52 protein-coding genes and 1 tRNA gene (2 of these 53 cut by a window edge) are annotated in these 55,639 nt (G+C 67.2%); 28 read left to right on the forward strand and 25 right to left on the reverse strand.

Going from position 1 to position 55,639, the window contains the following annotated elements; all coding sequences use genetic code 11:
• Together G4D77_RS29210 and G4D77_RS29215 are read left to right on the forward strand one after the other, a co-directional pair.
• Positions 1-1,104, forward strand: partial view of a hemolysin family protein gene (locus tag G4D77_RS29210; RefSeq protein ID WP_016446219.1) — the 3' portion only. The gene continues 234 nt to the left of window position 1, outside the view; only the last 1,104 of its 1,338 coding nucleotides appear in the window; its start codon lies off the left edge, out of view; it ends in the stop codon at positions 1,102-1,104.
• The gene (locus G4D77_RS29215; RefSeq protein WP_017403869.1) at positions 1,091-1,600 is read left to right on the forward strand and encodes a hypothetical protein; all 510 of its coding nucleotides are present in this window, start codon (positions 1,091-1,093) and stop codon (positions 1,598-1,600) included. Before G4D77_RS29210 ends, G4D77_RS29215 begins: the two co-directional genes overlap by 14 nt.
• Positions 1,601-1,770: 170 nt before the next feature.
• Here the strand turns inward: G4D77_RS29215 and azu are convergent, their stop codons facing one another.
• A complete protein-coding gene (gene azu, locus G4D77_RS29220) occupies positions 1,771-2,229 on the reverse strand; it encodes an azurin (protein ID WP_016446217.1) in 459 nt (152 codons plus the stop codon).
• A 326-nt stretch (positions 2,230-2,555) separates the two neighbouring features.
• Here azu and G4D77_RS29225 point away from each other — a divergent pair, with 326 nt between their 5' ends.
• Positions 2,556-2,846 carry a hypothetical protein gene (locus G4D77_RS29225; protein WP_154834174.1) on the forward strand — a complete coding sequence of 97 codons (291 nt, stop codon included), beginning with the start codon at positions 2,556-2,558 and terminating at the stop codon, positions 2,844-2,846.
• Positions 2,847-2,909: 63 nt separating this feature from the next.
• On the opposite strand, the gene G4D77_RS29230 is transcribed toward G4D77_RS29225, so the two are convergent.
• On the reverse strand, positions 2,910-3,632 hold the full coding sequence (locus G4D77_RS29230; RefSeq protein WP_016451616.1) for an alanyl-tRNA editing protein: 723 nt from the start codon (positions 3,630-3,632) through the stop codon (positions 2,910-2,912).
• A 392-nt stretch (positions 3,633-4,024) separates the two neighbouring features.
• On the opposite strand from G4D77_RS29230, the gene G4D77_RS29235 reads away from it, so the two are divergent.
• The 8 genes from G4D77_RS29235 (at position 4,025) to G4D77_RS29270 (ending at position 19,717) form a co-directional block, all read left to right on the forward strand.
• On the forward strand, positions 4,025-6,967 hold the full coding sequence (locus tag G4D77_RS29235) for a DUF4132 domain-containing protein (RefSeq protein WP_154834175.1): 2,943 nt from the start codon (positions 4,025-4,027) through the stop codon (positions 6,965-6,967).
• 76 nt (positions 6,968-7,043) lie between these two features.
• Positions 7,044-10,037: a DUF4132 domain-containing protein gene (locus G4D77_RS29240; protein ID WP_154834176.1), complete on the forward strand. Its 2,994-nt coding sequence runs from the start codon at positions 7,044-7,046 to the stop codon at positions 10,035-10,037.
• Between the two features lie 23 nt (positions 10,038-10,060).
• Positions 10,061-12,988 (forward strand): DUF4132 domain-containing protein, encoded by a 2,928-nt coding sequence (locus G4D77_RS29245; RefSeq protein ID WP_154834177.1) that lies wholly within the window; start codon positions 10,061-10,063, stop codon positions 12,986-12,988.
• Positions 12,988-14,112, forward strand: coding sequence for an ATP-binding protein (locus G4D77_RS29250; protein WP_154834178.1), 1,125 nt, complete (start codon positions 12,988-12,990; stop codon positions 14,110-14,112). The genes G4D77_RS29245 and G4D77_RS29250 overlap by 1 nt, the downstream gene beginning before the upstream one ends.
• Positions 14,102-16,510 carry a DUF5682 family protein gene (locus G4D77_RS29255; protein ID WP_154834179.1) on the forward strand — a complete coding sequence of 803 codons (2,409 nt, stop codon included), beginning with the start codon at positions 14,102-14,104 and terminating at the stop codon, positions 16,508-16,510. The genes G4D77_RS29250 and G4D77_RS29255 overlap by 11 nt, the downstream gene beginning before the upstream one ends.
• Positions 16,511-16,542: 32 nt before the next feature.
• Positions 16,543-17,748, forward strand: coding sequence for a VWA domain-containing protein (locus tag G4D77_RS29260; protein WP_213757821.1), 1,206 nt, complete (start codon positions 16,543-16,545; stop codon positions 17,746-17,748).
• Positions 17,745-19,415: an SWIM zinc finger family protein gene (locus G4D77_RS29265; protein WP_154834181.1), complete on the forward strand. Its 1,671-nt coding sequence runs from the start codon at positions 17,745-17,747 to the stop codon at positions 19,413-19,415. Before G4D77_RS29260 ends, G4D77_RS29265 begins: the two co-directional genes overlap by 4 nt.
• A complete protein-coding gene (locus G4D77_RS29270) occupies positions 19,412-19,717 on the forward strand; it encodes a hypothetical protein (RefSeq protein WP_154834182.1) in 306 nt (101 codons plus the stop codon). Before G4D77_RS29265 ends, G4D77_RS29270 begins: the two co-directional genes overlap by 4 nt.
• On the opposite strand, the gene G4D77_RS29275 is transcribed toward G4D77_RS29270, so the two are convergent.
• Entirely contained in the window at positions 19,702-20,529 is an 828-nt protein-coding gene (locus tag G4D77_RS29275) for an isocitrate lyase/PEP mutase family protein (protein WP_016451625.1), read from the reverse strand. The two genes, G4D77_RS29270 and G4D77_RS29275, sit on opposite strands and share 16 nt — an antisense overlap.
• Here G4D77_RS29275 and G4D77_RS29280 point away from each other — a divergent pair.
• Positions 20,528-21,901: a helix-turn-helix domain-containing protein gene (locus tag G4D77_RS29280; RefSeq protein ID WP_227740991.1), complete on the forward strand. Its 1,374-nt coding sequence runs from the start codon at positions 20,528-20,530 to the stop codon at positions 21,899-21,901. The two genes, G4D77_RS29275 and G4D77_RS29280, sit on opposite strands and share 2 nt — an antisense overlap.
• A gap of 177 nt (positions 21,902-22,078) precedes the next feature.
• On the opposite strand, the gene G4D77_RS29285 is transcribed toward G4D77_RS29280, so the two are convergent.
• Complete coding sequence (locus tag G4D77_RS29285; RefSeq protein WP_154834183.1) at positions 22,079-22,552, reverse strand: hypothetical protein; 474 nt, start codon at positions 22,550-22,552, stop codon at positions 22,079-22,081.
• A 378-nt stretch (positions 22,553-22,930) separates the two neighbouring features.
• Positions 22,931-23,788, reverse strand: a complete 858-nt coding sequence (locus G4D77_RS29290; RefSeq protein ID WP_227740992.1) for a hypothetical protein — start codon at positions 23,786-23,788, stop codon at positions 22,931-22,933.
• A gap of 208 nt (positions 23,789-23,996) precedes the next feature.
• On the opposite strand from G4D77_RS29290, the gene G4D77_RS29295 reads away from it, so the two are divergent.
• The 7 genes from G4D77_RS29295 (at position 23,997) to G4D77_RS29325 (ending at position 28,580) form a co-directional block, all read left to right on the forward strand.
• Complete coding sequence (locus G4D77_RS29295; RefSeq protein ID WP_193726216.1) at positions 23,997-24,134, forward strand: phosphoadenosine phosphosulfate reductase family protein; 138 nt, start codon at positions 23,997-23,999, stop codon at positions 24,132-24,134.
• Between the two features lie 6 nt (positions 24,135-24,140).
• Positions 24,141-24,443: a hypothetical protein gene (locus tag G4D77_RS29300; RefSeq protein WP_227740993.1), complete on the forward strand. Its 303-nt coding sequence runs from the start codon at positions 24,141-24,143 to the stop codon at positions 24,441-24,443.
• Between the two features lie 356 nt (positions 24,444-24,799).
• Positions 24,800-24,873: transfer RNA gene (locus G4D77_RS29305), tRNA-Gly, on the forward strand.
• A gap of 417 nt (positions 24,874-25,290) precedes the next feature.
• Positions 25,291-25,794, forward strand: coding sequence for a GNAT family N-acetyltransferase (locus G4D77_RS29310; RefSeq protein ID WP_016447197.1), 504 nt, complete (start codon positions 25,291-25,293; stop codon positions 25,792-25,794).
• A gap of 443 nt (positions 25,795-26,237) precedes the next feature.
• Entirely contained in the window at positions 26,238-26,774 is a 537-nt protein-coding gene (locus tag G4D77_RS29315; protein WP_016447196.1) for a cysteine hydrolase family protein, read from the forward strand.
• A gap of 170 nt (positions 26,775-26,944) precedes the next feature.
• Positions 26,945-27,082, forward strand: coding sequence for a hypothetical protein (locus G4D77_RS29320; protein ID WP_193726258.1), 138 nt, complete (start codon positions 26,945-26,947; stop codon positions 27,080-27,082).
• A 721-nt stretch (positions 27,083-27,803) separates the two neighbouring features.
• Positions 27,804-28,580, forward strand: a complete 777-nt coding sequence (locus G4D77_RS29325) for a class I SAM-dependent methyltransferase (RefSeq protein ID WP_213758000.1) — start codon at positions 27,804-27,806, stop codon at positions 28,578-28,580.
• Positions 28,581-28,616: 36 nt separating this feature from the next.
• On the opposite strand, the gene G4D77_RS29330 is transcribed toward G4D77_RS29325, so the two are convergent.
• The 4 genes from G4D77_RS29330 to G4D77_RS29345 form a co-directional block, all read right to left on the reverse strand.
• A complete protein-coding gene (locus tag G4D77_RS29330; protein ID WP_016447192.1) occupies positions 28,617-28,898 on the reverse strand; it encodes a hypothetical protein in 282 nt (93 codons plus the stop codon).
• Positions 28,899-28,997: 99 nt separating this feature from the next.
• Positions 28,998-29,252, reverse strand: a complete 255-nt coding sequence (locus G4D77_RS29335) for a hypothetical protein (protein WP_047216988.1) — start codon at positions 29,250-29,252, stop codon at positions 28,998-29,000.
• A complete protein-coding gene (locus G4D77_RS29340) occupies positions 29,249-29,431 on the reverse strand; it encodes a hypothetical protein (RefSeq protein WP_016447190.1) in 183 nt (60 codons plus the stop codon). The genes G4D77_RS29335 and G4D77_RS29340 overlap by 4 nt, the downstream gene beginning before the upstream one ends.
• A gap of 200 nt (positions 29,432-29,631) precedes the next feature.
• Positions 29,632-29,853, reverse strand: coding sequence for a hypothetical protein (locus tag G4D77_RS29345; RefSeq protein WP_017403888.1), 222 nt, complete (start codon positions 29,851-29,853; stop codon positions 29,632-29,634).
• Positions 29,854-30,375: 522 nt separating this feature from the next.
• On the opposite strand from G4D77_RS29345, the gene G4D77_RS29350 reads away from it, so the two are divergent.
• Positions 30,376-31,566 (forward strand): COX15/CtaA family protein, encoded by a 1,191-nt coding sequence (locus G4D77_RS29350; protein WP_154834184.1) that lies wholly within the window; start codon positions 30,376-30,378, stop codon positions 31,564-31,566.
• Positions 31,563-32,468: a heme o synthase gene (gene cyoE, locus G4D77_RS29355; protein WP_016447188.1), complete on the forward strand. Its 906-nt coding sequence runs from the start codon at positions 31,563-31,565 to the stop codon at positions 32,466-32,468. Before G4D77_RS29350 ends, cyoE begins: the two co-directional genes overlap by 4 nt.
• 72 nt (positions 32,469-32,540) lie before the next feature.
• Here the strand turns inward: cyoE and G4D77_RS29360 are convergent, their stop codons facing one another.
• The 7 genes from G4D77_RS29360 to cyoA form a co-directional block, all read right to left on the reverse strand.
• Positions 32,541-33,077, reverse strand: coding sequence for a response regulator transcription factor (locus G4D77_RS29360; protein WP_012205888.1), 537 nt, complete (start codon positions 33,075-33,077; stop codon positions 32,541-32,543).
• 29 nt (positions 33,078-33,106) lie between these two features.
• Complete coding sequence (locus G4D77_RS29365) at positions 33,107-34,408, reverse strand: ATP-binding protein (protein WP_154834185.1); 1,302 nt, start codon at positions 34,406-34,408, stop codon at positions 33,107-33,109.
• Positions 34,409-34,521: 113 nt separating this feature from the next.
• Positions 34,522-35,235 (reverse strand): SURF1 family protein, encoded by a 714-nt coding sequence (locus G4D77_RS29370; protein ID WP_046239819.1) that lies wholly within the window; start codon positions 35,233-35,235, stop codon positions 34,522-34,524.
• 71 nt (positions 35,236-35,306) lie between these two features.
• A complete protein-coding gene (gene cyoD / locus G4D77_RS29375; protein WP_016447185.1) occupies positions 35,307-35,741 on the reverse strand; it encodes a cytochrome o ubiquinol oxidase subunit IV in 435 nt (144 codons plus the stop codon).
• Positions 35,742-36,374 (reverse strand): cytochrome o ubiquinol oxidase subunit III, encoded by a 633-nt coding sequence (cyoC, locus tag G4D77_RS29380; protein ID WP_016447184.1) that lies wholly within the window; start codon positions 36,372-36,374, stop codon positions 35,742-35,744.
• A complete protein-coding gene (gene cyoB, locus G4D77_RS29385) occupies positions 36,367-38,373 on the reverse strand; it encodes a cytochrome o ubiquinol oxidase subunit I (RefSeq protein WP_016447183.1) in 2,007 nt (668 codons plus the stop codon). Before cyoB ends, cyoC begins: the two co-directional genes overlap by 8 nt.
• 65 nt (positions 38,374-38,438) lie before the next feature.
• A complete protein-coding gene (gene cyoA / locus G4D77_RS29390; protein WP_016447182.1) occupies positions 38,439-39,485 on the reverse strand; it encodes a ubiquinol oxidase subunit II in 1,047 nt (348 codons plus the stop codon).
• Positions 39,486-39,782: 297 nt separating this feature from the next.
• On the opposite strand from cyoA, the gene G4D77_RS29395 reads away from it, so the two are divergent.
• Entirely contained in the window at positions 39,783-41,120 is a 1,338-nt protein-coding gene (locus tag G4D77_RS29395) for an MFS transporter (protein ID WP_016447181.1), read from the forward strand.
• Positions 41,121-41,261: 141 nt separating this feature from the next.
• Here the strand turns inward: G4D77_RS29395 and G4D77_RS29400 are convergent, their stop codons facing one another.
• Entirely contained in the window at positions 41,262-41,561 is a 300-nt protein-coding gene (locus tag G4D77_RS29400; protein WP_046239820.1) for a hypothetical protein, read from the reverse strand.
• Between the two features lie 66 nt (positions 41,562-41,627).
• Positions 41,628-41,828, reverse strand: coding sequence for a hypothetical protein (locus G4D77_RS29405; protein WP_128422700.1), 201 nt, complete (start codon positions 41,826-41,828; stop codon positions 41,628-41,630).
• Positions 41,829-41,996: 168 nt separating this feature from the next.
• Here G4D77_RS29405 and alaS point away from each other — a divergent pair, with 168 nt between their 5' ends.
• The 3 genes from alaS (at position 41,997) to G4D77_RS29420 (ending at position 47,055) form a co-directional block, all read left to right on the forward strand.
• A complete protein-coding gene (gene alaS / locus G4D77_RS29410) occupies positions 41,997-44,621 on the forward strand; it encodes an alanine--tRNA ligase (protein WP_016447179.1) in 2,625 nt (874 codons plus the stop codon).
• 91 nt (positions 44,622-44,712) lie between these two features.
• Positions 44,713-45,795 carry an ABC transporter substrate-binding protein gene (locus tag G4D77_RS29415; RefSeq protein WP_016447178.1) on the forward strand — a complete coding sequence of 361 codons (1,083 nt, stop codon included), beginning with the start codon at positions 44,713-44,715 and terminating at the stop codon, positions 45,793-45,795.
• A gap of 9 nt (positions 45,796-45,804) precedes the next feature.
• Positions 45,805-47,055, forward strand: a complete 1,251-nt coding sequence (locus tag G4D77_RS29420) for a GGDEF domain-containing protein (RefSeq protein ID WP_154834186.1) — start codon at positions 45,805-45,807, stop codon at positions 47,053-47,055.
• A 31-nt stretch (positions 47,056-47,086) separates the two neighbouring features.
• On the opposite strand, the gene G4D77_RS29425 is transcribed toward G4D77_RS29420, so the two are convergent.
• From G4D77_RS29425 to G4D77_RS29445, 5 genes are all read right to left on the reverse strand, one after another.
• On the reverse strand, positions 47,087-48,109 hold the full coding sequence (locus G4D77_RS29425; RefSeq protein WP_016447176.1) for a GGDEF domain-containing protein: 1,023 nt from the start codon (positions 48,107-48,109) through the stop codon (positions 47,087-47,089).
• Between the two features lie 34 nt (positions 48,110-48,143).
• A complete protein-coding gene (gene trmB, locus G4D77_RS29430; RefSeq protein ID WP_197065211.1) occupies positions 48,144-48,899 on the reverse strand; it encodes a tRNA (guanosine(46)-N7)-methyltransferase TrmB in 756 nt (251 codons plus the stop codon).
• 64 nt (positions 48,900-48,963) lie between these two features.
• A complete protein-coding gene (gene gluQRS, locus G4D77_RS29435) occupies positions 48,964-49,902 on the reverse strand; it encodes a tRNA glutamyl-Q(34) synthetase GluQRS (protein WP_016451659.1) in 939 nt (312 codons plus the stop codon).
• A gap of 66 nt (positions 49,903-49,968) precedes the next feature.
• On the reverse strand, positions 49,969-51,096 hold the full coding sequence (locus G4D77_RS29440) for an NAD(P)/FAD-dependent oxidoreductase (protein ID WP_154834187.1): 1,128 nt from the start codon (positions 51,094-51,096) through the stop codon (positions 49,969-49,971).
• Positions 51,097-51,230: 134 nt separating this feature from the next.
• Positions 51,231-52,169: a LysR family transcriptional regulator gene (locus G4D77_RS29445; RefSeq protein ID WP_016447172.1), complete on the reverse strand. Its 939-nt coding sequence runs from the start codon at positions 52,167-52,169 to the stop codon at positions 51,231-51,233.
• A 132-nt stretch (positions 52,170-52,301) separates the two neighbouring features.
• Between G4D77_RS29445 and G4D77_RS29450 the strand changes: the two genes are divergently transcribed.
• The 3 genes from G4D77_RS29450 (at position 52,302) to G4D77_RS29460 (ending at position 54,157) form a co-directional block, all read left to right on the forward strand.
• Positions 52,302-53,003: a pirin family protein gene (locus G4D77_RS29450; protein WP_016447171.1), complete on the forward strand. Its 702-nt coding sequence runs from the start codon at positions 52,302-52,304 to the stop codon at positions 53,001-53,003.
• A 22-nt stretch (positions 53,004-53,025) separates the two neighbouring features.
• Positions 53,026-53,433 (forward strand): DoxX family protein, encoded by a 408-nt coding sequence (locus G4D77_RS29455; RefSeq protein ID WP_016447170.1) that lies wholly within the window; start codon positions 53,026-53,028, stop codon positions 53,431-53,433.
• 154 nt (positions 53,434-53,587) lie between these two features.
• Positions 53,588-54,157: a flavodoxin family protein gene (locus G4D77_RS29460; RefSeq protein WP_046239827.1), complete on the forward strand. Its 570-nt coding sequence runs from the start codon at positions 53,588-53,590 to the stop codon at positions 54,155-54,157.
• A 20-nt stretch (positions 54,158-54,177) separates the two neighbouring features.
• Here the strand turns inward: G4D77_RS29460 and G4D77_RS29465 are convergent, their stop codons facing one another.
• Both G4D77_RS29465 and G4D77_RS29470 read right to left on the reverse strand, forming a co-directional pair.
• A complete protein-coding gene (locus tag G4D77_RS29465; protein ID WP_411529066.1) occupies positions 54,178-55,512 on the reverse strand; it encodes an NAD(P)/FAD-dependent oxidoreductase in 1,335 nt (444 codons plus the stop codon).
• A 2-nt stretch (positions 55,513-55,514) separates the two neighbouring features.
• Positions 55,515-55,639: the final stretch of an amino acid ABC transporter ATP-binding protein gene (locus G4D77_RS29470; protein WP_016447167.1), read on the reverse strand. 631 nt of this gene lie beyond the right edge of the window; only the last 125 of its 756 coding nucleotides appear in the window; its start codon lies beyond the right edge, outside the window; it ends in the stop codon at positions 55,515-55,517.

The following is a 55,639-nucleotide window of genomic DNA, read 5'->3' on the forward strand; positions in this document are numbered from 1 at the left end:
GCCGCTCCCCTGGCCGAGTGGCTGCAGCGCCTGGGCGTGCCCGCGCCCTATGGCGGCTACACGGCCACGGCGCTGGTGGTGGTGCTGATCACCTACTTCTCCATCGTCGTCGGCGAGCTGGTGCCCAAGCGCATCGGCCAGACCTATCCCGAGACCTTTGCGCGCCTGATCGCACGCCCAGTCAACTGGCTGGCCCATCTGACCAAGCCCTTCGTGGTGCTGCTGTCCGTGTCCACCCATGCGCTGCTGCGCCTGCTGGGCGTCAAGGAAAACAGCGGCAGCGCCGTCACGGAGGAAGAGATCCACGCCATGCTGGCCGAAGGCACGACGGCCGGCGTCATCGAATCGCACGAGCACACCATGGTGCGCAACGTGTTCCGCCTTGACGACCGCCAGATCGGCTCGCTGATGGTGCCGCGCAGCGATGTGGTCTGCCTGGATGCCGATGCGCCATTCGAGGACAACCTGCGCGTGATCGAGCAGTCCGACCACGCGCGCTTTCCCGTGGTGCGCGGCGGCATGGACTCCATCATCGGCGTGCTCAACGCGCGCCAGTGGCTGTCGCGCGCGCTGCAGGGCAAGGATCAGGGCCTGACCGACCAGCCCATGCAGACCGCGCTCTATGTGCCCGAGACCATCACCGGCATGGAGCTGCTGGAGAGCTTTCGGCTGTCCGACGTGCACATGGCCTTTGTGATCGACGAGTACGGCGAGGTCCAGGGAATCGTCACCCTGCAGGACCTGGTGGAAGCCATCACGGGCGAATTCCAGCCCCGCGATCCGCGCAACTCCTGGGCGCTGCAGCGCGAGGACGGCAGCTGGCTGCTTGACGGCCACATCCCCGTGCCCGAGCTCAAGGACCGGCTGGAGCTGGCCACCGTGCCCGAGGAGGAGCGCGGCCGCTACCACACGCTGGCCGGCATGGTCATGCTGCTCACGGGCCGGCTGCCGCGTGTCACCGACACCGTGCAATGGGAAGGCTGGCGCTTCGAGGTGGTGGACATGGACGGCAAGGCCATCGACAAGGTGCTGGCCATGCGCGTGGACGTGTCGCTGCAGGTGCCCGGCGACGAAGACGCAGGAGCAGCCCATGCACCGCGTTGAACGACGGGCCCCGCGCTGCGCCTGGAAACTGCTGGCATGCGCGGCGGCCGTGGTCTTCATGGCCGCCTGCCTGGACGGCGTGCAGGGCTACCCGCAGCAGCAGGCGCCCATCATCAGCCCCTACGACATGACGCAGGAGCAGCGGCTTGCCGAAATGAACGCCATGGGCGCGGCCGGCCATGCCGACCACCGCTGGACCTACGAACTTCGCCCCGGCTGCGTGCTGCGCGTGGACCTGGACGGCCCGCAAGGCCCGCGCCCTTCCCTTGATATCGCCCTGCTGGGCAGCGTGGTGGCCGTCACGTCCCAGCGTGAACGCGGCAGTTTCCGCGTGGAGCTGCAGCCCGGCGACGGCCTGCAGTCGGCACGGTCCCTGGTGCTGGAAAGCACCAAATGGGCCGACGCCAGCTGGACCCAGCTGCTGCTGCGCCTGATGCAAAAGGGTTGCATGGAAATGCAGGGCCGCCCGCACGGCAGGACCGCCAGCCGGCACTGAGAGGCAGCGCACAACGGCACGGATCGGCATGCATCGGCAGGGACCGGCAGGCCAGGCAAGCGTGGCTTGCCCGGTCCCGCAAATGTGAGGGGCGGAAACGACAAGCGGCACCGAAGTGCCGCCGGGTAGGGCGCGGGGCGCAAGGTCCCGGGCCAGGGCAGATCGCCGGCTTACTTGGCCAGCGTCAGCGTGCCCTTCATCAGCGCGGAATGGCCGGGGAAGGAGCAAAAGTAGCTGTAGGCCTCGCCCGCCTTCAGGGCGGCGGTGGAGAAGGTCACGGAGTCGGTCTCGCCGCCGCCGATCACCTTGGTGTGGGCGATCACGCGGGCGTCCTTGTCCTTCACGAAGTCCTTGGCGGCGCCGGCGGCGATGCCGTCATTGGCCACGGGCTGCAGGTCGGCCGTCTTGCTCAGTACCCAGTTGTGGCCCATGGCCGTCTTGGGCAGCTTGCCCACGTGCTTGAGCTTGACCGTGAACTGCTTGCAGCTGGCGGGCACGCTGATGGTGGGCTTGTTGAACTGCATGGCGTCATTGCCTTCGATCTCGACGGCGCAGTCGGCGGCCAGCACAGGCGCGGCGACGGCAGTCATTGCGAGGGCCAAGAGGACGGGTTTCCATTGCATTGCCATTGTTTTCTCCTTGAAAAGCGGGTGAGGTGGCTGGCATCCGGTGGCCATGGACCGGCAGGCGGTCTGTCGCCATGGATGCTTTGTATGGCTGCCTCCAGCATAGACAGGATGGGGGAGGGCGGGTTGATTTGAATCAAGTCAAAACAGTTCGAAGACCTGCGCTCCAAGCATGCGGGATGGCGTCACGCCGGCAGGGTATGCGCGGTGGCTGTCGCCGGGAATCACCTGCCGTCCGTCGTCTTTTGGCGACGGGCAACCCCACAGCTCGCATGCCTCTACTCACCTCAGTCACATTTGGGTACGATTGCGGAACATAGAGGGGGTTTATGAGAGTGATAGTTTTCATAGGCGTTTTCATTGGCGCCATCTTTCTGCTGACGGCGTTCTTCGTCGACAGCTCCCAGCAACAGACGGCGCTGGCGGGCATGGCCTGTGCCAGCGTCCTCATTCCGTACGTGCTGTTCAGGTTGCACTCGATCGCTGTCGAGCAGGACAAGCTCGATCAGATCCTGCAGCTGATGCGAAAGTCCGGCAGCCAGCCCGAAGGGGTGGCTCCGGGCGGCGAGGGGTCCCGTGAGCCGGGTGGTCCTTCGGCGCCCAGGTCCTGGATGTCCTGAGGCGCGGGGCGGCAGCCAAGGCAGGTCCGGCAGGCCAGGCAGGTCTGGCAGGTCTGGCAGGCCTCAGGCGAACTGCACGACCACGCGCCGGTTGGTGCGGCTTTTCTTCTCGATCTTGGTGACGGCCACCGTGCCGATCTCGGCCGTGCTGCGCACATGCGTGCCGCCGCAGGGCTGGCGGTCCAGGCCGGGGATGTCGATGATGCGGATCGTCGCCGTGCCGCCCGGGGGCGCCGCGCCTGCGGTGCGTACCAGGTCGGGCTGGGCGGCCAATTGCTCGGGCGTGATGCGATCCACGTTCACGGCATGGCTGGCGGCGATCAGGGCGTTCAGGCGCTCCGTCAGATCGGCCTTGTCCAGCGTGGATTCAGGCAGGTCGAAATCCAGGCGTGCCGAGTCCGGCGAGATGCTGCAGCCCGTCACGGGCACGGGCACCAGCACGCCCAGCAGGTGCAGGCAGGTGTGCAGGCGCATCAGACGGTGGCGCCTGTCCCAGTCGATGGCAACCTGCACGCGCTCGCCGACCTGGGGCGGCGCATCGGTCTGCAGCACATGCAGGATGCGCTGGCGGTCATCGGCATAGACGGTGTCGATGACCGCCAGGCTGCGTCCGTCGGCCAGGATCAGCGTGCCGGTGTCTCCGGCCTGGCCGCCGCTGCGGGCATAGCAGACCGTGGCATCCAGCTCGATGCCTTCGGGGCTGACCGCGATCACGGTGGCTTCGCAGCGGTCCAGGTAGGCGTCGTCGTCAAAGAGCTTGTGCGTCTGGGACAGGGGCATGGGCATGGGGTGTCTCCGGGGTCATGTCGCGGTCCATGGTATCGGCGGCATGGCGGGGCCGGGCAGTACGCCTGGGCGAAAAGTCCCCAGTACAGTCCATTGCCCGCAGCGGTGGCAGTCGGCTGCTTGACAGCCTGTCAAGTGCCCGGGTCCGCGACCTGACAAGATCGGCGCCCGCGCCGCGTGCGTGCCGGGGAACAATGGCGTGGCCGTTGCGGATGGCGCTACAGATTTTTCCGAAGCTGACGACATACGCAGGGCATGAATCTGTGAGTTTTCCGAGGAACTGTCCGAATGGATCAAGAACCTTTGCGTCCATCCCGTGCAGGCTCCACCCCCGTCTCCATCCCGGCAGGCCCCGGTTTGCGGCTGCCCACATTGTTCATCTCCTCATCTTTATGAGCACTACCGATCTTCACGCAGCTTCCCTGAGCGATCTCTATGACCGGCTGGACGAAGGCCTCAGCGAAGAGGCCTTTGCCGCCGAACTTGATGCCCGGCTTCATGACGGGCGGGCCGATGAGGTGCAGGTTTTCCTGCGTGATTGCGAGGAGCGCTGCCTTTACATGCTGGGGCGCCTGAACAGCAGCGAATCGCCCTGGACACATGACGGTGAGCGCTGGCTGGCCCTGGCACGGCTCACGGTGCCGCGCGGCCATGCGCCGGCAGGGCTCAGCGAGAAGCTGACCAATGCCAAGGTGGCCGCCGAAGTGCGCGTGATGGCCGAGCAATGGCTGGCCCATGCCCGCAGCGCGGATCTGCCGGTCTTCAAAGGCATAGGCATGGTGCTGGGCAACCTGGTGCCCTGGCTCTGCTATCCAGGCATGCCCTACGAGGAAGTGACGGCCACGCTGGACTGGACGCTGGCCCTGCGCAAGGAAGGTGAGTACAAGCCCGACACCGAGTACCACGCGCCCTGGAAGCGGCTGATCGCCCAGCTGAACGATGCCGACCTGCAGCGCTACGCCGCCGTGGGCGGCAAGCTGTTCGCCGATGTGATAGTGCACTACTGCGAAGAGCGCCAACCCAAGCAGCCCAAGGGGCAGGGCTGGAAGTCCTGGATGGGCTTCTTTGCCGCGCATCCCGAGCTGTATGACCAGACCTACATAGGCGATCCGGACCTGATGGAGCAGCGCTGGGCCAGCGCAGATGCCCCACGGCGTGAGGAACTGGCGGGCACCCTGATGGGCCAATTGGGCCATGCCCAGGGCGGGGAGCGTACCCGTGCGCTGCAGCTGCTGGACCGCCTGGTGGCCGAGGATCCCGCGCCCTTTGCCAGGCAGCTGCGTGAGAACGGCGGCTATCGGATCAGCCTGGCGCTGGCCATGCATGTCATGAAGCACGACGATGCCGCCTTGCTGCCCCTGCTGCTGCCGGCCATTGCCCAGCACTGCGACCGCGAGGACGAGCTGCGCCGCTACCGCAGCGCGATCCGCGAACTGGTGACCCGCCGCCCGGCCGATCTGGCCGAGGTGCCTGTCAAGGACCTGGTCAATGTGCTGCCCGCGTTCGACACCGCCAGCCTGAAGGCCACGCTGCCCACCCTGACCCCGCTCATCGCAGGCAGCAGCGCCAAGGGCCTGCGCGCCGCCATGGCCGGCCTGGCCGCCCATATTCCGCTGGCCAGCTTGGTGGATGCCGGCTGGCTGAACAAGCCGCCCAAGAACCTGCTGCTGACCTGCCGCGACGTGCTGCTGGCCCACCCCGACCCCGCCGTCGGTCCCTTGCTGGCGCAGTTGCTGGCCGGCGGCAAGCTGGATGCGGCCTCGGCCAGCAGCGTGCAGCAGCGGCTGAACCAATTGGGCCTGACCGGGCAGGGCGCCTCGGCATCGGAAGAAAGCCAGGCGGATGCCGCATCGCCAGCGTCTGCCGCTGGCGGCGTGGACTTGGAAGCCCAGATCGCCTCCATCAAGCGCCTGAGCGCGGCCATCAAGCCCTTCGACACGCCCGAGCTGCTGGCGCTGTGCGCGCCGCTGTCCGAGCACGCGGCCCGCGTGCTGCTGCATGTGTCCGCCATTGCCGAAGGCGGCCTGCCGCCGCTGGCTGGCGAGCTGCTGGCGCGCATTCCGGCCGACAACCGTGCCCGCCTGGCGCTGGCCCTGGTGCAGCAATGGATTGCTTGCGAGGGCGAACCCAAGCAGCGCTGGGCGCTCAGGCTGCTGCCCGGCCATGCCGATGACCGCGTGGTCGATGCGCTGGTGGCCGCCGTCCAGGCCTGGAACCGCCCGCGCCTGCAGCGCGCGGCCGCCGCTGTCGAGCATCTGGGCGAGGTGGACAGCCTCTACGCTCTGCTGCGCGTGCAGGAGATCTCCGAATCGCGCTCGCTCAAGGACCAGGTGCAGCGCACGGCGCGCAGCGCCCTGCGCGCTGCCGCTGCCCGCCGCAAGATGAGCGTGCCCGAGCTCTTCGACGAGCTGACCCCCGACTTCGGCCTGGGCCAGGGCCTGACGGTCACGGTCGGGCCGCAGAGCTACCGCGTGGAGCTGCAGGGCGATCTGAGCCTGCGCGTCATCAACGACAGGAACAAGGCCAGCAAGACCATTCCTGCGGTCAAGGACGAGGCGCTCAAGCCCGAATGGGAGGCCGCCACCGCGCAGCTCAAGACCCTGTCCACCAGCCTCAAGACCGTGGTCAAGCAGCAGGCGCCGCGCATGCTGGCGGCCCTGGTCAGCGGCAAGCGCTGGCCATTGGATCGCTGGCAGCGGCTGTTCGTGGCCCACCCGCTGCTGCGCATCGTGGGGCGCAGCCTGATCTGGCGCGCAGAGGATGCGCCGGGCCTGGCGCGCACCAGCTTCCGCCTGGCCGAGGATTTCTCGCTGGTCGATGTGGAGGATGAAACCGTGACCCTGCCGGCAGGCTGCAGCATCAGCCTCTGGCACCCGGCCACGGCCCAGCCCGGCGAGCGCGAGGCCTGGCAGGCCTACATGGCCGACTATGAGCTGGAGCCCCTGGTCGACCAGCTGGGCGCGTGCGCCGAGCAGCCCGCGCCAAGCCAGTTCAAGAACGGCATGCTGCTGCCGCCCGCGCCGATCACGCTGGCGCAGGAGCAGCTCGGCGCCATGCTCAAGAAGTTCGGCTACCGGCCCGGCCCCGTGGGCGATGGCCCCAGCATCAACGAGCATGTGTGGCGCCTGCCCGCGCTGGAGCTGAGCCTGGAGCTGTCGCACGGCTATTTCCCGCCCTACCTGGACCTGGGCCTGCCCGTGGCCGTGGAAGGCCTGCGCGTGCACGACCTGAGCAAGGGTTACGGGGCCAGCGCCGACCCGGCGCGGCTGCCCAAGCCGCTGCTGGCCACGCTGCAAGGCCAGTGGCTGGCCCTGGCGGCCAAGGCGGCTGCCTGAGCCCTTGTCTTTGTGAACCTTTGCTCCCTTGAAACGTTGGCCGGCCGATCGCCCATCACCGAAGACTCCACAGACCATGAGCAACAACGAGACAGCAGCGCTTCCCCTGCAGGCTTTGTACGAACTGCACACGGCCGCGCCGGCCGGGCGCGAGGGCATGCCGGCCTTTGCCGCCGAACTGGCAAAGCGCCTGGCCCAGGGGCGCGATGCCGAGGTGGCGGACTTCCTGCGCGACAGCAGCAGCCTGTGCCAGGAGCGGCTGCACCAGTTGCCCGGCGAGCATGCGCCCTGGCAGCGCGACCACGCGCTGTGGCTGGCGCTGGCGCGCATCAGCCTTCCGCTGGGACAGTTCTATGGAGGCAACCCGGGCGTGCCCCGGCGCAGTGCCGAGCTGACAGCAGAGCTGACGGCACTGGCCCGCGCCTGGCTGGATGACTGGGGCAGCCGCACCCACCAGCCCTGGAGACTGCGCGATGGCTACGACCTCGTGCTCAGGCAGGTGTTTGGCGTGCTGGGCCATGAAGGCATGTCCAGTGCCGATATCACCGGCCTGCTGCGCTGGGCGCGGGAACTGAGCGCAAAGGCCGGCATTGCGCCCGGCGCGCAGTACTACTGCCAGTGGCAGCACCTGCTGCACCAGCTGCCCGAGCCCGAACTGCTGGCCATGGCCATCGAGGACGGCGGCGGCCAGCTCAGCCGCGACATCGTCCAACGCCAGCTGCCGCTGCAGCGCACGCGGCCTGCAGCGCAGCGCTGGGCGCTGTGGCGGGATTTTTTTGCGCAATTCCCCGCCGTGCTTGACCAGCTGCGCCTGCCCGAGCCCGTGCTGATTGCATCGCGCTGGGAGACGGCCGATGCCGCGCGCCGCGACCTGCTGGCCCAGGACCTGTTCAAGGCCTTGTGCTTTGCCTCGGACGATGACTGGCCGCATGACCGTGTCCTGGTGGAGCGCATGCTGCAGACCGATGCCGCACCGCTGGCCGCCTGGTTCAAGCAACTGGGCCACCTGGCGATCAATCCCGCCGTGGCGCAGCGGCTGTGGGAAGCCCGGTGGCCGGCCCTGCTGTCGCTGCTATTGCCGGCCTGCGCAGACGGCTGCAAGCACGAATCCGACCGCGCCGGCTACGCCCCGGTGGCCGAGACCCTGCTGGCCGATCGCCCTGGCGACCTGGCCCGGCTGGCCGCCGGCCCGCTCACGCACCTGCTGCCCGCGCTGCGCGTGGACACGCTGCAGCGGCTGCTGCCGCAACTGGGCAAGGCCGCCTCCGGCAGTGCCTCCAAGGGTTTGCGTGCGGCGCTGGCACAGGCGCTGTCTGCCTTGCCCGTGGATGCGCCCCAGGCCGCCGGCTGGCTGGCCAAGCCCAACAAGAACCTGGTGCTGGCCTACCGCGATGTGCTGGTGGCCCATCCTGATCCGGCGTCTGGCAGCCTGCTGTCGGCACTGCTGTCCGGTGGATTGCTGGACGTGGCCGAGCAAGGCCCGGTGCAGGCGCGACTGAAGGATCTGGGTGCCGCAGCCCCGGTTGCGGACGCAGCCGGGTCACCTGGCGGCGAGGCCGTGCCTGCGGGCAGCGATGCCGGCTCCCTGGCAGAGCTTGAAGCCCAGGCCGCCAGCCTGCAGCGCCTGTCGCCCGCCATTGCCGCGCTGGACCAGCCGGCGCTGCTGGACCTGCTCGCGCCCCTGTCGGCCCAGGCCGCGCGTGCGCTGCTGCACCTGGCGGCCACCAGCCCGCAGGAGCTGCCGGCGCTGGCCCGCCAACTGCTGGCCCAGGCCAGCGCCGAGAACCGTGCGCGGCTGGCGCTGGCCCTGGTCCAGCACTGGGTGGCTGCCGATGGCGCGCCAGAATCGCGCTGGGTGCTCAAGCTGCTGCCCGGCGCGGCGGACGACCGCATCGTCGATGTGCTGTCCTCGGCCGCCCTGGCCTGGCACAAGACGCGCAAGGAGCGCGCCGTGGTCGCGCTGCAGCAGCTGGGCCGGCTCGACACGGTCTATGCCCTGTCCTGCGTGCAGGCCCTGGCCACCGGCAAGACGCTCAAGCCCAGCGTGCTGGCCGCCGCGCAGGCCGTGCTGGCCGAGGCCGCCGCGCGGCGCGGCATGGCGCTGGCCGACCTCGGCGACGAGCTGACTCCGGACTTCGACCTGGGCCGGGGCGTGCAATTGCAGGTGGGCGCGCAGACCTATGACGTGCTGCTGCAGGGCGACCTGTCGCTGCGCCTGCGCACACCGGCCGGCAAGCTGGCGCGCAGCCTGCCGGCCCTGGACGACGAGGGCCTGCGCACGGAGTGGGAGGCGGCCGCCGCGCGGCTCAAGACGCTGTCCAAGGGCATCAAGGCCGTGCTGCAGCAGCAGGCGCCGCGCCTGCAGTCCTGCCTGATGCTGGGCCGGCACTGGCCGCTGGCCACCTGGCGCAGCCTCTTCCTGGAGCACCCGCTGCTGCGCGTGGTGGCACAGGGCCTGGTCTGGCGGGCGGAGCCCGCGGCCGGCCAGCCGTTCAGCCTGCGCATTGCCGAGGACCTGTCCCTGGTCGATGCCGAGAGCGACGCGGTGCAACTGCCGGCCGAGGGCCGCATCGCCCTGTGGCACCCCGCGCAGGCCACCGAACAGGAGCGTGCGCAGTGGCGCGAATGCCTGGCCGACTACGGCCTCAAGGCCCTGATCGAGCAGGTCGATGCGCCCGCCGACCTGCCGCTGGCCAGCCAGTGGCAGCAGGAACTGCTGCAGCCCCTGGCACCGATACGCCTCACGCAGCAGGCGCTGGACGGCCTGGCAGGGCCATGGCGCTTTCATGCCGGCCCCGTGTGCGATGGCCCCGGCATCTACCTGCACCTGCGGGACTTTGCCGTGCAGCGCTGGCGCGTGGAGCTGCTGCACAGCGCGGCCATGCCGTACTACGAGCCCGGCCATGAGATCGACATCGAAGGCTTTGCCCTGCGCGACATGGTCGCCGACCGCCTGCTGCCCCCTGCCGAATGGCCGCTGCCGCTGCAGGCATCGCTGTGCGCCATGCTCCAGGCCCTGGCCTCGCGCGCCGCGGGCGCGGCAGCCGCAGCGGCTGCAGCCCAGGTTTGACTCCCTCCAGAACCCCTGAATCCATGACCTCTTCAACCCTAGAACACACCGACCAGGCCACGCTGGAGGAACTGAGCGCCTCGCTGCCACCCGCCGAACTGGTCCAGGTGCTGGCCAGCCGCATGCGCGCGGGCCGGCATGACGAAGTGGGCGCCTTCACGCGCAAGGCCTTCGACGACTATTCCAACCCCATCCGCGCCCTGGGTAACTTCGATCTGCCCTGGACCCATGACCATGACCTGTGGCTGGCCTTCGCGCGGCAGACCATCCCCTTCGGGCGCAGGATTGACGGCAGCCTGGACGGCGACATTCCACGCCATAGCCCCGAGCTTGCGGCCGAGTTCGAGCAGATGGCGCGCGCCAGCCTGGCCCGTCCACCTGCGCCGGACGGCGACAACGACTACCGTGAAATCCGCATCCTGGACATGTTCGGCTGGCTCTGGTACCCGGGCATCAGCCGCGAACGGGTGATGCAGCTGCTGGACTGGGCCGCAGAGCTGAACGTCCAGTCCGGCGCCAGGTATGACAGAGTCGACTGGAAGCTGCTGCTGGGCAGCCTGGACGACCAGGACCTGATGGAGCTGGCAGAGCGCGGCGGCGCGCTCTATGCCGACATCCGCGATGTCTACATGACGCGGCACAGCGACGTTCCGCACCCGCAGCGCTGCGCGCCCTGGTACGACTTCTACCGCCGCCATCCCGACTGGTTCGACGAAAAGCCCATCAACGAAGACCCGGGCCTGATCGCGCTGCGCTGGGACCTGGGCGCCGATGCCCAGCGGCGGCTGGAACTGGTCAACCTGCTGCTGGGCAGGGCGGACCGCGAGCCGGCTGATTACTTCATCCCCATTTTCGACCGCCTGGTGCGGGAGGATGCCGCGCCCTTCGTCGCCTGGATCGAAGGATGGCAGCCCAGATACCACTTCGATGCGGTGGTCGCCCAGCAGATCTGGACGGCACGCTACCCGGAGCTTTTGCCCCATCTGCTGCGCTGCATATTGCAGGTGTCGCGCATTGAGCCCTTCATCGGCCTGCTCAACCAGATGCTGGCCGAGCAGCCCGACTATCTGCGCGAGATTCCCACCGTGCGCCTGGCCCCGCTGCTGGCGCAGCTGGACCCGTCCATGCTGCATGCCCGGCTGCCCCTGCTGGGCGAACTGCTGGCGGCCAGCAGCTCGCGGGCGCTGCGCGAAGCGGTGGCGCGCTTCATGCAGGGACTGGATGAGCAGGCCGTAGGCGCTGTCTTCGAGTCCAACGCCTGGCTGCAGCGGCGCGAGAAAGCGATGCAGCTGGCCTGCCGCGACATCCTGCTGGCCCATCCCGATCCCGGGGTCGCGCCGCTGCTGCAGGCGCTGCTGCGCACGGGCCTGGACCTGGGCTCCGAAAGCATGGTCGAGGGCCGGCTGCTGGCCCTGGGCGTCCCCGTGCCGGGCGCTCTGACCGTGGCGCAGGGTGAGGGGGGCCGGGTGCCGCTTGACGCACTGGAGGCCCGCGTGGCGCGCTTCAAGCGCTTTTCCAGCAGCATCAAGGCCTACGACCAGCCCGAGACCCTGGCCCTGTTCGCGCCGCTGTCCGGGCATGCGGCACGCACCGTGCTGCACCTGGTGGCCACGGCCGAGGAAGAGCTGCCGCCGCTGGTGGAGCAGTTGCTGGCCCATGTGCCGGCCGAAAGCCGCGCCCAGCTGTCCCTGCACCTGGTCAATGCCTGGGTGGCCCTGGAGGGCGAGCCCAAGGCGCGCTGGGCGCTGCGGCTGGCCACCGGCCATGTCGATGACCGCCTGGTGCAGACCCTGGTGGCCGCCGTGAAGGCCTGGGGCTGGAGCAAGAAGCTGCGCGCCATCATCGCCGTGGAGCAGCTCGGTGCGCTGGACACGCTGTATGCGCTGTCCCAGGTCCAGACCCTGTCCAGCTCGCGCAAGCTCAAGGACCTGGTGATTGAAGCCACGCATGACGCGCTCAAGGCGGCCGCCCAGCGGCGCGGCCTGAGCCTGATCGAGCTGTATGACGAGCTGACGCCCGATTTCGGCCTGGGCGGCGAAGGCCTGGTGCTGGAGGTGGGCCCGCAGCGCTACCGCCTGCAGCTGCAGGGCGACCTGAGCCTGCGCGTGGTGGGCGACAAGGGCAAGGCCTCCAAGACCCTGCCTGCGCTCAAGGACGAATCGCTGCGTCTGCAGTGGAATGCGGCCCAGGCCGAATTCAAGACCGTTGCCGCTGGCGTCAAGGCCATCGCCAGGCAGCAGGTGCCGCGCCTGGGTACCGCCTTCATGACGGGACAGCGCTGGTCCGTCCCGCGCTGGCGCAGATTGTTCCTGCTGCATCCCCTGCTGCGCATCGTGGGCCGCAGCCTGATCTGGCGGTTGGAGCAGGGCGCGAGCTTTCGCATTGCCGAGGACTTTTCCCTGCTCGACGCCACCGACGATGCCGTGGAGCTGCCCGACGATGCGCAGGTGCTGCTCTGGCATCCGGTCGATGCCGCAGCGGGCGAGGTTGAGGCCTGGCGCACCTGCCTGGCCGACTACGAGCTGCAGCCGCTGATCGACCAGCTGCACGCAGGCGCACAACTGCCCGAAGCCGGGCAGTGGAAGAACCATGCCCTGCACCCCGCCGGCCCGCTGCAGATACGCCAGGGCGCGCTGTCCGGCCTGCTGGCCAAGTGGAACTACCGCCCCGGCCCCGTGGGGGACGGCCCCGGCATCTACGAGCACAGGCTGGACCTGGCAGGCCCGCAGCTGTACATCGAACTCCACCACGGGCGCTACCTGCCGTTCATGGACCTGGACAACCGCGTGGACATCACCCATGCCGTGATCTATGACAGCAGCCATCGCGGCGAAGATGGCCGCTGGCCCCGGCTGCAGCCGCAGCAGTGGCCGCGCGCACTGCAGGCCACGCTGATGGCGCAGTTCGCGGCCATCGCCGCCAAATCGGCCAGCACCAAAGAGAGCGACTGATGGCCACCAAACGCATTGCAGCGGCCACCCCGGAACCTGCCGCCCAGCGGCTGCCGGCCGAAATGGCCCACGCCCAGGAACTTGCGGCCCTGCAGGCCGCCGACCAGGGCCCGCGCCCCGACGGCTGGCGCCTGAGCCCGCGCTCCGTGCGGCGCTTCATCCTGGGCGGTGCGGAACCTGACGGCGGCGGGCCGGCCATCGCGCGCAAGATCCACGGCAACGATGCCCTGGTCGAGCGCGCCATCGTCACCCTGGCCGGCCAGCGCGGCCTGATGCTGGTGGGCGAGCCGGGCACGGCCAAGTCCCTGCTGTCCGAGCTGCTGGCCGCCGCCATCAGCGGCGACAGCAAGCTCGCCGTGCAGGGCGGTGCCGGCGTGGTGGAAGAGCAGATCCGCTATGGCTGGAACTACGCCCTGCTGCTGCGCGACGGCCCCGGCCCCGAGGCCCTGGTGCCCGGCCCGCTGCACCGCGCCATGGGGGAAGGGCGGCTGCTGCGTTTCGAGGAAATCACGCGCTGCTCCACCGAAGTGCAGGACTGCATGGTGCCCGTGCTCTCCGAGCGGCTGCTGCAGATTCCCGAACTCAAGCACGAGCAGCCCTGGCTGCTGGCACGGCCGGGCTTCAATGTGATTGCCACGGCCAACCTGCGCGATCGCGGCGTCAACGAGATGTCGGCCGCGCTCAAGCGCCGCTTCAACTTCGAGACCATGCGCCCGCTCGAAGGCGTGGCCGCGCAGGCCGCATTGATAGGGCAGGAGGTGGGCCGCGCACTGGCGCAGCAGCGCATCGGCACCACCGTCGCGCCCGATGTGCTGGCCCTGCTGGCCACGGCCTTCCAGGAGTTGCGCAGCGGCAGCGTGGAGGGTACGGCCGTGGAGCGGCCGGGCACCGTGCTGTCCACGGCCGAGGCCATCGACGTGGCCTTCAACGCCGCCTGCCAGTGCTGGTACTTCGGGCAGGAGCAGGTGGGACCCGCCCACCTGGCGCGCCACCTGCTGGGCACGGTGATCAAGGACGACGACGAGGACCGGCGCCGTTTCGCCGAATACCTGCGCGTGGTGGCACGCCAGCGCGCAGGGCAGCCGCAGTGGCAGGACTTTGTCGCAGGCGGCCGTGAGCACTGACGCTGCCGCGTGGCTGGCGCCGCTGCCGCAGCTGCGCCTGGTGCCCGTGCGCCACCACAGCCCGCGCTGCGCCCACCACCTGCGCGCGCTGATGCGCGAGTTCAAGCCCACCCACGTGCTGATCGAAGGCCCGGGCGAGCTCGATGCCCTGCTGCCCGCCCTGCAGCACGCCCAGGCGCGTCCCCCGCTGGCCGCCTACCTGCATGCGGCCATGGCCGAGCCCGGCGCGGCCGAGCAAGACTGGCGCTGCCGTTGCTACGTGCCCTTTGCCGCCTTCTCGCCCGAATGGGTGGCCCTGCGCGAGGCGGCGCGGCTGCGCAGCGCCGTGCGCTTCATCGACCTGCCCTATGCCGACAGGCTGGCGCAGGCCGCGCAGCTGGACTACTTCGCCTGCGCGCCCGAACCCCTGCTGGCCGACGAGCCCGCGCGGCGCGCGCCCGATGTGCTGGCCGGCCTCATCCAGGCCAGCGGCTGCCGCGACTTCGACGAATGGTGGGACCGGCATTACGAATCTGGCAACGAGGACGCCTCGCCCCAGACGTACTTTGCCGGCGTGCTGGCCTTCAGCCAGCTGCTGCGCGAGCAGGGCACGGGCGGCAGCGGCATGGATGCCGAGGACCTGGCGCGCGAGGCCCACATGGCCGCCCAGGTCAGCGCGGCCCTGGCCGAAGGCGGGCGCTGCCTGGTGGTCTGCGGCGGCTTCCATGTGCCCGGCATCGTTGCCGGCCTCTCGGCCCCCGCCCGGCCTGCGGACGCCAGGCCCGCCATCGATGTGGGCGTGCACCTCATTGCCTACACGCTGCAGCGGCTGGAGCGCGCCAGCGGCTACGCGGCCGGCATGCCCATGCCCGGCTACTACCAGGGCGTATGGCAGGCGCTGGAGCAGGGCGCCTTGCAGCCGGACAGCCATGCTTGGCCCGAGATGGCGGCACGCACCGTGAACAGCCTGCGCGCCCGGGGCATGCCCGCCAGCCTGCCTGACGCGGCCGAGGCCGTGCGCCTGGCCCATGGCCTGGCCGCCTTGCGCGCCTGCCGCGGCGGCCGGGCCGAGCTGCTGGAAGCGCTGGACAGCGCCGTGTTCAAGGAGCATGCCCAGGCCCTGCGACCGCAGCCTGTGGTGCAGCAGACCGGGCAGCAGACCGGGCAGCAGACTGGTCAATGGCTGCTGGACGCCGACGACTACGGCCAGTTGCCACCCAACGCGCCGGCCGCCCCGCTGCTGGTCGATGTGCAGGCCTTCTGCCTGCGCCACCGCCTGCCCGTGCGGCCTGCCGCGCCCGTGCGCAAGGAGCTGGACATCTACCGCAGCGCGCGCCACCGCCGGCTGTCGCAGGGGCTGCACCGCCTATGCTACCTGGGCGTGCCCTATGCGCAGCGCCTGGCCGGGCCGGACTTCGTGGCGGGCACGGGCCTGGCGCGTGTGCGCGAGGTCTGGACGCTGGGCTGGCAGGTCGAGACCACGGTGGCCCTGACCGAGGCCATGTGCCACGGCTCCAGCCTGGAGGAAGCCGCGGTGCACCTGGTACGCGAGCGCCTGGCGCAGACGGCCCACACGGAGCCCGCGCAGCGCGTGCTGGATGTGCTGGTCATGGGCCTGGACGGCATTGCCCAGCAGGTGCTGGACACCGTGCAGGCCTGGATGGAGCGCAGCCACGACGCGCTGGCCCTGGCCCGCGCCACGGGCTGCCTGGCCCTGGCCTACGAAGCCCGCCATGCGCTGGGCGGCGTGGGCCTGGCGCGCCTGCTGCCGCTGCTGCAGCGCTGCTTTGCCCAGGCCTGCCTGCGCCTGCCCTGGCTGGGCGAGGGCGATGCATCCCAGCAGGCACAGGCCCTGGATGCCCTGGCCGATCTGCACGGCATGGTCTGCCGCCACGCGCCCTGGACCGACGCCGGCCTGTTCCACGATGCCTGTGCCGCCCTGCATGAGGCAGGCGCCGACAGCACGCCCGCGCGCGTGCGCGGCGCCACGGCCGGCATTCTGAGCATGGCCGGCCGCTGGCAGATCGCGCAGACCGATGCCGCCCTGCGCGCCATGCTGGGCCTGGCGCAGGTCGATGGCGCCGCCATGGGCGAATACCTGCAGGGCTTTGTGCGCGTGGCCAAGGGCTGGCTGCTCAGCCATCCGCCGCTGCTGCGCCTGCTCAGTGACGGCATTGCGCACTGGCCGGAAGACGCCTTCCTGGCCGGCCTGCCCGCATTGCGGCTGGCCTTTGCCCAGCTGACCCGTGCCGAACTGCGGCAGCTGGCCGGGCGGCTGGCGGGTCTGTCGGGCGCGGCCACGCCACCTGGCGCAACCACGCTGGCCTCCGTGCACCTGCCATCGGACGAGGCCCTGGCGCACAGCCGCGCCCTGGCGGCCCAGGTGGGCCGGCTGCTGCAACCCTGGGGACTGTCATGAGCCGGGAAGATCCGCCAATGCACGAGCCGCCAATGCAGGAACAGGCAATCGATGCCGCCACCCTGCGGCGCTGGCGCCTCATCCTCGGGCCGGAAGCCGCCCAGCCCCTGGCTGCGGCGCAGCCGTTCGATGACGCCGATGCGCGCCGCGACGCGGCACTGGACTATCTCTACCAGCGCGAGCACCGCCTGCGCGAGCAGCCCGACGGTGCAGGCACCGACGCCTGGCAGGGCACAGGCGGGCTGTCCGCGCGCCAGGGCGGCAGCGGCGTGCCGGAGCCGCAGGCCGTGCACTGGCTGGGCGAGGTGCGCGACCTGTTCCCGCGCAGCGCCGTGGAAACGCTGCAGCGCGATGCGCTGTCGCGCTATGGGCTCCATGGCCTGCTCAGTGATCCCCAGGTCCTGGCCGAGGCCACGCCCAGCATCGAACTGGTGGCCGCCTTGATGGCGGTGCGCACCAGCCTGCCCCCCGAGGTGCTGGCCGAGGCCCGCCGGCTGGTGGCGCGCGTGGTGGCCGATCTGCAGGCGCGGCTGTCCTCGCGCGTGCACTCGGCCCTGGGGCGGCGGCGCAGGCGCCGCAGCAGCCGGGGCCAGGGGCAGATGAGCGATCTGGACTGGCCGCGCACCCTGCGCCACAACCTGCGCCACTACCAGAGCGAGGAGCAGGTGCTGGTGCTGGAGCGCCTGTTCTTCAGGGAGAACGAAGCACAGCGCCTGACCTGGGACCTGTGGCTGGTGGTGGACCAGAGCGGGTCCATGCATGAATCCGTCATCCACAGCGCCGTCATGGGCAGCATCTTTGCGCGCGTGCGCGCCCTGCGCACCCATGTGCTGCTGTTCTCCGATGCGGTGGCCGATGTCACCGGCCAGCTGCATGCGCCCGAAGAGCTGCTGCTGGGCGCGCAACTGGGCGGGGGCACCAACATCGGCGCGGCACTGGCGCATGTGGCCGGGCAGCTTGCCGCGCCGCGCCGCAGCGTGATCGTGCTGATCACCGACCTGTACGAAGGCCATGACGAGGCCCGCGTCATCGCCGAGACAGAGCGGCTGGTTGCCAGTGGTGCGCGCGTGCTGGTGCTGGCTGCGCTGGACCGCCGCGCCAACCCCGACTATGACCGCGACCTGGCCGCGCAACTGGTGGCGCAACTGGTGGCGCGCGGCGCCCAGGTTGCCGCCATGACGCCCGACCATCTGGTGGATTGGCTGGCCCGGGCCATGCAGGGAGGGCGGCCCTCATGATGCAGGAATGGCTGCGCACCCTGGACGATGACGCCATTGCCGACTGGGCCAACAAGGGCCTGCTCAAGCGCGGGGCCAAGGCTCTGGCGGCGGTGGATGCAGGGCAGTGGGAACTGGCGGCCAACCAGGCCTGCGCCGGCATCGAAGGCCATGTCCAGACCCTGGCCGGCGCGGGCTTTGCCACGCTGCAATGCAGCTGCCCCGCCTTTGGCCCCTGCCACCATCTGTGCGCCTTGCTGCTGGGCCTGCGGGCGCGGCTGGCCCACGAGACCCCGGCCGATGGCATGGCCCAGGCGCCTGCTGCCCCGTGGCTCGACGGCGATGCCGGCGCCGTGGCCCAGGCCTTTGGAATGGCCGCCCAGCGCAAGGCCTTGCGCTGGATGGCCCAGGGCTTCGAGGCGGTGCTGGAAGAGGCCCCGGCCACCCTGATCGGCGAACTGTCCAACCCCGACGAAGTCACCGTGCGCCTGCCGCGTGCCGGTGGCCTGGCGGCGGCCAGTTGCAGCTGCAAGGCAGCGGCCTGCGCCCACCGCGCCCTGGTGGCATTGCAGGCCCGGCGCCTGGCGGGCGCACCCATGCCGGAGCTGCCGGCGCATGCGCTGGAAGCCGGCGCACTGCAGCGGCTGGCCCAGGCGCGCCAATGGCTGACCGGTTGGGTGCTGCAGGGCCGTGCCGGCATGAGCCCGGCCTTCCTCGACCAGGGCGAGGCACTGGCCACCGAACTGCGCCAGGCCGACCTGCCGCGCCCTGCCAGCGTGCTCAACCTGCTGGTACGCGCCTTGCGTGACGAGCGCGCAGGGCGTGCCGGTGCAGCCGAACGCGTGGCTCCCCTGCTGGCCGCGCTGTGGATGCTGCTGCGCGGCCTGTCCCAGCAACCCCTGCCTCGGCCCCTGCAGGAGCTGGCTGGCGTGCATAGGCGCAGCTACCGGCGCGTGCAAGGCCTGTGCCTGCATGCCGTGGCGGCCGAGCTGTGGCTGGCGCGCGGAGGGCAGCGCGGTTTTTCGGTGCACTTGCAGGATGCGGCCAGCGGCCGGTTCCTGACCTGGTCGGCATCGCGCGCTGAGGGCTTTGATCCGCAATGGGAGCCTGCCCAGGCGCTGGAATCGGAAACCCTGGGCGGCCTCACGGCAAGGCAGCTGCTGCAAGGTCCTCATGTGCTGGTGGACGGCTGGGTCAGCGACGACGGCCGCCTTTCGGCGCGGGATGCCACCCGGCTGGTGGCGGCCCAGGCGGCCGGCCCCTTGCCGGGGGCCGACGACCCCCAGGTCCTGCTGCGTCGCCATCTGCAGGAGCTGCATGCCGACCCCTGGCGCCAGCAGCCGCCCCTTTGGGCGCGATGGAAGGTGAGCGGCAGCGGCCTGCCGCAGACTGACCTGCTGCTGCAGCGCTGGACGATGGAGCTGCAACCGCAGCTGCCAACCTCCGGCCCCGTCATATGCCTGGCCGGCGATCTGCACGGCATGCACGGCAGGGCGGGCGAGGCCCTGCGCCGGGAGCTGGCGTGCGGCCGGGTGCTGCAGGAGGTCTTTGGCCGCGTGGAATTCGTGGCCGGGCGATTGCAGATGGCCGTGGCATCGGTGCGCTGGCGGGACAGTACGGACTGGCACCATCCCAGCACGGCCTGGAAGCCGCCGCCAGCGCAGGGCAGCAGGGAGAAACAGCCATGAGCACGGCACCGAACGAAAACGCCGAGGCGCCGCTGCGCCATTGGCTGGCACAGGGCCAGGTCTGGCTGGCCGATATGCAGGCCGCAGGCCTGGTGGGTGCCGGCGCACCGCTGCTGGCCGCAGGCCGGGCCTGGGCCGATCAGGCCGCACTGCTGGGCTGGTCCGCCCTGGCACGGCAGATGGACAGCGTGCTGGACCCGCAGCTCGCGCCGGTGGAGCGCGCGGCCGCCCTGCTCGATATCGCGGTCTGGGTCATGACCGCGCAGCGGCTGCAGGCCGCTGCGGATCAGTCCTTGCCCTGAAAAAAGCCATTGAGCTCGGCGCCCGGCGTGGCCTGGGCGAACGCGTCGAAGCGCCCCGTCTCGGCAATGGAGCGCGCCGCATGCAGAAAGCCGCCCCAGGCTGCGCGCGCCAGTGCGCCGCCCACGCTGATGCGGCGCACGCCCATGGCCTCGGCATCCTGCAGGCTCCATTCGCTGGCCCCTCCGATCAGCAGATTCACCGGCTTGGGTGCCACGGCCGCCACCACGGCACGGATCTGCTCGGCGCTGCGGATGCCGGGTGCGTACAGGCAGTCCGCGCCGGCCTCGGCATAGGCCTTGAGCCGGGCAATGGTGTCGTCCAGATCGGGCCGGCCCACGAAGAAATTCTCCGCACGCCCGACCAGCAAGGTGCTGCCGCCTGCCTCGTCGATGGCAGCGCGGGCGGCGCGCAGCCGGGCCACGGCGTCCTCGATGCTGCGCAAGGGGTTGGCCGCATCGCCTGTCGAATCCTCGATGGACAGCCCTGCCACGCCGGTGTCCAAGGCCATGCGAACGCTCTCTGCCACCTCCTGCGGACCCAGGCCGAAGCCGCTTTCAAAGTCCGCGTTCACGGGCAGGTCGGTGGCCGCGACCAGGGTGCGCAGATGCGCCAGGGTCATGTCGCGCGAGATGGCGCCATCGGGCCTGCCCAGCGACCATGCATGGCCCGAGCTGGTGCTGGCCAGCGCCTTGAAGCCCAGGCCCTGCAGCATGCGGGCGCTGCCGGCGTCCCATGGATTGGGCAGTACAAAGCAGCCCTGGCGGTGCAGGGCCCGGAAGCTGGCACGTTTTTGTTCGGTGGTAGGGGTCATGGAACACTCCGTTTTGACTCTTGAGAAACTCAAGCATCGATTCTCCAAGGCCTGTGAACGCTATCCACCGCCACAGGCTGAATGGCTGCTGGACCTGCCGAGGCACCAACTTCTGCGCATCTTCCTGCATCACTGCCTGGGTTGCATCTTGACGGGCTACCGTTCGTCAGTTCGATTCGCCCCAGCACACATTGCGTTACGATGCCGCGGCTCTCAAATGAAAGCCGTCCTGGGCGAGTGTGTCGCAACGCCTTGGCTGCTATCGGAGGGACGGCTTCACCACGGCATTCTTTTGCCCAGATCATTCGACATGCAGACTCCGACCTCAGCCCTGCCGAGCACCACCTTCACCACCGAGCAGTGCCTGGAGGCGGACAGGTTCGACGCTTGGCGCAGCGGCATCTCTGTACTGTTCGATGTGACCCCGCTGGAGCGCGGTACGGTGCGCGGCGGCTTCCACGCCTCGGTAGATGCAGTCCACTTGGGACAATTGCTTTTGGGAGACCTGCGCTTCGGTGCACAGCGCTTCTCGCGCGGACATGCACGCGCGGCCCACGACGGGCTGGACCACTATCTGGTGCAGTGGTACCGGGGAGGCGGCTTCACAGGGCGCTGTGACGATGGTCACGAGCTGACGGTGCAAGCAGGTGATGTGGTCTTCTTCGACATGGCTCGCTGCCAGCATACCGTTGCGGACGACTCCCATGTGCTCTCGTTGATCGTGCCCCGCAGCCTTGGCGACCAGGCAATGGGTGCATCGAGTTCAGGCTTGCACGGAACCGTGTTGACCCGCAGCAGCATCTTCGCCGGGCTATTGGCAGATCATCTTTGCGCTCTGCAGCGACGCCTGCCTTCCATCGGCCTGGAGCAGGCTGACGACATAGTGCATGCCACTACCCAGATGCTGGCGGCCTGCCTGCGCCCCAGTCTACGGACGGTGGCCGAGGCTCGGACTGAATTGCAGGCAGCAATGCTGGACCGTATCAAGCGCCATATCGCGCGAAACCTGGCCGCTCCCCTCTCGCCCGAGCTGCTTTGCCGGTGCTTCGGCATCTCACGTCACCGGCTCTACCACCTTTTCGAACCTTTGGGGGGTGTGATGCGCTATGTGCAGCAGCGACGGTTGCAAGAGGCCTTCCATGCCCTGTCAAACCCTGCCTACCGACGCCTGCGTGTCGCCGAGGTGGCCGCACGCCTGGGCTTTGCCAGTGAGGCCCACTTCAGCCGCGCATTCCGGGCCAAATTCGGCCACACACCCAGCGACATACGCGCCATGGCGAATTCCACACGCGCGGCATGCATCAAGCCTCCTTCCGGGACCACTCCCGCCACCGTGGAGTATGCGGACTGGCTGCTTGGGCTCATGGCCTGATCGCCGGATGGATGGTCTTGCCCCAGGCTGACGCTCAGTCGAAAACGTCAGGGGCTTCTGCATGCAGGATGCTCTGTGTGCAACTGCACCTGGTCTCCCTGGCCTCTGAAAGCCTTTTCATGCTTGCATCAGGAGGAAAGATTTCCGTGTCCCTAGTCTCCAGGGTGGACACCCGGCCTATGCACGAGCAGGTGCACGCAGTCGAACCCTGAAGCCTTCAGCGATGCTGTAGCGAGGGATGCCCTGACCCTCGTACTGCCGCATCAGGCAAAGAAAGCGGTGCTTGAGCTGCATGGCCGCGCTGAACTCTTCCCAGGCGATCAACGCGCAGGGTGAATCACCATAGGTGCTGCAGATTCGTACCTGGCGTCGGTCCGGCTCCATCTGCGCCCAGCCGTCCTCCCGCAGGCTGACGGGGCACACCTGCGGATTGCGCAAATCCAGCAGATCGGTGAGATAGGGCAGCTCCAGGTCGTTGAGCCAGTAGCAGTTGAAGAAGTGGTGCATGACGCCCAGTGCGTCGGGCGAGCCACAGGCTTCGAGATTCATGTGCATGCGTACGTAGGAATCGCAGAGGCGCATGCTTTGCACGCGCAAGCCTCTCAGCCGGATTTCTGCGTTGGTGCTCTCGCAAGAGACGGTGTCCTGCATGCTGTCTGCCGAGGTTGGATGGAACGTTGCTTGCGACTGTAGCCCGCTTGGCTCGGATTTGTCGCACAAATCGCCGCGCCCACGCCCGTAGCCAGCCCGAAGACCACCGCCGCGGCGACGCCCTGCCGGCTGCCGATGTCGTCCCCCTGGGCAGCGTGGGCACCCCGAAGTACCGAGGCAGACCTCGAACTGGATCGACGGCAAGGACAGGGAGCAATTCCTGATCGAAACAGCCAAAAGTTAGGCAACGGACTGCCGATACACCAAGCAGGCAGGTGCGCGCCAAGTCTAGGCGGCACCTCAAGCCCTTGGTCGCGCACGCGCCAGGGGCTTTTTTCTTTCAGCACGGCACTGTGGGCCTGGGATCAAGGAATCGGATCAATTCGGCTTCGTATAGAAGCTGTGACCATTTTCAAGACAGGCCTTTGCGTCAAGCGGCTCCAGATTGGAACTGCAGATGCCGACCACGGTGCGCGTATTGCTCAGCGTATTTCCCGCAGTGTCCCACCCGGACCAGTTGAAGCGCCCAGTCAAGACCCCATACTCGTCTACTTGCAGGTTCTCAACCTTGTAGGAATGGACATTCGGTCGAGTAGACGGGTCCTTGCAGGTCACGGACCCGGCGGAGTTGACAGACTGCCCCGAGACTTCGAGTCCACCTTCGTAAAAGCATGAACCGCCGTTGACCAACTCTTCTTCCATACGAAAGATGCCATCCTTTGCGTAGATGTGGATCGTCCCAGGGGTCACCTTTCTGACCATTTCCTCCGCGGTGGAATAGCTGAAAGATTTTGTGTGAAGGCGGCTCAAGTGGTCTTCAAAGCGAAATCTCTTCATCAGTTGAGTGGCTTCGCCGGGGAGCGTGATGGACGCCGATGTCTCAGTGTCGAAGACGATGCGAACAGGGCCCACGACTTGTGCAACTTCGCCGTTCTGCGCCGGACCTCCCAGCACGCGACCGCCCTGGTATTCGGCCAGCTCCCCCTCGAAGATCTTCTCGTCCTTCAACTGGCCTGCCGCTTGCAGGAAGAGTGCCGACCCGTCCGTCCTATAGCCATAATAGGTGACGATGACGTTCAGCCCGCTTTGCCTGTCGATCTGAATGCCGCGTCCTGGCTTGCCGTTCAGCTCCCCGTCAATCGTCCACATACCTGAATCAGGCAGGGCCGCCATTGCCGGCGCAGCCAGGCAGGATACGAGCGCAGAGAACACAGCACTACGGGCAAAACGATTCATAACGACTCCATTGATGTTTGAACTGCAAAAAACCGATTAACTATAACTGGCAATCATGTGACTGCGATATTCCAATTCAAGTCAAGTTTTGGATTCAATTTGGGTAATCTATTTGCTCACTAACTCTTGCATCAAGAGGCAGGCAACCCGCCCCGAAGCCCGAACGGTGCAGGCAACTCGGGCTTTTGATGTTCTGAATTCCCAATCCATGGCGACAAAGCACGTCATTTCCGTATCTGGCGGCAAGGACAGCACAGCCGTGCTGCTGCTCGCCATGGAGCGCTGCCCATCCTGCAGCATGGTCCCGGTCTTCTGCGACACCGACAACGAGCATCAAGCTGTCTAGGACGACTTGGCCTGTCCGGAACACGGCGAGGGAAAGGACGGCAACAAGCGCTGGAGCCACGGCGCCAAATACATCAAGGGCTCCTTGGGCCCCGCGACGGCCAGCGGCGGCGGCCAAAACCTCGCCTCTGCTTTCATGGTCCAGGCCAACGGCGGGTTCAACAGCACGCCGGCCCGCGACCTGCGCGACCCCATGAACACGACCACCACGCGCGACCGCCTGGCGTTCGCGACCGTGTGGCTCAAGGGCGAGCCTTGGGAGGATCGTGGCTATCACGTTGCGCATGCTGGTGCCGCGCGAACTCCATAACGCCCAAGACTTTCCTCCTGGCTACCTCATCGACCGTACCGTCCCCTGGCAAGCCCCTGACGAAGACCGCCCAGGTTCGTATGCTCGACCACTCCGTGAGTCCCGTGCCCACGCAGCAAGCTGCTTGAAAGAACGCGGACCGAATGGCACTAGAATCTCTTCCAGAGTCATGGCGTAGGTTTTATTGCCAACGGCGTAGGGAGCAAAAACCTACGCCAGAACCTACGCCAAGTTCGTAAGTGAAGATGGATTCGCTGGGTGCCAAGTTGAGGTTCTGCGGCAAGCGCGCCGTGAAATTTCCAAGAAATGCAAGCCCTTGGCGAAGAAATGCATGATTCGACAATGGCTTGGCCAAGGCGGGCGTCGTTCAATGGCAGGACCTGAGCTTCCCAAGCTCAAGACGTGGGTTCGATTCCCATCGCCCGCTCCAGATAGACATCCCTACTCACGTCGGTTCTGGTGCACAAACAGAATGCGGCTCGAGAGTGGCCAATCTGGCTAAAGCGATTGAGCAAGCCGACGTGGACATGCAGTTCCACAAGCTGGCAGTCGAACATGCGTACGGTCACCATTTCGCCCGGCCGCTTAAAGCAAGTTCTTCTTCGCCTCCACAACGCTGCGCCGTTGGCAGTCGCGCCATTTCTTCCATATCGTTCGACCCGAGCGCTTGCGCATCGCCTCTTGATGGTGCGCCGAGCTCGAACTCGAATTCTTAGGCTGCCCGCGCCGAGCGGGCTTCGTCGTTTCAATGGTGCACTTGACAAGGCTGTAGGGTGCAAGCGCGCTGCCGGGCTTCCGACGGATTCCTGGGCTGGCTACACTTTTCTCTCCACAGAGAAGGGAAGTCATGGGCACAGATATCTACGTTTCGACGCTGACCGCCGATCTGGAGCAGCAGTTCATCGACGCGGTCGGACAGAGCCGCAAACTGCACGCTCCATGGGTTTCGCCGCCCAGCACGGCACAGGAGTTCCAGGGCTACCTGGCTCGCGTGCAGGAGCCGTCGGGTGCGGCATTTGTGATCTGGGAGTGGCGCAGCGATGGTTTTGCCGGGGTCGTGCAGATCACGAACATCCTGATGGACCCGTTCCGCTCTGCCCATATCGACTTCTTTGCATTCTCGGGCTTCGAAGGGAAGGGCCTGATGAAGGAGGGCCTCGCGCATGTCGTGAAGCAGGTCTTCAGGACTTCGAAGCTGCATCGGCTGGAAGCCAACATTCAGCCTGAGAACAAGGCAGCCATAGCACTGGTGAAGTCCTGTGGTTTCAAGTTGGAGGGGTTGTCGCCCGCATTCATGAAGGTCGGTGGTCGCTGGCGAGATCACGAACGCTGGGCGCTGTTGTCCGCGTAGTCGCTGCCCGGATCCGTCAGCGCCTGAGGGTTCTCCATGAACTGGTCTCGCAAAGGACGCAGCACCTTGTCATCCTGGGAAGTGACGAGACGTCGAAGAAGGTGAAGCACACCGAGGTGCAGACAAGGCCTAACAGTGGGCTTGTTCTTGCCTGACGTATCCCCCGAAAACAGCTGGACAGCGTCCGGAACTACAGGGGCGAGATCTGCGGCGCGACAAACGCAAAAAAGCCGCATAGGTGCTGAGATGACAGGCGAAGGCGCTCGTTACAATGGAACTCCATGGTTCACTGCACTCTCACCACTACCATCTCCACGACCGCTTCCTGCGGACCGTGTGAAGTGCCGTGAGTCTCAGTTGAACCACTTCCCAGGCCCGCCAGCGATGGACAGGGCCCTTTTTTTTGCCCTTGCGTCGCCGGCACCACGCAAGGAGTTGTTCTCATGTTTGCTCTGTTAGTCCTCGATGTTCAGGTCGGCCTGGTCCGAGGCCCTGAACCCATGTGGCGCTGCACCGAGGTGCTGGACACCATCAACACCTTGATGGCACAGGCCCGCCGTGCGGGAGCGCCAGTTTTTCTGGCTCGTCACATCGGTCCCGTGGGAACGCCCATTGGCCCAGGCAGCCCACTGACCCAACTCGCACCCGAACTGCAACTGGACGGCAGTGAGGTTGTGTTCGAAAAACACCGCCCAAGCGCCTTTGCAGGCACCGATCTGTTGCAGCAGCTTCAAGCACGCAACGTGACCGGCCTGGTCATCACCGGCATGAAGACTCAGTACTGCGTGGACACCAATTGCCGGGTCGCTCGCGATCTGGGCCTTGATGCCGTCCTTATTGCGGATGGACATACTTGTGCCGACACCCCCCAGCTTGCAGCGCAGAAAATTGTGGAACACCACAACGCGACGCTGGCAGGGGCATTTTGCGCGGTCATGCCCGCAAACGCCTGGGATTTCTCGGCACCGGTTCACACCTGATCTGCGGAGTCCGCCCATATTGAGGCACACGCGAGCGATTGCAGCGTCATTTGTCTTTCAGACCACCGGGCCATGGGCCAATGCCGACGGCCTGGTCCTGCCTTGCGCTGATTCCCTGACCTGTGCTTGTCCGACAAGGGCGTGCCTGGGCGGCACCCATGCTTGAGGCCATGAACACACCTCCTCCCAACACCCCTGGCCAAGTGCCCACGTCGTCGTCCCGCAACCGGTTCGCCACCAGGCGGACCATGTACATCGCCGCAGCCGTCGTGGCCGTGGCGCTGATGATGGTGTTTGCGCCCTGGTAGGCGCGATCCACTGTCATGGTCCCGCCCATGCCCGAAAGGGCATGAGAAAGCCCGCCATTTGGCGGGCTGTCGTTTTGGGGAATCGCTTGCCTTAGTGCGCAGGGTGCGCCGTCGGTGCTTGCGCCGTGGGGAGTCGGGCCAGCTTCTGCGAGCAATCGCTGCACACGTGCCACGCATGGAATTGGCGGGCGCCTGTGGCGGGCTTTTCCTGTTCGCACTGCATGCAGAAGACGGCGGGGGCCAGGTCCAGGAGCCGGATCGGCTCTCTGCCTTTCTTGGGACTACGCATAGCTCTCCTTCAAAGTGTTGCTCCTCGGTATCCATTGGGCGCCGGGTTGGAAAAGGCGGTCGTCAGCGGGCGCGCCAAGGCGCAGCAGAAGCCGGCGCCATCGAGGGTGCGTGTTCAACTTACAGCCAGGCCGTCTCACGGTTGTGACTTTTGCATGACCGTGTGGGGAAGGCGCCGCAGCTGTTTGACAGCGTGCTTCGGGCAGCCCTAGAATTTTTGCTTCCGTTCCTGCGACCATTGCGAGCCTGACATGAACCTGTGACGCCTTCGGACCTGCGTCCGACCAATCCCCCGAAGCCCTTTGCCGGCCGACGGCGGACGCCTGCGTCACCTCCTGCCTGTTCGTTGATTGCTCTGCGTTTCCTGAACGCAACCCGGCGTCGCCGTGCGGCCTCCTTTCGGAATTTTTGAAAGAGTGCCCATGACGGATCCATCGATATCCTTGCCCACAACACGGCCGCCTGGAACCAGCAGGCTGCCAAGTCCTGCGACTGGTCGCGCCCGGTCGACAGCGCCGAAATAGCACGGGCCCGCGCCGGAAGCTGGCAGGCGCGGCTCACGCCAGGCCCCTTGCCTGCCGGCTGGCTGGATGATGTACGCGGCCTGCGCATCCTCTGCCTTGCCAGCGGCGGCGGCCAGCAGGCGCCCATTCTTGCTGCGGCGGGCGCCCAGGTCACCGTCTTCGACGCCTCAGCCGGCCAGCTTGCGCAGGACCGGCATGTGGCCGAGCGCGAAGGCCTTGCGCTGACCTGCGTGCAGGGCGATATGCGCGATCTGGGGGTCTTTGCAGACGCCAGCTTTGATGTGATCTTTCACCCCATCTCCAACCTCTACGTGCCCGATGTGCGGCCCGTGTGGCGTGAATGCGCGCGGGTGCTGACGACGGGCGGGCGTCTTCTGTCCAGCTTCTGGAATCCGGTGGTCTTCGTGGAGGACCGTGATCCTGCATTGCGCGAGCAAGGACTCGTGCGGCCCGCCTGGCGCCTGCCGTATTCCGATGTGGCGGATTTGCCGCCCGAGGCGATTGCGGCCAAGCGCGAGCGCAACGAGGCCCTGGTGTTCGGCCATACGCTGGCCGATCAGATCGGGGGGCAGTTGGATGCGGGGCTTGTGCTGACGGGCTTCCACGAGGACTGGCAGCCCCACGCCCGTTTTGTGATCGAGAAGTTCGTGCCGACCTTCATTGCGACACGTTCGATGAAGGTCTGAACGCGCTACCTACGGCCTGGACCGGCCTTGCCGCGCTCAGGTGCGCAAGGCCGGTATCCAGGTCTGTTGCTGGGCGGGTTCTGCCACGGGCTGCGCCGGTTGCGGTCGGGGAGCAGGGCCTTTGGCCTGGGGCGATGGCTGGGCCTGCCGCACCTGCTCGGCGCCGGACTTGGCCAGCAGCAGCATCACGGCCATGCAGATCAACGTCAGCAAGAGCACCACGCAGATGGGGCCCAGATCCACGGAGGCGATGTCCAGCCCCTTCAGCGACTGCCAGCGTTCTGAGCGTATTTCCAGCGGTTCTTCGGGATCGGCCATGACACCTCCACTGCGTTGAGTGTGCCTCCATGCTAGGCGCAAGTGAGCATGCAAACAATATGGGAACTTCGCCAGGATGCGAGGGTATACCGCAGGCAGCTACTTGACCCACATCAATTGCGCCGCCACGGCCAGGGCGATGGCCAGCAGCACCAGCAGCACCAGCCTTGCCACGATGGTGACCGCCTTGCGGCGCGCTGCTTTGCGGGTGTTGCGCGGACGAGGTGGGGTAGGCGGCGGCTGCGTGGCATCCAGGGCTGCAATTCTTTCCAGCCAGTCCTGGGTTGTTGGCAGGGCAGTGGCGGGCGGTGACGAGGACGGGGACGGGGACGAACCGGGCTTGCCGCGGTTCATGGCTCCAGCTCCTGCCGCATCTCTTCCAGCACCTCCAAGGCGCCCTGGATCATGGCTTGCCTGTGCTCCAGCGCAGCCTTCTGGGTCTGCAGCCGTTCCAGCTGCTCGGCTACCTGCGCCTCGTCGGCCCGCAGCTTCTTCAGCCGCTCCTGTATGGCCTCCATTTCCGGGGCGCTCATCTGCCAATCCTCCAGCATGCGAAGGGCGTGGCACGTGGCCCGGTCCCTTCTCACAATTCACACGAATGCCGGCAATTATCTGTGCGTCTTAGCGACTGGCTATGAATGAATTGATATAGATTGTCATCGGCCGGCGCAGAAGGGGGCCGAAAGCTTGCCGCTGCATGCGCACGGTGCTGCGCAGATCAGAGCAGCGCAGTTCAATGCGCGAGGAATTTGAGAAAGATCCGCCCCTGCCGGGTTCTGACCTCGGTCCCTTCGATAAAGCCCATCAGTCTGGCCGAGCCGTCCATGGAGTACAGCGCCGGCCCATCGATGCGGTAGATGAGCCTGGTCCCGCACCGGACGAATTCATCGCCTTCGACACGCCCGATTTCGTGTCCGCGCCCATCAAGCACAGTCCACGAGCGTCCTGCAATCATGGCCTCACCCGGCGGTTGCCGGTCCCCAAGTAAAAGCGTCAATCTAAGGAACGCTGGGCGTCTGAGTCTGAGCGAATCTGAGCAGTTGTGTAAAGCCGGGCCACCGATGCCTCGGGCGGTGCCCTGCGCAAATTCGTGTGCACCCGGCCCAAGCCGCACCACGCCGGCCAAAAGAAGCTGGCTGCGGTCTAGGGGCACTGCGCGCTTGGGCGCTTGAGTGGTGCGCAGGCAAGTAGAATTGTTTCATATCAAAGACATGCTGCTCTGAAAGTTGCAGCGACCGGGCCCGCTTGGCGGGCCTTGTGCATGGGGCGCCGTCCCGCAGCCTGTATCTGGGTGCATGTCCTGATTCTCTGTGGGCCCGGCCTGCGATCCAATCTCGCGCATGGGGCTGAGCCTTCTCGTCAAATTGCTCTCATTTATGAAGTTCTGCTGTCGCCAACCGGATGCGCCTGTGGCATTGCCTTGCGGCTTGCCTGGGGTCAGTTCCGTCCGGTGGACGCTGCGCTGCGGAGGGCGGAGGTGAACGAGCAGGCGCTGTACGATCTGGCCCCCGTTCTGGAGCTGATGCTGCTGGGCCTGTTGCTGGCGCTGGGACCCTTGGCCTGGGTGTGGCTGCGCAACCGCAACGGTGGCTCGCTCAAGCGGCTGCAGGCACTGTCGGTGCTGACGCTGTTCCTGACTTTCGACCTGGTGCTGTTCGGCGCCTTTACGCGTTTGACCGATTCCGGCCTGGGCTGCCCTGACTGGCCGGGCTGCTATGGCAGCGCCAGCCCCATGGGCGCCCGCGCGCAGATTGCCGAGGCGCAGGCCGCCATGCCCACCGGGCCGGTGACGCATGGCAAGGCATGGATAGAGATGGTCCACCGCTATCTGGCCACCACCGTGGGCGTGCTCATCATCGCCATGACCATCATGGCCTGGCGGCGTGCGCGCCGCCAGGGCAGGGCGGGTGGCGCCCAAGGCGTGGAAGGCGCACGGCTGGGGGCCATGAGCCCCTGGTGGCCCACGCTGGCGCTGTTCTGGGTCTGCCTGCAGGGTGCCTTTGGCGCCTGGACCGTGACCATGAAGCTGTTTCCGGCCATCGTGACCCTGCACCTGCTGGGCGGCACGGGCCTGCTGGCCTTGCTGTGCGTGCCCGCCGTGGGGCTGAGCCGGGCGGCACGCCAGCAGCAGGCAACGGTGATTTCCCCGGGCCTGCGTGCTCTGCTGTGGCTGGGCCTGGGCTTGCTGGTGCTGCAGGTGGCACTGGGTGGCTGGGTCAGCACCAACTATGCGGTGCTGGCCTGCAGCAGTTTTCCGACCTGCCAGGGCAGTTGGTGGCCGGCCATGGATTTTTCGCAGGCGCTGCAGATCTGGCGTCCGCTGGGCCTGCTGCAGGACGGCAGCAACATCAGCTTTGCGGGCCTCACGGCCATCCACTATCTGCACCGCCTGGCGGCCTATGTGGTGGTGGCTGCGCTGGCCGGGCTGTGGTGGCGTTTGGGTGAAGTGCCCGCACTGGCGTTGCAGCGCCGCGTGCTGGGTGCGTTTTTGGTGCTGCAGGTGCTGACAGGCCTGTCGAACGTGGTGCTCGATTGGCCGCTGGTGGCCGCGGTGCTGCATACGGGTGGCGCAGCCGCGCTGGTGACCGTGATTGTTTGGTGCCTGGCGGCCAGTCGCCCGGGCACGCTGCGGGCCGGGTTGCCGGTTGCCCGTGGAGAGATTGCATGAGTAAACAAGCTTCCCTGAGTGTCGAGTCCTCACGCTGGACGCAGTTCTATGCCCTGACCAAGCCCCGCGTGGTGCAGTTGATCGTGTTCTGCGCGCTGATCGGCATGGTGCTGGCCGTGCCGGGCTGGCCCAACGCCGACCAGTGGCTGCACATGGCGCTGGCCTGCCTGGGCATCTGGCTGGTGGCGGGCGCCGCAGCGGCCTTCAACTGCCTGGTGGAGCGCCATATCGATGCGCGCATGAAGCGCACCTCCTGGCGGCCCACGGCGCGCGGGGAGCTGACCAGCCAGCAGGCCCTGGCCTTCTCGGCCATCCTGTGCACGCTGGGTGCGCTGGTGCTGCTGCTGTGCACCAATCCGCTGACCATGTGGCTGACGCTGGCCACCTTCGTGGGCTATGCCGTGATCTACACGGTGATCCTCAAGCCCGCCACGCCGCAGAACATCGTGATCGGCGGCGCCTCCGGCGCCATGCCGCCCGTGCTGGGCTGGGCCGCGATGACGGGCCAGGTCGGACCCGAGGCGCTGATCCTGTTTCTCATCATCTTCCTGTGGACGCCTCCGCATTTCTGGGCGCTGGCGCTGTACCGCGTGGAGGACTACCGCCAGTCGGGCCTGCCGATGCTGCCCGTCACGCATGGCAGCGAGTACACGCGGCTGCAGATCCTGCTGTACACGGTGATCCTGTTCGCAGCCTGCATGCTGCCCTTCATGTACGGCATGAGCTCCTGGCTGTACCTGGTGGTGGCCGTGGTGCTGAGCGTGGGCTTTTGCGGCTATGCCTTCGCGCTGTGGCGCAATTACTCGGACGAGCTGTCGCGCAGGACTTTCCGCTTCTCGCTGGTGCATCTGAGCGTGCTGTTCCTGGCACTGCTGATCGATCACTACCTCTGGCTGGGCTGATGGCCTGAGGGCCATGGCCGCGCAATGACAAACCGGGCCCTTGAGGCCCGGTTTGTCTTGGTGCCTGCCGTCTTACTTGATCTGCCGCTTTTCCAGCTTGCGCGCCAGCGTGCGCCGGTGCATGCCCAGGCGGCGTGCGGCCTCGGAGATGTTGAAGTCGCTCTCGGCCAGGGTTTCGTGGATGTGTTCCCACTCCAGTGTCTTGATGGAAGTGGGGTTGCGCGACAGCTCCACGTCGGTGCGGCCTTCGAGGCGGCCGAAGGCGGCCTCGATGTCGTCGGTGTTGGACGGCTTGGCCAGGTAGTGGCAGGCGCCGAGCTTGACGGCCTCCACGGCCGTGGCAATGCTGGCATAGCCGGTGAGCACGACGATCAGCGCCTCGGGGTTGTGCTGGTGCAGCATCTGCACGCAGCTCAGGCCCGAGGCATTGCCGGCCAGCTTGAGGTCCATGACGGCGTATTGCGGCGAATGCGTCTGCAGCAGCTCGCGCACTTCCTCGGCGCTGGCGGCCTGCAGCACGCGGTAGCCGCGCCGCTCGAACGATCGCGTCAGCGTGCGTGCAAACGTTGCATCGTCTTCAACCAGCAGCAGGAGGCGGGAGCTGTCCATGGGCGATTCGGGTTCCTGTGGGCGCCGCTTCAGGCGCCGGGTTCAATGGCAATCGATGACAGGGGCAGGCGGATCTCCACCTCGCTGCCCCTGGGCGGGGTGTTCCTCACCTGAACGCGTCCGCCCAGCGAGCGCGCCACGTTGAGCACCAGGAACAGGCCCAGTCCGCGGCCCGGGCGCTCCGTCTTGGTGGAGATATGGCGCTGGCCCAGCTGCTCCAGCACGGCAGGTGCAAAGCCGGGACCCTTGTCGCGCACGGTGATGCACAGCATGCCGGTGCGCACGGACAGGTGCAGCGCCACATGGCCGGGAGATGCCTCGGAGGCATTGTCGAGCACATTGCAAACCATTTGCTGCAACGCGGTATCCGAAAGAATGGGGAAGTCCTCTTCGGCCTGGACATAGTCGAAACGCTCCACCGCATGGCGTGACTGCCATTGGGCGACCACTCCATCCATGAAGGCATGCAAGGTCGTGGCCTGGGGCGCGTCGGCGCGGGTTTCGCCGGCGGACATGAGCACGCTGGAGACGATGGATTTGCAGCGCAGCAGCTGCTGCTGCATCTCCTGCAGGTCGGCGAGCAGATCGGGATCTTGCGTGATGACGGGCATGCGCTGCCAGTCGCCCAGGATGACGGACATGGTCGACAGCGGCGTGCCCAGCTCGTGCGCCGCGCCCGTGGCCAGCAGGCCCATGCGCACGATGTGCTCTTCCTCGCTGGCGCGCTGGCGCATGTTGGCCAGCCGCGCGTCGCGCCGTCGCAGGTTGGAGACGATGCGGCGCAGGAAGACCACCAGCAGCACCGTGGTCAGCCCGAAGCTGATCAGGATGCCGCTCACGTACAGGCCGGGCAGCCCGTCCGGTCCCGCCGCGCCAATGGGCAGGGGCCAGTGCACGATGGCCAGCACCAGGGTGCACAGCGATGTGCTGGCAACGATGATCCAGGCGTGCACGGGCCTGAGCAGCACGGCGCCCAGAATGCCCTGCAGCAGGAACAGGTAGATGAAGGGATTGCTGGCGCCGCCGCTCAGATATAGCTGTATGGCCAGGGCGAGCACGTCGGCCAGCAGGGCCAGGAACAGGTTGCGCGCCGAGATCTGGCGGCGGTGGCTGCGGTACCAGTAGATGTAGCCGAGGTTGGTGAACACGCTGGCCATCAGCACCAGGGCCATGGCCGGCAGCGGCAGGTTGATGCCGAAGCCGTAGTGCACCAGGGAGATGGTGATCACCTGCCCGACCACGGCAAACCAGCGCAGCTGTATCAGCAGCTGCATGTTCTGGCGTTCGGTGGTGCGCTCGACGCGGAACAGGGACTCTGAAGGCGAATTCACGCGGGCGATTGTGCGCTACCGCAGGCAGCCGTGGCGCGGCAGGGTCTTGTAGAGGACTGAAGAAAAAGGGCCACCGATGTCATCGATGGCCCCATTGCCTGCGCAAGGCGGTTCTATGGCTTGCCGGCCGGCTGCTGGTCATTGCGCCTGACCAGCCAGGCGGCACCGACCACCATCAGCGCCAATCCGTACCAGGTCAGTGCGTAGACCATGTGGCTGTTGGGAAAGCGGATCACGGTCATGCCCGGGCGCGGCCAGGTGCCGTCCGCCACGGGCTGGCCGGGCAGGCCGGCGTCGATGAAATAGGGCGCTGCCTTGCCAAGGCCCTGGGCCTGTGCAATGGCCGCCACATCGCGCGAGAACCAGCGCTGCTGAGCAGGATCGTTCTCGCGCAGAAAACCGCCGCGCGGCTCGCTGATGCGCAGCAGGCCGGACACCGTTACCTGGTCCTGGGATGCCTGCCCGGGCTGCGCCTGCCAGCGTGCGCGCTGCTCCGTGGGGATGAAGCCCCGGTTGACCAGCACCTGGCTGCCATCGTCCAGCTGCAGCGGCGTCAGCACCCAGAAGCCTGCTCCCAGCTCGGTCACGGCCTGGGTCAGCACGGTCTTGCCTGTCAGCCATTGGCCGCTGGCCTGCACAGCGCGGTATTCATGGTCGGCGGCCGTGATCTGCGGCCATTCGGCGGGCGGGGGCAGGGCAGCGGGCGCGGCGTGCACGCGCTGCTCCACGCGCTCTATGAGATCCAGCTTCCAGGCGCGGCGCTGCACCTGCCAGCTGCCCAGGAAGATGAAGCCCAAAAACAAGGCGATGCCCACCGAGATGAGCATCGCCTGAGCGAGTGGGCCGCGCCGGCGCGATGCGCCTGCGCGGCTGGAGGGCCCGGAGTTTCCGGATGCGGTCAAGGCGTGACCACGGCCGGTGCCGTCTGCGCCGCAGGATCGGCCGGCATGGTGTGCTGGGGCATCATGTTGGTGTTCATGTGGAACATGACCCACAGCGTGCCTGCGATGCCGATGGCCACGAAGACCACGGTGAAGATGGTGGACAGCAGGGTCCAGCCGCCTTCGATCTTGCCGTTCATGTGCAGGAAGAAGACCATGTGGACCAGGATCTGCACCACGGCGAAGCCGCCGAGCACCATCACGGCCGTCGAGCGGTCCGAGATGATGTTGCCCATCACCAGCCAGAACGGGATGGCCGTCAGGATGATCGAGAGCACGAAGCCCCACATGTAGCCCGAGAACGTGCTGTGCGGGCCGGCATCGTGGTGGTGGTCGTCATGGCCGTGATGGTCGTGGTGACCGTGGCCGGCGTGGATGTCGTGTGCAGCCATTTACAGCACCCCCATCAGATAAACAAAAGTGAAGACGCCGATCCAGACCACGTCCAAGAAGTGCCAGAACATCGACAGGCACATCAGGCGGCGGTTGTTCTCGTGCGTCAGGCCGTGCTTGTTGATCTGGATCATCAGCGTGACCAGCCAGATCAGGCCGAAGGTCACGTGCAGGCCGTGGGTGCCCACCAGCGTGAAGAACGAGGACAGGAAGGCGCTGCGCTGAGGGCCAGCGCCCTCGTGCAGCAGGTGGGAGAACTCATAGAGTTCCAGGCCCAGGAAGCACAGGCCGAACAGGCCGGTGATGGCCAGCCACATCTGCGTGCCGCCCAGCTTGCCCTGCTGCTTTTGCAGCATGGCGAAGCCGAAGGTGATGGACGACAGCAGCAGGAAGGCCGTGTTCATCGCCACCAGGGGCAGGTCGAACAGCTGGGCGCCCGTGGGGCCTGCAGCGTAGTTGCGGCCCAGCACGCCATAGGTGGCGAACAGCGCTGCAAAGATCAGGCAGTCGCTCATCAGGTAGAGCCAGAAGCCCAGAGCGGTGCCGTTTTCGGGATGGGGCTCCTCGGCGAGGTGGTACTCACGCGGGGCCAGGGCGGCAGCGCCGCCTGCGGTGTAACGGATATCAGACATGACGTGCCAGCTGTTGTGTGCGCAGTTCTTCCGTGGCCGCGACTTCCGCGGCGGGGATGTAGTAGTCGCGCTTGTAGTTGAACGTGTGGATGATCGACGCCAGCACGGTGGCGGCGAAGGACACGATGGCCAGGGGCCACATGTGCCAGATCATCGCGAAGCCGAAGACCGTGGACAGCGCAGCGATCACGACACCGGCGCCGGTGTTGGCGGGCATGTGTACGGGCTTGAAGCCGGTCAGCGGACGCTGGTAGCCGTGCTTCTTCATATCCCACCAGGCATCGATCTCATGCACCACGGGCGTGAAGGCGAAGTTGTACTGGGGCGGGGGCGAGGATGTGGCCCACTCCAGCGTGCGGCCTTCCCATGGATCGCCGGTTTCGTCACGCAGCTGGTCGCGCTTGAAGTAGCTGACCACGAGCTGCATCAGGAAGCTGCCGATGCCCAGGGCCACCAGGCCTGCGCCGCAGGCGGCGATGATGAACCAGATCTGCAGCGAGGGGTCCTCGAAGTGGTTGGCGCGGCGCGTCACACCCATGAGGCCCAGCACGTACAGCGGCGTGAAGGCCACCCAGAAGCCGACCAGCCAGAACCAGAAGGAGCACTTGCCCCAGAACTCGTCGAGCTTGTAGCCGAAGGCCTTGGGGAACCAGAAGTTGATGCCGGCGAACACGCCGAACACCACGCCGCCGATGATCACGTTGTGGAAGTGGGCGATCAGGAACAGGCTGTTGTGCAGCACGAAGTCGGCCGGGGGAACGGCCAGCAGCACGCCGGTCATGCCGCCGATGGCGAAGGTGCACATGAAGCCCACGGTCCACAGCATCGGCACGGTGAAGCGGATGCGGCCGCGGTACATGGTGAACAGCCAGTTGAAGATCTTGGCGCCCGTCGGGATCGAAATGATCATCGTCGTGATGCCGAAGAACGTGTTCACGCTGGCGCCCGAGCCCATGGTGAAGAAGTGGTGCAGCCACACCAGGTAGGACAGGATGGTGATACACACCGTCGCGTACACCATGGAGGTGTAGCCGAACAGGCGCTTGCGGCTGAAGGTCGAGACGATCTCGGAGAAGATGCCGAAGCACGGCAGGATCAGGATGTAGACCTCGGGGTGGCCCCAGATCCAGATCAGGTTCACGTACAGCATGGGGTTGCCGCCCAGGTCGTTCGTGAAGAAGTTCGTGCCGACGTAGCGGTCCAGCGACATCAGCACCAGGGCTGCGGTCAGGATGGGGAACGAGGCCACGATCAGCGCGTTGGTGCACAGGGCAGTCCAGGTGAAGACGGGCATCTTCATCAGGTTCATGCCGGGTGCGCGCATCTTGATGATGGTCACGATCAGGTTGATGCCCGACAGCGTGGTGCCGACACCGGCCACCTGCAATCCCCAGATGTAGTAGTCAAGCCCGACCCCCGGGTTCTGCGCCCCCAGGTTGGACAGGGCCAGCCAGCCGGAGGTGGAGAACTCGCCCAGGAACAGCGAGATCATCACCAGCACGGCGCCGCCCGTGGTCATCCAGAAGCTGAAGTTGTTCAGGAACGGGAAGGACACGTCGCGGGCGCCGATCTGCAGCGGCACCAGGTAGTTCATCAGGCCGGTCACGAAGGGCATGGCCACGAAGAAGATCATGATCACGCCGTGGGCGGTGAAGATCTGGTCGTAGTGGTGCGGAGGCAGGTAGCCCAGGTTGTCGCCGAAGGCCATGGCCTGCTGCAGGCGCATCATCAGCGCATCTGCGAAGCCGCGCAGCAGCATGACCAGACCGAGGATCATGTACATGATGCCGATCTTCTTGTGGTCGATGCTGCACAGCCAGTCGCGCCACAGCGGGCCCCACAGGCGGAACTTAGTGAGAAGGCCCAGCACGCCGAGGCCGCCGAGCACCACGGCGATGAAGGTCACCAGCACGATGGGCTCATGCGCCATCGGGATGGAGTCCCAGGTGATGCGTCCCAGCAGCCAGTGGGCCTGTGCCGGGGAGGTATGTTCAGACATATCGAGTCTCTTAGGTCGTTTTGGAACGGGCGGCGGGCTGGCCGTCGTCCGCTTCCGCTATCTGCTTATTGCTGTGCGCTGGCGGCCGAGCCGTCGCGCTGGTCCAGGAAGGCCACGACGCGGTCGGCGTTTTGCACCGTGCACACATCCTGGGGCAGGTTCATGCCCACGGCCTTGAGATAGGCTTCACCGCCTGCGGCATCGATGGCCATCATGTGGTGCATGCACATCTTGCCTTCCTCGACGCAGCGGTTGAGCACCTTGTCGTACAGGCCTTCGTCCACGGTGGCGAAGCGCTCGACCGGGTTGCGCTCGCTGGGCTTGACCAGATTCAGGTAGGTGTCGCGGTTCAGGGCCTTGCCTTCGGACTTGGCCTTGGCAACCCACTGCTCGAATTCCTCGTCGCTGAGGCCGTGGAACTTGAACGTCATGCCCGAGAAGCCGGCGCCGCTGTAGTGCGATGCCAGGCCGTGGAACACACCGGTCTTGTTGATCACTGCGTTCAGCTCGGTCTGCATGCCGGGCATGGCATAGATCATGCCGGCCAGGTCAGGCACGTAGAAGGCGTTCATCGTCGAGGTGGCGGTCAGCTTGAAGTGGATGGGACGATCCACGGGAGCGGCCAGCTCGTTGACGGTGGCGATGCCCTTTTCAGGGATGAAGAACAGCCACTTCCAGTCCATGGCCACGACCTGCACTTCCAGCGGCTTGACATCGGTGCTCAAGGGCTTGGAGGCCGAGACGCGGTCCAGCGGGCGGTAGGGGTCGAGCTTGTGGGTGCTGATCCAGGTGATGGCGCCCAGCGCGATGATGATCATCAGCGGCACGGACCAGATCACCAGCTCCAGCGTGGTGGAGTGGTGCCATTCGGGGTCGTAGTGGGCCTCGGTGTTCGACTGGCGGTATTTCCAGGCGAACAGCAGCGTGAGGATGATCACCGGGATGATGATGATCAGCATCAGCAAGGTGGCCGTGACCACCAGGTTGCCTTGCTGCGCGGCGATATCGCCGGCCGGGTTGAGCACGACGGCTTTGCTGCAGCCAGTGAGACTGGCTGTCAAAGCGGCCGCGGTGAGCCACGCAGGCCCACGGAGTTCCTTGATTTTTAGCATGCTAGGGGCGCAACAAGAGCGCGTTTACATAGAAACGCGGATTACAAGATCCGGGCAAATGTATTACGAAGTATAAATTTGTCCATTGGACATTTTGTCCAACGTCAAGGAGAAGCCGGGAACTTTCTGCTACCTGGCGGGGCAGGCAGCGAGGTCCCGGCGATCCGGAGGCCGCATTTTTCGGCCGCGCGCAGCAGGAAAAACACCAAGTCCGGTCGAGGTGAAACCGCCTTGCGCCAGATCAAGCGAGGGCGTAGAACGGAGCTGTCAGTGAGACGAGACAAGGAGCATCCATCTATGAGCGGCCTCGACACAACTGCAAGCTTCCCCAACGGAAGCTACGAAAGCAAGGAATCTCTGTCCCGCGCCGACACCCACGAAGATGTCACGCCCAACGAGATCGCCGTCGGCGTGATCCTGGGGCGATCCTCGGAGTACTTCGACTTCTTCGTGTTCGGCATCGCCTGCGTGCTGGTCTTCCCGGCACTGCTGTTCCCCTATCTTTCCAAGCTTGACGGCACGTTGATGTCGTTCGGCATCTTCGCGCTGGCCTTCGTGGCGCGGCCGTTGGGCACGGCGCTGTCCATGGCCGTGCAGCGGCGCTGGGGCCGGGCGACCAAGCTGACGCTGGCGCTCTTCCTGCTGGGCGTGTGTACGGTGGGCATGGCTTTCCTGCCCAGCTACCAGCAGGCGGGCGTGAACGCCATCATCGTGCTGGCGCTGCTGCGCATCGGCCAGGGCATTGCACTGGGCGGCTCCTGGGATGGACTGCCGTCGCTGCTGGCCATGTCGGCGCCCCAGAACCGGCGGGGCTGGTATTCGATGATCGGGCAGTTGGGTGCGCCGCTGGGCTTTGTGCTGGCGGCAGGCCTGTTTGCCTTCATCTATGCCCATGTGGATGCCGACGAGTTCCTCAGCTGGGGCTGGCGCTATCCCTTCTGCGTGGCCTTTGCCATCAACGTGGTGGCACTGTTTGCCCGGTTGCGCCTGGTGGTGGGCCAGTCCTACACCGAGCTGCTGGCGCAGCGCGAGCTGGAGCCCATGGGCGTGGTGCCGCTGATGCGCGACGAGGGCCGCAACGTGGTCATCGGCGCCTTTGCAGCCCTTGCCAGCTTTGCGCTCTTCCACCTGGTGACCATCTTCCCGCTGTCCTGGATCTCGCTGTATTCGGACCAGTCGGTGAACCATGTGCTGGGCGTGCAGATCGTTGGCGCCTTCTGTGCAGCCGGCGCCATCATGGTTTCGGGCTGGCTGGCCGACCGGGTGGGGCGGCGCAACACGCTGGGCACCATGGCCTGCCTGATCGGCATCTTCAGCTTTGTGGCTCCCTGGCTGCTGGGCAGCGGCACCACGGGCAACAACGTGTTCATCATCGTCGGCTTCATCCTGCTGGGCCTGTCCTACGGGCAGGCGGCAGGCACGGTGACGGCCAACTTCCCCTCGCGCTATCGCTATACGGGCGCGGCCCTGTCCTCGGACATGGCCTGGCTGGTCGGCGCGGCCTTTGCCCCGCTGGTGGCGCTGGGCGTGTCCTCGCGCTTCGGACTGGTGGCGCTGGGCATCTATCTGCTGTCGGGCGCGCTGTGCACGCTGGCGGCGCTGGGCATCAACCGGGCCATCGAGACGCGCGACTGAACGGGCCCTTGCAAGCCAAAGGCCGGCTCTGCCGGCCTTTTTTGTCGCCGGGCCGCCCCAAGGCAAAAAGCTGGCCCCCTGGGGGGCAGCGGACCTTGCGAAGCAGGGGAGCGTGGGGGCATTTTCCGTTGCGGCTCCGCCTCAGGGGTTTTCACCGTAGCGCTGCTTGAAGTCGAATTCGAGCCTGTCGCAGTCCTGCACCGATTCAAACTGCTGCGTCTTGCGCTCGGCCTCAGGCCTGGCGGTTTCCTTGCGGCAGATCTTGATGGTTTCGCGCTCCACCCAGCGCGCCTCGCCTTCGGGCGTGGACAGCAACTGGCCAGCCAGCATGAGCACAGCGAAGAAGGCCACGGGCAGGCCGATGAGCCAGGGCACGATGCGGCTTTTGCCTGGTTGGGCCGGTTCGGCGGAATGAGGCTCGGGTGTCGGTGGTTGCGCCATGGTGTGCTTGCTGTGGTTCCGGCTGGCGATTATCCAGGGCGCCCATCGCGCGCAGTCTGAGCGGGATCAGGGAACGGCGAGATCGCCTGTGCTAGCCATCTCCCCCATCTCCTGCACCAGCCATTTCTCCAGCGCAAGAATGTCGGCCCTGCGGCCCGGATGGGGCGCCACCCACAGCTGCAGGCGCCGAGGTCCGGCCAGTCGCGCGCCGCTGTTGCGCGCGCATGTCAGCGATCCGGCCAGTGACGGGCTGGAGATCGTGCTCAAGGGCGGGCAGATGGGAGGAGAGGCCTTCTTCGGCCACGTGCGTGATGGAGGCTAGGCAGGGCTCGCTGCCGCGACGATGGGGCAAACCTATAATGCGCGTTGGTCCCGACGGGACACCCTCCCGCCAGGGACAGCGCCCCGCGTGCGCGCTCCGAACTCCTAGACACCATGAGCACACCCACTTTCACCGTTGCCGACATTCGCAAGAGCTTTCTGGACTTTTTCGCATCCAAGGGCCACACCATCGTGGAGTCGAGCCCCCTGGTGCCCGGCAACGACCCGACGCTGATGTTCACCAACTCGGGCATGGTCCAGTTCAAGGACGTGTTCCTGGGTACCGACAAGCGCCCCTACACGCGTGCCACCTCGGTGCAGACCTGCCTGCGCGCAGGCGGCAAGCACAACGACCTGGAAAACGTGGGCTACACCGCCCGCCACCACACCTTCTTCGAGATGCTGGGCAACTGGTCCTTTGGCGACTACTTCAAGCGCGAGTCGCTCAAGTGGGCCTGGGAACTGCTGACCGAGGTCTACAAGCTGCCCAAGGAGCGCCTGCTGGCCACGGTCTACGCCGAGGACGACGAGGCCTACGACATCTGGACCAAGGAAATCGGCCTGCCGCCCGAGCGCGTGATCCGCATCGGCGACAACAAGGGCGGCCGCTACAAGAGCGACAACTTCTGGATGATGGCCGACACCGGCCCCTGCGGCCCCTGCTCGGAAATCTTCTACGACCACGGCGCGCACGTGGCCGGCGGCCCTCCGGGCAGCCCTGACGAAGACGGCGACCGCTTCATCGAGATCTGGAACAACGTGTTCATGCAGTTCGACATGGACGAGCAGGGCAACGTCAAGCCGCTGCCCGCCCCCTGCGTGGATACCGGCATGGGCCTGGAGCGCCTGGCCGCCATCCTGCAGCATGTGCACAGCAACTACGAGATCGACCTGTTCCAGGCACTGATCAAGGCGGCTGCGCGCGAGACGCACATTGCCGACCTCGAGACCCCGTCGCTCAAGGTCATTGCCGACCACATCCGCGCCACCTCCTTCCTGGTGGCCGACGGCGTGATCCCGTCCAACGAAGGCCGCGGCTACGTGCAGCGCCGCATCGTGCGCCGCGCCATCCGCCACGGCTACAAGCTGGGCCAGAAGACTCCGTTCTTCCACAAGCTGGTCAAGGACCTCGTGGCCGTGATGGGCGACGCCTATCCCAAGATCCGCGAGCAGGAAGCGCGCATCACCGAAGTGCTCAAGGTCGAGGAAGAACGCTTCTTCGAGACCCTGGCCAACGGCATGGAAATCCTGGATGCGGCGCTGGCCGGTGGCGCCAAGGTGCTGCCCGGCGACGTGGCCTTCAAGCTGCACGACACCTATGGCTTCCCGCTGGACCTGACCAACGACGTCTGCCGCGAGCGTGGCCTGGGCGTGGACGAGGCAGGCTTTCAGGCCGCCATGGAAGAACAGAAGAACAAGGCCCGCGCGGCTGGCAAGTTCAAGATGGACCGCGCCCTCGAGTACACGGGCCAGGCCAATGCCTTCACCGGCTACCAGAAGCTGGCCGAGGCCGCCAAGGTGGTGGCACTGTATGCCGAAGGCAGCGCCGTGCAGGAACTCAAGGCCGGCCAGAGCGGCGTGGTCGTGCTCGACACCACACCCTTCTACGCCGAGTCCGGCGGCCAGGTGGGCGACCAGGGCGTGATCAGCACCGCAGGCGCGCGCTTCGCGGTCGAGGACACGCTCAAGATCAAGGCCGATGTGTTCGGCCACCACGGCGTGCTGGAGTCCGGCAGCCTGAAGGTAGGTGATGCCGTGCAGGCCGAGGTGGACACGCAGCTGCGTGCCGCCACCATGCGCAACCACTCGGTCACGCACATCATGCACAAGGCCCTGCGCGAAGTGCTGGGCGACCACGTGCAGCAAAAGGGCTCGCTGGTCAACGCCGAGCGCACGCGCTTCGACTTTGCCCACAACCAGGCCGTGACCGCTGCCGAGATCCGCGAGATCGAGCGCCGCGTGAACGCCGAGATCCTGGCCAACACGCCCACCGACGCGCGGGTGATGGACATCGAATCGGCCAAGGCCACGGGCGCCATGATGCTGTTCGGCGAGAAGTACGGCGACTCCGTGCGCGTGCTGGACATCGGCACCAGCCGCGAGCTGTGCGGCGGCACCCACGTGCAGCGCACAGGCGACATCGGCCTGTTCAAGGTGGTGGGCGAAGGCGGCGTGGCCGCTGGCGTGCGCCGCATCGAGGCGGTGACCGGCGAGAACGCGCTGGCCTACCTGCAATCGCTGGAATCCACGGTGGACCAGGCGGCCGCTGCGCTGAAGGCGCCGACGGCCGAGCTGAACACCCGCATCGGCGGCGCGCTGGAGCAGATCCGTGCGCTGGAGAAGGAAGTGGCTGCGCTCAAGGGCAAGCTCGCTTCCAGCCAGGGCGACGAACTGGCCGGTCAGGCCGTCGACGTCAAGGGCATCAAGGTGCTGGCCGCCAGACTGGAAGGCGCCGATGCCAAGACCCTGCGCGAGACCATGGACAAGCTCAAGGACAAGCTGGGCGCCGCCGCCATCGTGCTGGCGGCGGTCGATGGCGACAAGGTGCAGCTGGCTGCCGGCGTGACCAAGGCCGAGACCTCGCGCATCAAGGCTGGCGAGCTGGTGAACTTCGTAGCCAGCCAGGTCGGCGGCAAGGGCGGCGGCAAGCCCGACATGGCCATGGCCGGTGGCACGGATGCAGCGGGCCTGCCGGCCGCGCTGGCCGCCGTGCAGGCCTGGGTGGCAGAGCGCGCCTGATCCAGCTGCGCGGCAGATGATTGCTGCTGCTCCCGCTTCGGGACGCCCCGGTGGATTCCTCCACCGGGGCGTCTTGCCGTGGGCGCTGCGCATGGCGTGCGTGATGGGCGTGGTGGCGCAATCGGCCGCTGCCGCCGCGCAAAGCGTGGTCTTCATCAACCCCGGCCGGTCCGACGAGCGCTACTGGACCACGGTCAGCGAGGCCATGCAGGACGCGGCCAGCAGCCTGGGCATGCAGCTGCAGGTGCGCTATGCGCAGCGCGACCACCTGCGCCCCATCGAGATCGCGCGGCAGATCGCGGCCCTGCCCAAGGCGCAGCGGCCCCGCTACGTGATGTTCACCAACGACTACAGCGTGGCGCCCGAAATCCTGCGCACGCTGGAGGCGGCAGGCATAGACAGCTTCATGGCCTTCAGTGGCGTGCCCGAGACATTGCGTGGCCAGACCGGCGTGGCGCGGGAGCGCTATCGCCACTGGCTGGGCAGCCTGGAGCCGGGCGCCGAAGAGGCCGGCTACCTCACGGCCAAGGCCTTGTTCGCCGCCGCGCGGGCGTCGGGCCACGCGCGTGCGGCCGATGGCCGGCTGCACATGGTGGCCATTGCCGGCGACCGCTCCACGCCCTCGTCGGTGGAGCGCAATGCCGGCATGCGCCGCGCAGCGGCCGAGGCCGGCGACGTGGTGCTGCAGCAGGAAGTCTTTGGCGAATGGCGCCGCGAACGCGCCGAGCAGCAGGCGGCCGTGCTGTTCCAGCGCTATCCCGAAGTGCGCCTGGTGTGGGCCGGCAACGACGAAATGGCCTTTGGCGCCATGCAGGCCTGGCGCGCGCGCGGGGGAGCGCCCGGGCACGATGCCTTCTTCAGTGCCATCAATTCATCGGCCGCCGCCATGACGGCGCTGCGCACGGGCGAGCTGAGCGCATTGGCGGGCGGCCATTTCCTCACGGGCGCCTGGGCCCTGGTCATGCTGTACGACCATGCGCACGGCAGCGATTTCGCCACCGAAGGGCTGGAGCAGGTGCGGCCCATGTTCGCCTTGCTAGACAAGTCCCAGATCGACCGCTACGAGCACAGGATCAGCGCGCCCCTGGCTCCGCTGGACTTTCGCAGCTACAGCAAGCACCTCAATCCCCGGCTGCGGCGCTACGGATTCGAGTTGAAGCACCTGCTGCGCTGAGCGCCTTCCATGCCCCGCTTCCGTTCGATCGCCTCCTTGCTGATTGTGCGCATCATGCTGCTGGCCGTGGCCTGCATGCTGGTGTTCGGCGGTGCCCACGCCTGGTGGGAGTACCGCAAGGGGCAGCAGGAGTTTCGCCGTTCCATGGAGACGGTGGTGACCAACAGCATGATCTCGCTGTCGGCCGCGCTGTGGGATATAGAGCCTGCCCTGGTGCACGAGCAGGTGCAGTGGCTGGGCCGGCTGCCCCTGGTCGGCCATGTGCAGCTGCGCGTCACCTCCACGGGCGAGATGTACGAGGCCGGCGAGCCCAGGGATGGCCAGGCCCCCGCCGTGTCCATGGCCATTGCGGCGCCCAGGCACAGCCAGTCCAGCTTGCCGCTGGGCGAGTTGCAGGTCTGGGAAAACCGGGGCCACTACCTGGAGGTGCTGCGCGACTCCACGCTGCGCGTGCTGCTGGGCTACGCGCTGTTCACGGCCCTGGTCTGCCTGATGGTGGCTTGGGTGATGCGCCGCGAACTTCGCCAGCCGCTGCAGCAGATTGCAAGCTTTGCGGCCAGCCTCAAGCCCAACGAGCTGTCGCGGCCACTGGTGCTGGAGCGGACCCGGCGCGGCCAGCACGACGAGATCGATCTGGTGGTGCAGGGCTTTGCCCAGCTGCAGCATGACCTGCGCGGCCACATCGAGCATCTGGACCTGCTGGTGGCCCAGCGCACCGGGCAACTGCAGGAGCTGGTGGAAGAGGTCAAGCGCATGTCGCTGACCGACGCGCTGACCGGCTGCCTCAACCGGCGCGCCATGGACGAGCGCCTGGCGACCGAGGTCGTCCAGAGCCGGGACCGGGGCGCGGCGCTGAGCGTGATGTTCGTGGACGTGGACCACTTCAAGCGGGTGAACGACAGGCACGGCCATGCCGCTGGCGACGCCGCGCTGCGCGAGGTGGCGCTGCGCTGCCAGCGTGCGCTGGAGCTGGATTCGTCGGCGCACTGGATGGCGCGCTACGGCGGGGAGGAGTTCCTGATCGTGATCCCAGGTGTCGCTGCGGCCCGGGCCGGGGCACTGGCCGGTCAACTGCGCGAGACCGTGCGCACCACGCCCGTGCATGTCCACGGGCTGGATCTGATGCTGACGGCCAGCTTTGGCGTGGCCCAATTGCGTGGCGGCGAGGGCGTGCAGCAACTGCTGCAGCGTGCCGATGCCATGCTCTACGAGGCTAAGCACGCCGGGCGCGACTGCGTGCGCGTGGCCGACCCGGCCTGACCGGCCTGACCGGCCTGGCCTCAGGTCGGGCTCAGAACAGTTCGATGTCGTTGCTGTTCACCTGGGGTGCCAGCAATCCCTGGGTGATCAGGTCGCCGTAGTACCAGGTCTGGTTGCGGCCATGTTCCTTGGCGTGGTAGAGCGCCTGGTCGGCATGCCCCAGAACCTCCACCGGCGCGCCGGTGCCCATGGCGGCAAATCCCGCGCTCACGGTGATGCGGCCGACCTGGGGAAACTCGTAGCTCTCCACATCGTGGCGCAGGCGCTCCAGCGCCTTGCGCGCATTGGCCAGGCTGACCGAGCGCAGCAGCACCACGAACTCCTCTCCGCCGAAGCGGAATACGCGGTCCTTGGCATCGAAGCAGCTGCGCAGGATGTTGGCCACCAGGATCAGCACCTCGTCGCCATACAGATGGCCGAAGCGGTCGTTGATGCGCTTGAAATGGTCGATGTCGATGGCGGCCAGCCACTGGCCCGGAACATCTTGCGTGGCCACGCCAGGCATGGCTGCCGGCGGCTCCTGCAGAGACAGGCGCAGGAACTGCTCGTCGAAGGTCTTGCGGTTGAGCAGGCCGGTCAGCGCATCGCGCTCGCTGTAGTCCAGCAGGCTCTGGTAGTTGTGATAGACGCCGAAGATGCCCTGGATCACATCCAGCCGGCTGGGCGAGAAGGCCGTGGACTGGGCAATCTCCAGGCAGTGGTAGGCCGTCTCCTGGCGCCACAGCGGCAGCCACAGCACATGGCGGCCATCGGGCTGCACGGCCGAGGCGACCAGGGCGCGCTGCTGCAGGGCCTGCTGCAGCGAGGGCATGGAGGACAGCTCCACGCTCTGCGGGTCGTACAGGGCCTCGGCATCGGTGGACATGACCTCATCGCCCTGGCTCCAGGTGCGCGCACGCACGCAGTGCCTGCCGTCAGGCATGGCGAACAGCTCCAGCGCCCGCACCTGCACCACGCCGTTGAGCTTGAACAAGGTGGACAGCACCGAGATTTCCAATCGCAGATGGTCCCGGTGGGCCGTCATCTCGACCAGATTCTGTAGCAATGGCTGCATGCGAGGCCTTGTCTTGGAGGAGGGCGCGACCGGCTCAGCGGCGCTCAAACACCAGATCCCATACGCCGTGGCCCAGGCGGATGCCGCGGTTCTCGAACTTGGTCAGCGGCCGGTAGTCGGGCTTGGCGGCATAGCCTTGTGCCGTGTTGGCCAGCAGGGGCTCGGCGCCCAGCACTTCCAGCATCTGCACTGCGTAGGGTTCCCAGTCGGTGGCGCAGTGGATGTAGCCACCGGGGCGCAGCCGGCGTGCCAGCTTGGCCACCAGCGGCTCCTGGATCAGGCGGCGCTTGTTGTGCTTCTTCTTGTGCCAGGGATCGGGAAAGAAGATGTGCACGCCGTCGAGGCTGGCCTCGGGCAGCATGTTGTCTATGACTTCGACGGCGTCGTGCTGCAGGATGCGGATGTTGGTGATGTCCTGCTCTCCAATGCGCTTGAGCAGGGCGCCCACGCCAGGCTCGTGCACCTCGCAGCAAAGGAAGTTGTCGTCGGGGCGCACGCGCGCAATGTGTGCCGTGGCCTCGCCCATGCCGAAGCCGATCTCCAGGATCAGCCGGCCCTGGCGGCCATAGGTGGCTGCTGCGTCCAGCGGCGCGGCCTGGTAGTTGAGCACGAAGCGCGGGCCCAGTTCCTCGAAGGCCTTGGCCTGGCCGGTCGTGGTGCGGCCGGCGCGGCGCACATAGCTCTTGATGGTCTTGGGATGGGCCACGCCCTCGGGCGGCTGGCCGGTACGCGCGGCCGCAGGCGTGGAGGGTGAAGGGCAATCATGCGGCGTGCCGGAGGCAGCGGGCATGGTGTTCGGGATGTCGCCGTCCATGGACTGCTCGGCGTGGGAGGAAGGAATTGGGTTCACGGGCTCAATTGTATGTATGGCGCCAGCTCCGTACCCAGAACTGCAGCGCTTCGCCCAATGCGGTCTGTGGAGAAGGCTGGGGCAGGCCCAGGTGGGTGGCGGCGGTGCGAAGCGTGGCCAGGGGGACGCTCAGGTCCAGGGCGGGGGCGCCGTGCTGCTTGGAAAGTTTCTCGCCGTCAGGCATGAGCACCAGCGGCGTATGCAGGTACTGCGGGGCGGGCAGGCCCAGGGCGCGCTGCAGCAGCATCTGGCGGGGCGTATTGTCGGCGAGGTCGGCGCCGCGCACCACATGGGTGACGCCCTGCAGGCCGTCATCGACGACCACGGCCAGCTGATAGGCCCACAGGCCATCGGCCCGGCGCAGCACGAAGTCGCCGACGCTGTGGATCACGTCCTGTTGCTGGGCGCCCATGCGGCGGTCCTGCCAGCGCAGCACGGGGTGGTGGCCGGCAAAGTGGTCCAGCGCAAAGCGCCAGGCGCGGGGGCTCTTGCCATGCAGGCCGTCGCGGCAGGTGCCGGGGTAGGGGCGCTCCACATGGCGTTCATGGATCCAGCCCAGGCGGTCCCAGGCGGCCTCGATGTCCTTGCGCGTGCAGCCGCAGGGATAGGCCAGGCCGCTGGCCTTGAGCTGCTCCACAGCGGCCTCGTAGAGGGCGCCGCGGCGGGATTGCCAGACCGGCTCCTCGTCGGGCAGCAGGCCGCAGGCGGCGAGCTGGCCCAGGATGGCCATGTCGGCACCGGGCTGGCAGCGCGGGGGATCTATGTCCTCGATGCGCACCAGCCAGCGCCCGCCGTGGGCCCGGGCATCCAGCCAGCTGGCCAGCGCTGCCACCAGGGAGCCTGCGTGCAGCAGGCCCGTGGGCGAGGGCGCAAAGCGGCCCACATAGGGGGAGGCCGCGGTGGCAATGCCGGGATCGGGGGACTGAGGGACGGCGCAAATCATCGGGGCCGGATGTTAAAGCCTCGCGCCGCCCCTTGCCATGACCTGGGAGCCGGACACTGCCTCGGCTCAGTCCGCAACCATGGCCAGCGCCAGCTCCAGCCCCGAGACAAAGGCATCCTCGACACGGCGGCCAATGCACCAGTCGCCGCACAGGCCCAGGCCGGCGTCCTTGTTGCGCAAATGGCTGCTGCCCAGCGGCGACAGGGTCTGGGCATGGGGCCAGAGATAGACGCTGGCATGGCGGGGGGGGATGCGGATGCGCGTGATCTCGCCAAAGGCCTTCTGCATCTTGGCCAGCACGCGGGGCGCGTCGTCGGAGCGGTGCTCCTGGGACCATTGGGGGCTGGCCAGCACGGTCCATCGCTCGCTCTGGGAGCGTCCCGGCTTGGACGATTCGCGCGCCACCCAGACTGCACGCTCATGGGTGGTACGGGCTGCATTCCACTGTGGGCCCAGGGTGGACAGGCCGGCCTCGGTGGCCATGGGATAGGACAGCGTCAGCGCCCAGCAGGGTGCCATCTCCACGGCCGCCATGCCCTGCACCAGCGACAGGGCCAGGGGCGTGGTCTGCAGCAGCTGGCGCGCCTGGGGCGCGGGCAGGGCGAGTATCACTTCATCGAATCCCGTGCGGATCTGCGTGGTCGGCTCGGTCGTCTCCACATGCAGGCTCCAGCCGCGCGAGCCGGGCTGGCGTTCGAGCTTGGTCACGCGCTGGCCCAGATGCAGGCGGTCGGCGTCCCACAGCGGCGCGGCCCAGGCCATGGGCAGGGCCTGCATGTCGGGCGTGGCCACCCAATGGGCCTCGGTGGGTGCGGGTGCGGCGCTGGACTGGCGACCCTGCGCATCCAGCACGCGCAGCGTGCTCACGCTCCAGGGGCGGCACAGGCCGGGCACGGTCTGCAGGGCCAGCTCGAAGCGCTTGTCGCGCACGGTGAAATACTGCGCGCCGATGTCGAAGGCGCCATGCGCGGCGTTGACCGAGCGCATGCGCCCGCCCACCTGGGGCAGCCGTTCGTAGACATGGACATCGTGGCCGGCCTGCATCAGCGTGCGGGCGCAGGCCAGGCCCGCCATGCCGGCACCGATCACGGCGATGCGGCGCGCGCCGGCCTTGGGGCGCGCCTTGGAGGCTTCGGGGGGCTTGGTGGCCTTTTTCTTGACCGTGGACTTGGAGGCGGCGCGGGAAGCGTTCATGGAGCAGACCTTTGCGGGCAGTGGCAGATTCCGGGAAGCATGTCCTTGCCGGCCTGCTTCGCCGCAGCGGCGGAGCAGGCCGGGACCTGTAACCACTCTACACCCGCACAGACCGCCCGGCGGCGTGCGCCAGCTCAATGTCGGTGATGATTTTCCATGAGAGCGCGGCGCGTGGCGGGGCTTTCCAGCTGCTGCAGCCACCACTGCAGCGCGCGCGGCGGGTCCTGCTGCGGCGGGCAGGACCATGCGTAGTGCATGCGCACATTGCGCGAGGGCCGGGCGACCTGGCGCGTTACCAGCAGGCCGGCCTGCACATAGACGTCGGCCATGAAATGGGGCAGGAAGCCGCAGCCTATGCCGCGCACCTGGGCCTCGATCTTGGCCTGCATGGAGTCCACGGTGAAGATGTCCTGGCCGCTGAGCAGGCCCATGCTGGCGCTGTCGCGCAGGCCTGAATCGGCCACGGCGATGATGCGGTGCTGCAGCAGCGTCGCGTCGGTGATGGGCTCGGGCGCCGTGGCCAGCGGATGGTGGGGCGCCACGGCAAAGACGAAGTCCAGCTCGCCCAGTTCGCAGGCCTGCAGGCCCGCCACGTTGCTGGAGTTGACGGCCACGCCGATGGCCAGGTCGGCGCGGCCCGAGGTCAGCGTCTCCAGCGTGCCGGTGAGGATGCCGTCGCGCAGCTTCAGCCGCGTGGGCGGCTGCATGGCGTAGAAGGCCTCGACCAGTTCCAGCATGGGCGTGCGCGCCACGGCGCCGTCCACCACGATGGTCAGGTGCGGCTCCCAGCCCGTGGCCACACGGCGCACGCGGTGGGCCACGGTGTCGATCTCATGCAGCAGCCGGGTGCCTTCGCGCAGCAGTTCCCGGCCGGCCTCGGTGGGCTGGGCGTGGCGCGAGCGGCGGTCGAACAGCAGCACGTCCAGCGCATCCTCGATCTGGCGCACGCGGTAGGTCAGGGCACTTGGCACCAGGCCCAGCTGGCGTGCGGCGGCGGCAAAGCTGCCGGCCTCGGCAATGGCCTGGAGCATGGCCAGGCTGTCGGGAGTGAGCACGTCGCGGGGGCTGGGCATGGGGCGTTATGGATTCAAAAGCTTTGAATGATGCCATCAATCCCGCTGTGCCTGGCCTGCTACAGCGGCTTCTACAGTGGAGCCACCGACGCAAGAGTTTTGAAGATCTGACCAGTTGAAAGGGACATACACATGATCGCCCTGCGCAAATCCCGCGAACGCGGCCATGCCGACCACGGCTGGCTGCGCTCGCACCACAGCTTCTCGTTTGCGGGCTATCACGATCCGCGCCACATGGGCTTTGGCAACCTGCGCGTGATCAATGAAGACCATATCGCCCCGGGCACGGGCTTTGGCGCCCATGGCCACAAGGACATGGAGATCATCAGCTACGTGCTCGAAGGCCGGCTCTCGCACAAGGACAGCATGGGCAATGAGCAGACCATCTCGCCGGGAGAGGTGCAGCGCATGAGCGCCGGCTCGGGCGTGGTGCACAGCGAGCACAACCACGCACCGGGCCAGACCACGCATTTCCTGCAGATCTGGCTGCTGCCCAGCGAGACGGGCATTGCGCCCGGCTATGCGCAGAAAGCCTTTGCCGACGAGGAAAAGCGCGGCCGCCTGCGCCTGGTGGCCTCGCCCGATGGCGCGGATGGCTCGGTCACCGTCCATGCCGATGCCCGGCTCTATGCCGGCCTGTTCGACGGCGATGAGCACGCCGAAATGGAGCTGCCCTCCGGCCGCAAAACCTATGTGCACCTGGTGCGCGGCGCGCTGAGCGTCAATGGGCAACGGCTGACAACGGGCGATGCGGCCCTTGTGGAGAATGAACCGCGACTGCGCCTGCACGACGGGGAACAGTCCGAGGTCCTGGTGTTCGATCTGCAAGCCTGAGCATTCACGAGGAGTAACCATCATGCTGAACCGTCTGAGCAACCCGCTGGCGCTGGCCGGCCGCATCCTGATCGCGCTGATGTTCGTGCCTGCGGGCTTTCAGAAAATCGGAGGCTTCGCCGGCACGGTGGGCTATGCGGCCTCGGTGGGCATGCCCATGCCGCAGATCGGCGTGGCCGTGGCCCTGGTGGTGGAGATCGTCGGCGGGCTGGCCCTGCTGCTGGGCTGGTGCACGCGCTGGGCGGCCCTGGCGCTGGCCTTCTTCACGCTGGTGGCCAGCTTCTTCTTCCATGCCTACTGGAGCGTGCCGGCTGACGCGGCCATGATGCAGCAGCTGCTGTTCTGGAAGAACATCGCCGTCACGGGCGGCCTGCTGGGCTTTGCCGCCCATGGCGCCGGTGGCTGGAGTGTGGATGCACGGCGCCATTGAGTGGCCCGCGCACTGCCGCCAGCTCCTTTATTTTTGTTAGGCTACCGGCCTGAGTGGGCCCCGCAGCAGCGCTGTGGGGCCTTTTGGCGTGGATGATCGATGAATGTGGCGCCTGCCGGCCTGGAGCCGTGGCCGGCGCCCGAGGATTTCTTGTATGGCAGATATCGTGGTGGTCTACCACTCGGGTTACGGGCACACCCAGCGCATGGCCCAGGCCGTGGCCGATGGCGCGGGTGCGCGCATGCTGGCCATAGACAGCGACGGCCAGCTGCCTGCCGGCGGCTGGGAGCTGCTGGCGGCGGCAGATGCCATCATCTTCGGCTCGCCCACCTACATGGGCGGGCCCAGCTGGCAGTTCAAGCGCTTTGCCGATGCCTCGTCCAAGCCGTGGTTCGTACAGGCCTGGAAGGACAAGCTGTTCGCCGGCTTCACCAACAGTGCCAGCGTCAACGGCAACAAGCAGACCACGCTGGACTATCTGTTCCAGCTGGCCATGCAGCACGGCGGGCTGTGGGTGGGCAGCGGCATGCTGCCGTCCAACGCGCGCGCCGCGCAGCGCAACGACCTCAACTGGATAGGCGCCTTCAGCGGCGCCATGGCGCAATCGGCCTCGGATGCCTCGGCCGCCGAGATGCTGCCGGGCGACCTGGAGACCGCGCGCCTGTTCGGCGAGCGCGTGGCGCAGCAGGCGCTGCGGCTGGTGCGCCAGGCCGGCGCGGCTTGATCGGCCGGCTCCACTGAACCTCACGCACCCAGCCGATCCAGCAGGCTGTACCAAGCCACCCCTGCCGCTATGTACAACCGTTGCAACCCATGCAGCGGTATCGGCTGAACCGGCGTTACCGGAAAGGGGCAGGCCGGCGCATTTCCGCCGGCCATCAGCGCGGCCGCCTCCCGCCCCAGCAGGGTGGCCATGGCAATGCCGCGGCCGTTGTAGCCCAGGGCCATGGTGATGCCGGGGGCAGGCTGGTGCAGGTGGGGCATGAAGTCGCGTGTGACGGCGATGCGCCCTGCCCAGCGGTACTCGTATTGGAGGGGGCCCAGTCCGGGGAACATCAGCGCCACGGCGCGTTCCAGGTGGGCATAGTCGCCTGCGCCCTGCGGGTCCGCAAAATGGCCGCGCCCGCCCATGAGCAGACGGCCTTGTGCGTCCTTGCGAAAGTACAGCAGCAGGCGCTGCGAGGTCGAGCCTGTCTCGCCCCCGGGCAGGATGTGCGCGCCCGCCTTGCCCAGGGGCTGCGTGGCCACGATGAAGCTGTTGGCTGCCAGCACCGTGCGCGCCAGACCAGGCCACAGGCCATCGGTATAGCCGTTGGTGCCCAGCAGCACCTGCCTGGCCTGTATGCGGTGACCCTGGGCCGTGGTGGCGACCCAGTGGTCCGTGCCCTGGCGCTCCAGTGCCAGCACGGGCGATTCGCTGTGAACCTGCACGCCCAGGGCCTGTGCGGCGCGCACCAGTCCGCGCACGTAGGCCAGGGGCTGTATGGCGCCGGCGCGTCCATCCAGCCAGCCGCCGGCAAAGGCGGGCGTGCCTGTGCGTGCTGCCGTGGCAGCGCGGTCCAGCAGTTCCACGCGCACGCCGCGCCGTTCCCACTGCCGGGCGCGTGCGTGCATGCAGTCCACCGCCTGCTGGGTGTATCCGACCTGCAGCCAGCCGGCACGCACGGGCGCGCAGTCGATGCCGTGCCGTTCGATCAACCCGTACACAAGGTCGGCCGAGCGGGAGACGGCGTCGATCAGCCGCTCGCCACGAGCGGCGCCGTGGATGCGCTGCAGTTCGTCGGGGTCGTACTTGAGGGTGGGGTTCACCTGGCCGCCGTTGCGGCCCGACGCACCCCAGCCGGGAGCATGGGCGTCAAGCACGCACACGCTGGCGCCGTTTTCGGCCAAATGCAGTGCTGCCGACAGGCCGGTATATCCCGCGCCGATCACCAGCACGTCGGTGGTGGTCAGCGGTGCCGCCAGCGGTGGCGTGGGCGGTGCGGCGGGTGCAGTGGCTGCCCACAGCGATGGCGCTGACGGGTGCGACAGCACGGGGCGTACCGACGAAGACGATGCGATGGAGGCGGTGGCTGCCATCGTCATGCCGCACCTTCTGATGGCGCACAGTGCTGGTGCAGCACGCGCCGCAGGAAGTCCTGCGTGCGTGCATGGCGCGGTGCGCCCAGCACCTGGGCCGAAGGGCCTTCCTCCACGATGGTGCCGC

The organism is Delftia sp. WY8, from assembly GCF_018437695.1.
Lineage (GTDB): Bacteria > Pseudomonadota > Gammaproteobacteria > Burkholderiales > Burkholderiaceae_C > Comamonas > Comamonas tsuruhatensis.

Excerpts from the sequence above, each read along its gene's own strand:
- G4D77_RS29225 (WP_154834174.1), top strand. The coding sequence starts at position 2,556 with ATGAGAGTGATAGTTTTCATAGGCGTTTTCATTGGCGCCATCTTTCTG.
- azu (WP_016446217.1), bottom strand. The coding sequence starts at position 2,229 with ATGGCAATGCAATGGAAACCCGTCCTCTTGGCCCTCGCAATGACTGCC.
- cyoA (WP_016447182.1), bottom strand. The coding sequence starts at position 39,485 with ATGCTAAAAATCAAGGAACTCCGTGGGCCTGCGTGGCTCACCGCGGCC.
- G4D77_RS29215 (WP_017403869.1), top strand. The coding sequence starts at position 1,091 with ATGCACCGCGTTGAACGACGGGCCCCGCGCTGCGCCTGGAAACTGCTG.
- cyoB (WP_016447183.1), bottom strand. The coding sequence starts at position 38,373 with ATGTCTGAACATACCTCCCCGGCACAGGCCCACTGGCTGCTGGGACGC.
- G4D77_RS29285 (WP_154834183.1), bottom strand. The coding sequence starts at position 22,552 with ATGCAGGACACCGTCTCTTGCGAGAGCACCAACGCAGAAATCCGGCTG.
- G4D77_RS29360 (WP_012205888.1), bottom strand. The coding sequence starts at position 33,077 with ATGGACAGCTCCCGCCTCCTGCTGCTGGTTGAAGACGATGCAACGTTT.
- G4D77_RS29265 (WP_154834181.1), top strand. The coding sequence starts at position 17,745 with ATGATGCAGGAATGGCTGCGCACCCTGGACGATGACGCCATTGCCGAC.
- trmB (WP_197065211.1), bottom strand. The coding sequence starts at position 48,899 with ATGCCCGCTGCCTCCGGCACGCCGCATGATTGCCCTTCACCCTCCACG.
- G4D77_RS29425 (WP_016447176.1), bottom strand. The coding sequence starts at position 48,109 with ATGCAGCCATTGCTACAGAATCTGGTCGAGATGACGGCCCACCGGGAC.
- G4D77_RS29395 (WP_016447181.1), top strand. The coding sequence starts at position 39,783 with ATGAGCGGCCTCGACACAACTGCAAGCTTCCCCAACGGAAGCTACGAA.
- G4D77_RS29290 (WP_227740992.1), bottom strand. The coding sequence starts at position 23,788 with ATGAATCGTTTTGCCCGTAGTGCTGTGTTCTCTGCGCTCGTATCCTGC.
- G4D77_RS29460 (WP_046239827.1), top strand. The coding sequence starts at position 53,588 with ATGGCAGATATCGTGGTGGTCTACCACTCGGGTTACGGGCACACCCAG.
- G4D77_RS29440 (WP_154834187.1), bottom strand. The coding sequence starts at position 51,096 with ATGAACGCTTCCCGCGCCGCCTCCAAGTCCACGGTCAAGAAAAAGGCC.
- G4D77_RS29245 (WP_154834177.1), top strand. The coding sequence starts at position 10,061 with ATGACCTCTTCAACCCTAGAACACACCGACCAGGCCACGCTGGAGGAA.
- G4D77_RS29230 (WP_016451616.1), bottom strand. The coding sequence starts at position 3,632 with ATGCCCATGCCCCTGTCCCAGACGCACAAGCTCTTTGACGACGACGCC.
- cyoD (WP_016447185.1), bottom strand. The coding sequence starts at position 35,741 with ATGGCTGCACACGACATCCACGCCGGCCACGGTCACCACGACCATCAC.
- G4D77_RS29260 (WP_213757821.1), top strand. The coding sequence starts at position 16,543 with ATGCAGGAACAGGCAATCGATGCCGCCACCCTGCGGCGCTGGCGCCTC.
- G4D77_RS29330 (WP_016447192.1), bottom strand. The coding sequence starts at position 28,898 with ATGGCCGATCCCGAAGAACCGCTGGAAATACGCTCAGAACGCTGGCAG.
- G4D77_RS29465 (WP_411529066.1), bottom strand. The coding sequence starts at position 55,512 with ATGGCAGCCACCGCCTCCATCGCATCGTCTTCGTCGGTACGCCCCGTG.
- cyoC (WP_016447184.1), bottom strand. The coding sequence starts at position 36,374 with ATGTCTGATATCCGTTACACCGCAGGCGGCGCTGCCGCCCTGGCCCCG.
- G4D77_RS29275 (WP_016451625.1), bottom strand. The coding sequence starts at position 20,529 with ATGACCCCTACCACCGAACAAAAACGTGCCAGCTTCCGGGCCCTGCAC.
- G4D77_RS29280 (WP_227740991.1), top strand. The coding sequence starts at position 20,528 with ATGGAACACTCCGTTTTGACTCTTGAGAAACTCAAGCATCGATTCTCC.
- gluQRS (WP_016451659.1), bottom strand. The coding sequence starts at position 49,902 with ATGATTTGCGCCGTCCCTCAGTCCCCCGATCCCGGCATTGCCACCGCG.
- G4D77_RS29415 (WP_016447178.1), top strand. The coding sequence starts at position 44,713 with ATGGCGTGCGTGATGGGCGTGGTGGCGCAATCGGCCGCTGCCGCCGCG.
- G4D77_RS29250 (WP_154834178.1), top strand. The coding sequence starts at position 12,988 with ATGGCCACCAAACGCATTGCAGCGGCCACCCCGGAACCTGCCGCCCAG.
- cyoE (WP_016447188.1), top strand. The coding sequence starts at position 31,563 with ATGAGTAAACAAGCTTCCCTGAGTGTCGAGTCCTCACGCTGGACGCAG.
- G4D77_RS29270 (WP_154834182.1), top strand. The coding sequence starts at position 19,412 with ATGAGCACGGCACCGAACGAAAACGCCGAGGCGCCGCTGCGCCATTGG.
- G4D77_RS29235 (WP_154834175.1), top strand. The coding sequence starts at position 4,025 with ATGAGCACTACCGATCTTCACGCAGCTTCCCTGAGCGATCTCTATGAC.
- G4D77_RS29445 (WP_016447172.1), bottom strand. The coding sequence starts at position 52,169 with ATGCCCAGCCCCCGCGACGTGCTCACTCCCGACAGCCTGGCCATGCTC.
- G4D77_RS29335 (WP_047216988.1), bottom strand. The coding sequence starts at position 29,252 with ATGAACCGCGGCAAGCCCGGTTCGTCCCCGTCCCCGTCCTCGTCACCG.
- G4D77_RS29370 (WP_046239819.1), bottom strand. The coding sequence starts at position 35,235 with ATGCTCATCTCGGTGGGCATCGCCTTGTTTTTGGGCTTCATCTTCCTG.
- G4D77_RS29310 (WP_016447197.1), top strand. The coding sequence starts at position 25,291 with ATGGGCACAGATATCTACGTTTCGACGCTGACCGCCGATCTGGAGCAG.
- G4D77_RS29340 (WP_016447190.1), bottom strand. The coding sequence starts at position 29,431 with ATGAGCGCCCCGGAAATGGAGGCCATACAGGAGCGGCTGAAGAAGCTG.
- G4D77_RS29420 (WP_154834186.1), top strand. The coding sequence starts at position 45,805 with ATGCCCCGCTTCCGTTCGATCGCCTCCTTGCTGATTGTGCGCATCATG.
- G4D77_RS29400 (WP_046239820.1), bottom strand. The coding sequence starts at position 41,561 with ATGGCGCAACCACCGACACCCGAGCCTCATTCCGCCGAACCGGCCCAA.
- G4D77_RS29455 (WP_016447170.1), top strand. The coding sequence starts at position 53,026 with ATGCTGAACCGTCTGAGCAACCCGCTGGCGCTGGCCGGCCGCATCCTG.
- G4D77_RS29240 (WP_154834176.1), top strand. The coding sequence starts at position 7,044 with ATGAGCAACAACGAGACAGCAGCGCTTCCCCTGCAGGCTTTGTACGAA.
- G4D77_RS29295 (WP_193726216.1), top strand. The coding sequence starts at position 23,997 with ATGGCGACAAAGCACGTCATTTCCGTATCTGGCGGCAAGGACAGCACA.
- G4D77_RS29315 (WP_016447196.1), top strand. The coding sequence starts at position 26,238 with ATGTTTGCTCTGTTAGTCCTCGATGTTCAGGTCGGCCTGGTCCGAGGC.
- G4D77_RS29450 (WP_016447171.1), top strand. The coding sequence starts at position 52,302 with ATGATCGCCCTGCGCAAATCCCGCGAACGCGGCCATGCCGACCACGGC.
- G4D77_RS29320 (WP_193726258.1), top strand. The coding sequence starts at position 26,945 with ATGAACACACCTCCTCCCAACACCCCTGGCCAAGTGCCCACGTCGTCG.
- alaS (WP_016447179.1), top strand. The coding sequence starts at position 41,997 with ATGAGCACACCCACTTTCACCGTTGCCGACATTCGCAAGAGCTTTCTG.
- G4D77_RS29345 (WP_017403888.1), bottom strand. The coding sequence starts at position 29,853 with ATGATTGCAGGACGCTCGTGGACTGTGCTTGATGGGCGCGGACACGAA.